The 57,671-nt window shown below is 63.1% G+C and carries 52 protein-coding genes (2 of these 52 cut by a window edge); 38 read left to right on the plus strand and 14 right to left on the minus strand.

Annotated elements, in window-relative coordinates; genetic code table 11:
* On the plus strand, positions 1-52 hold the 3' end of the coding sequence (locus H8S61_RS16185) for a TetR/AcrR family transcriptional regulator (RefSeq protein WP_186939709.1). 605 nt of this gene lie to the left of the window's left edge; 52 of the gene's 657 nt are visible here — the last part of the coding sequence; its start codon lies off the left edge, out of view; the stop codon is at positions 50-52.
* An 84-nt stretch (positions 53-136) separates the two neighbouring features.
* On the opposite strand, the gene H8S61_RS16190 is transcribed toward H8S61_RS16185, so the two are convergent.
* Entirely contained in the window at positions 137-1,936 is a 1,800-nt protein-coding gene (locus tag H8S61_RS16190; RefSeq protein ID WP_186939759.1) for an FAD-binding protein, read from the minus strand.
* 281 nt (positions 1,937-2,217) lie between these two features.
* On the opposite strand from H8S61_RS16190, the gene H8S61_RS16195 reads away from it, so the two are divergent.
* The gene (locus H8S61_RS16195; protein ID WP_255466671.1) at positions 2,218-3,681 is read left to right on the plus strand and encodes a helix-turn-helix transcriptional regulator; all 1,464 of its coding nucleotides are present in this window, start codon (positions 2,218-2,220) and stop codon (positions 3,679-3,681) included.
* A 61-nt stretch (positions 3,682-3,742) separates the two neighbouring features.
* On the opposite strand, the gene H8S61_RS16200 is transcribed toward H8S61_RS16195, so the two are convergent.
* Entirely contained in the window at positions 3,743-4,120 is a 378-nt protein-coding gene (locus H8S61_RS16200) for a c-type cytochrome (RefSeq protein ID WP_186939710.1), read from the minus strand.
* 16 nt (positions 4,121-4,136) lie between these two features.
* Positions 4,137-5,777, minus strand: coding sequence for an FAD-binding protein (locus H8S61_RS16205; RefSeq protein ID WP_186939711.1), 1,641 nt, complete (start codon positions 5,775-5,777; stop codon positions 4,137-4,139).
* A gap of 281 nt (positions 5,778-6,058) precedes the next feature.
* Between H8S61_RS16205 and H8S61_RS16210 the strand changes: the two genes are divergently transcribed.
* The 13 genes from H8S61_RS16210 to H8S61_RS17815 all read left to right on the plus strand — a co-directional run bounded on the left by H8S61_RS16210 (position 6,059) and on the right by H8S61_RS17815 (position 20,835).
* Entirely contained in the window at positions 6,059-7,453 is a 1,395-nt protein-coding gene (locus tag H8S61_RS16210) for a response regulator transcription factor (protein ID WP_186939712.1), read from the plus strand.
* A 115-nt stretch (positions 7,454-7,568) separates the two neighbouring features.
* Positions 7,569-8,333: a sugar transferase gene (locus H8S61_RS16215; protein WP_366458628.1), complete on the plus strand. Its 765-nt coding sequence runs from the start codon at positions 7,569-7,571 to the stop codon at positions 8,331-8,333.
* A 9-nt stretch (positions 8,334-8,342) separates the two neighbouring features.
* Positions 8,343-9,116, plus strand: a complete 774-nt coding sequence (locus tag H8S61_RS16220) for a WecB/TagA/CpsF family glycosyltransferase (protein ID WP_186939714.1) — start codon at positions 8,343-8,345, stop codon at positions 9,114-9,116.
* Entirely contained in the window at positions 9,109-10,335 is a 1,227-nt protein-coding gene (locus H8S61_RS16225) for a nucleotide sugar dehydrogenase (RefSeq protein WP_186939715.1), read from the plus strand. Before H8S61_RS16220 ends, H8S61_RS16225 begins: the two co-directional genes overlap by 8 nt.
* Positions 10,336-10,355: 20 nt before the next feature.
* Positions 10,356-11,468, plus strand: coding sequence for a non-hydrolyzing UDP-N-acetylglucosamine 2-epimerase (gene wecB / locus H8S61_RS16230; RefSeq protein ID WP_436231609.1), 1,113 nt, complete (start codon positions 10,356-10,358; stop codon positions 11,466-11,468).
* Positions 11,459-12,364 (plus strand): ATP-grasp fold amidoligase family protein, encoded by a 906-nt coding sequence (locus H8S61_RS16235; protein ID WP_186939717.1) that lies wholly within the window; start codon positions 11,459-11,461, stop codon positions 12,362-12,364. The genes wecB and H8S61_RS16235 overlap by 10 nt, the downstream gene beginning before the upstream one ends.
* Positions 12,364-13,449 (plus strand): glycosyltransferase family 4 protein, encoded by a 1,086-nt coding sequence (locus H8S61_RS16240; RefSeq protein ID WP_186939718.1) that lies wholly within the window; start codon positions 12,364-12,366, stop codon positions 13,447-13,449. Before H8S61_RS16235 ends, H8S61_RS16240 begins: the two co-directional genes overlap by 1 nt.
* A 28-nt stretch (positions 13,450-13,477) precedes the next feature.
* Positions 13,478-14,812 (plus strand): hypothetical protein, encoded by a 1,335-nt coding sequence (locus H8S61_RS16245; protein ID WP_186939719.1) that lies wholly within the window; start codon positions 13,478-13,480, stop codon positions 14,810-14,812.
* Entirely contained in the window at positions 14,799-15,827 is a 1,029-nt protein-coding gene (locus tag H8S61_RS16250) for a glycosyltransferase family 2 protein (RefSeq protein ID WP_186939720.1), read from the plus strand. The genes H8S61_RS16245 and H8S61_RS16250 overlap by 14 nt, the downstream gene beginning before the upstream one ends.
* 4 nt (positions 15,828-15,831) lie before the next feature.
* Positions 15,832-16,296, plus strand: a complete 465-nt coding sequence (locus H8S61_RS16255; protein WP_186939721.1) for an LbetaH domain-containing protein — start codon at positions 15,832-15,834, stop codon at positions 16,294-16,296.
* Positions 16,293-17,105, plus strand: a complete 813-nt coding sequence (locus tag H8S61_RS16260) for a glycosyltransferase family 32 protein (protein ID WP_186939722.1) — start codon at positions 16,293-16,295, stop codon at positions 17,103-17,105. Before H8S61_RS16255 ends, H8S61_RS16260 begins: the two co-directional genes overlap by 4 nt.
* A 4-nt stretch (positions 17,106-17,109) precedes the next feature.
* Entirely contained in the window at positions 17,110-19,416 is a 2,307-nt protein-coding gene (locus tag H8S61_RS16265; protein ID WP_186939723.1) for a polysaccharide pyruvyl transferase family protein, read from the plus strand.
* 3 nt (positions 19,417-19,419) lie between these two features.
* Positions 19,420-20,835, plus strand: coding sequence for a lipopolysaccharide biosynthesis protein (locus tag H8S61_RS17815; RefSeq protein WP_186939724.1), 1,416 nt, complete (start codon positions 19,420-19,422; stop codon positions 20,833-20,835).
* Between the two features lie 282 nt (positions 20,836-21,117).
* Here the strand turns inward: H8S61_RS17815 and H8S61_RS16275 are convergent, their stop codons facing one another.
* Positions 21,118-21,813, minus strand: a complete 696-nt coding sequence (locus tag H8S61_RS16275) for an alpha/beta fold hydrolase (RefSeq protein ID WP_186939725.1) — start codon at positions 21,811-21,813, stop codon at positions 21,118-21,120.
* A 109-nt stretch (positions 21,814-21,922) separates the two neighbouring features.
* Between H8S61_RS16275 and H8S61_RS16280 the strand changes: the two genes are divergently transcribed.
* From H8S61_RS16280 to H8S61_RS16360, 17 genes are all read left to right on the plus strand, one after another.
* A complete protein-coding gene (locus tag H8S61_RS16280) occupies positions 21,923-23,341 on the plus strand; it encodes a cytosine permease (RefSeq protein ID WP_186939726.1) in 1,419 nt (472 codons plus the stop codon).
* Positions 23,338-24,441: an S-methyl thiohydantoin desulfurase family protein gene (locus tag H8S61_RS16285; protein ID WP_186939727.1), complete on the plus strand. Its 1,104-nt coding sequence runs from the start codon at positions 23,338-23,340 to the stop codon at positions 24,439-24,441. The genes H8S61_RS16280 and H8S61_RS16285 overlap by 4 nt, the downstream gene beginning before the upstream one ends.
* Before the next feature lie 3 nt (positions 24,442-24,444).
* Complete coding sequence (locus H8S61_RS16290) at positions 24,445-25,995, plus strand: hydantoinase/oxoprolinase N-terminal domain-containing protein (protein WP_186939728.1); 1,551 nt, start codon at positions 24,445-24,447, stop codon at positions 25,993-25,995.
* A gap of 184 nt (positions 25,996-26,179) precedes the next feature.
* A complete protein-coding gene (locus tag H8S61_RS16295; RefSeq protein WP_160943608.1) occupies positions 26,180-26,563 on the plus strand; it encodes a GntR family transcriptional regulator in 384 nt (127 codons plus the stop codon).
* Between the two features lie 12 nt (positions 26,564-26,575).
* Complete coding sequence (locus tag H8S61_RS16300; RefSeq protein WP_186939729.1) at positions 26,576-27,511, plus strand: slipin family protein; 936 nt, start codon at positions 26,576-26,578, stop codon at positions 27,509-27,511.
* Between the two features lie 195 nt (positions 27,512-27,706).
* The gene (locus H8S61_RS16305) at positions 27,707-29,260 is read left to right on the plus strand and encodes a molybdopterin-dependent oxidoreductase (protein ID WP_160943610.1); all 1,554 of its coding nucleotides are present in this window, start codon (positions 27,707-27,709) and stop codon (positions 29,258-29,260) included.
* Positions 29,261-29,327: 67 nt separating this feature from the next.
* Positions 29,328-30,149, plus strand: a complete 822-nt coding sequence (locus H8S61_RS16310) for a molybdopterin-dependent oxidoreductase (RefSeq protein WP_186939730.1) — start codon at positions 29,328-29,330, stop codon at positions 30,147-30,149.
* Positions 30,146-30,424, plus strand: coding sequence for a hypothetical protein (locus H8S61_RS16315; RefSeq protein WP_186939731.1), 279 nt, complete (start codon positions 30,146-30,148; stop codon positions 30,422-30,424). The genes H8S61_RS16310 and H8S61_RS16315 overlap by 4 nt, the downstream gene beginning before the upstream one ends.
* A gap of 66 nt (positions 30,425-30,490) precedes the next feature.
* Positions 30,491-31,108 carry a 4Fe-4S dicluster domain-containing protein gene (locus tag H8S61_RS16320; protein WP_255466673.1) on the plus strand — a complete coding sequence of 206 codons (618 nt, stop codon included), beginning with the start codon at positions 30,491-30,493 and terminating at the stop codon, positions 31,106-31,108.
* Between the two features lie 5 nt (positions 31,109-31,113).
* Positions 31,114-32,106 carry an NrfD/PsrC family molybdoenzyme membrane anchor subunit gene (gene nrfD / locus H8S61_RS16325; RefSeq protein WP_186939732.1) on the plus strand — a complete coding sequence of 331 codons (993 nt, stop codon included), beginning with the start codon at positions 31,114-31,116 and terminating at the stop codon, positions 32,104-32,106.
* A gap of 173 nt (positions 32,107-32,279) precedes the next feature.
* The gene (locus tag H8S61_RS16330; protein WP_160943614.1) at positions 32,280-32,549 is read left to right on the plus strand and encodes a hypothetical protein; all 270 of its coding nucleotides are present in this window, start codon (positions 32,280-32,282) and stop codon (positions 32,547-32,549) included.
* Positions 32,546-33,298, plus strand: coding sequence for a tyrosine-protein phosphatase (locus H8S61_RS16335; RefSeq protein ID WP_186939733.1), 753 nt, complete (start codon positions 32,546-32,548; stop codon positions 33,296-33,298). The genes H8S61_RS16330 and H8S61_RS16335 overlap by 4 nt, the downstream gene beginning before the upstream one ends.
* A gap of 395 nt (positions 33,299-33,693) precedes the next feature.
* Positions 33,694-34,524: a transporter substrate-binding domain-containing protein gene (locus tag H8S61_RS16340; protein WP_186939734.1), complete on the plus strand. Its 831-nt coding sequence runs from the start codon at positions 33,694-33,696 to the stop codon at positions 34,522-34,524.
* Positions 34,525-34,717: 193 nt separating this feature from the next.
* Entirely contained in the window at positions 34,718-35,371 is a 654-nt protein-coding gene (locus H8S61_RS16345; protein ID WP_154333218.1) for an amino acid ABC transporter permease, read from the plus strand.
* 10 nt (positions 35,372-35,381) lie between these two features.
* Positions 35,382-36,158 (plus strand): amino acid ABC transporter ATP-binding protein, encoded by a 777-nt coding sequence (locus tag H8S61_RS16350; RefSeq protein WP_186939735.1) that lies wholly within the window; start codon positions 35,382-35,384, stop codon positions 36,156-36,158.
* Between the two features lie 80 nt (positions 36,159-36,238).
* Positions 36,239-36,706, plus strand: a complete 468-nt coding sequence (locus tag H8S61_RS16355; protein WP_186939736.1) for a YbaK/EbsC family protein — start codon at positions 36,239-36,241, stop codon at positions 36,704-36,706.
* Complete coding sequence (locus tag H8S61_RS16360) at positions 36,706-37,401, plus strand: histidine phosphatase family protein (protein ID WP_186939737.1); 696 nt, start codon at positions 36,706-36,708, stop codon at positions 37,399-37,401. The genes H8S61_RS16355 and H8S61_RS16360 overlap by 1 nt, the downstream gene beginning before the upstream one ends.
* A 42-nt stretch (positions 37,402-37,443) precedes the next feature.
* Here the strand turns inward: H8S61_RS16360 and H8S61_RS16365 are convergent, their stop codons facing one another.
* The 4 genes from H8S61_RS16365 to H8S61_RS16380 form a co-directional block, all read right to left on the minus strand.
* Positions 37,444-38,433, minus strand: coding sequence for an SDR family NAD(P)-dependent oxidoreductase (locus tag H8S61_RS16365; RefSeq protein WP_186939738.1), 990 nt, complete (start codon positions 38,431-38,433; stop codon positions 37,444-37,446).
* Between the two features lie 229 nt (positions 38,434-38,662).
* A complete protein-coding gene (locus H8S61_RS16370; RefSeq protein WP_186939739.1) occupies positions 38,663-39,931 on the minus strand; it encodes an MFS transporter in 1,269 nt (422 codons plus the stop codon).
* Positions 39,932-40,036: 105 nt separating this feature from the next.
* A complete protein-coding gene (locus H8S61_RS16375; RefSeq protein ID WP_186939740.1) occupies positions 40,037-40,855 on the minus strand; it encodes a MerR family transcriptional regulator in 819 nt (272 codons plus the stop codon).
* Positions 40,856-40,865: 10 nt separating this feature from the next.
* Positions 40,866-41,531, minus strand: coding sequence for a GNAT family N-acetyltransferase (locus H8S61_RS16380; protein ID WP_186939741.1), 666 nt, complete (start codon positions 41,529-41,531; stop codon positions 40,866-40,868).
* A 168-nt stretch (positions 41,532-41,699) separates the two neighbouring features.
* Between H8S61_RS16380 and ptcA the strand changes: the two genes are divergently transcribed.
* The 4 genes from ptcA (at position 41,700) to arcC (ending at position 46,411) form a co-directional block, all read left to right on the plus strand.
* Entirely contained in the window at positions 41,700-42,725 is a 1,026-nt protein-coding gene (ptcA, locus tag H8S61_RS16385) for a putrescine carbamoyltransferase (protein WP_186939742.1), read from the plus strand.
* A 29-nt stretch (positions 42,726-42,754) separates the two neighbouring features.
* Positions 42,755-44,257, plus strand: a complete 1,503-nt coding sequence (locus tag H8S61_RS16390) for an APC family permease (RefSeq protein ID WP_160943629.1) — start codon at positions 42,755-42,757, stop codon at positions 44,255-44,257.
* Positions 44,258-44,278: 21 nt separating this feature from the next.
* Positions 44,279-45,394: an agmatine deiminase gene (gene aguA / locus H8S61_RS16395; protein ID WP_186939743.1), complete on the plus strand. Its 1,116-nt coding sequence runs from the start codon at positions 44,279-44,281 to the stop codon at positions 45,392-45,394.
* A 63-nt stretch (positions 45,395-45,457) separates the two neighbouring features.
* A complete protein-coding gene (gene arcC / locus H8S61_RS16400; RefSeq protein ID WP_186939744.1) occupies positions 45,458-46,411 on the plus strand; it encodes a carbamate kinase in 954 nt (317 codons plus the stop codon).
* Positions 46,412-46,650: 239 nt separating this feature from the next.
* Here the strand turns inward: arcC and H8S61_RS16405 are convergent, their stop codons facing one another.
* Together H8S61_RS16405 and H8S61_RS16410 are read right to left on the minus strand one after the other, a co-directional pair.
* Complete coding sequence (locus H8S61_RS16405; protein WP_186939761.1) at positions 46,651-47,253, minus strand: cytochrome c3 family protein; 603 nt, start codon at positions 47,251-47,253, stop codon at positions 46,651-46,653.
* A gap of 144 nt (positions 47,254-47,397) precedes the next feature.
* Positions 47,398-49,182 carry an FAD-dependent oxidoreductase gene (locus tag H8S61_RS16410; protein WP_186939745.1) on the minus strand — a complete coding sequence of 595 codons (1,785 nt, stop codon included), beginning with the start codon at positions 49,180-49,182 and terminating at the stop codon, positions 47,398-47,400.
* Positions 49,183-49,395: 213 nt separating this feature from the next.
* Here H8S61_RS16410 and H8S61_RS16415 point away from each other — a divergent pair, with 213 nt between their 5' ends.
* Positions 49,396-50,919: a response regulator transcription factor gene (locus H8S61_RS16415; RefSeq protein ID WP_186939746.1), complete on the plus strand. Its 1,524-nt coding sequence runs from the start codon at positions 49,396-49,398 to the stop codon at positions 50,917-50,919.
* A 6-nt stretch (positions 50,920-50,925) separates the two neighbouring features.
* Here H8S61_RS16415 and H8S61_RS16420 read toward each other — a convergent pair whose 3' ends face one another.
* Positions 50,926-52,368, minus strand: a complete 1,443-nt coding sequence (locus H8S61_RS16420; RefSeq protein ID WP_255466674.1) for an MATE family efflux transporter — start codon at positions 52,366-52,368, stop codon at positions 50,926-50,928.
* A 694-nt stretch (positions 52,369-53,062) separates the two neighbouring features.
* Between H8S61_RS16420 and H8S61_RS16425 the strand changes: the two genes are divergently transcribed.
* Complete coding sequence (locus H8S61_RS16425; RefSeq protein WP_366458639.1) at positions 53,063-53,878, plus strand: putative endonuclease domain-containing protein; 816 nt, start codon at positions 53,063-53,065, stop codon at positions 53,876-53,878.
* 291 nt (positions 53,879-54,169) lie between these two features.
* Here the strand turns inward: H8S61_RS16425 and H8S61_RS16430 are convergent, their stop codons facing one another.
* From H8S61_RS16430 to H8S61_RS16440, 3 genes are all read right to left on the minus strand, one after another.
* Positions 54,170-55,801, minus strand: coding sequence for an amidohydrolase (locus tag H8S61_RS16430; RefSeq protein WP_186939748.1), 1,632 nt, complete (start codon positions 55,799-55,801; stop codon positions 54,170-54,172).
* The gene (locus H8S61_RS16435) at positions 55,798-57,225 is read right to left on the minus strand and encodes an MATE family efflux transporter (RefSeq protein WP_186939749.1); all 1,428 of its coding nucleotides are present in this window, start codon (positions 57,223-57,225) and stop codon (positions 55,798-55,800) included. Before H8S61_RS16435 ends, H8S61_RS16430 begins: the two co-directional genes overlap by 4 nt.
* 219 nt (positions 57,226-57,444) lie before the next feature.
* A protein-coding gene (locus H8S61_RS16440) for a helix-turn-helix transcriptional regulator (protein WP_186939750.1) crosses the window boundary here: on the minus strand, positions 57,445-57,671 show its 3' portion. It continues 742 nt past the right edge of the window; the window shows 227 of its 969 coding nt (coding positions 743-969); its start codon lies off the right edge, out of view; the stop codon is at positions 57,445-57,447.

The raw sequence follows: 57,671 nt of genomic DNA on the forward strand, positions 1-57,671 counted from the left end.
CGTGCGCGGCCTGGCTTCGCCCGATCCCTGCGCCTGGCGCACGCCTGAATAGGACGCGCCCCGGAGGAAGCCGGGGCGCTTTTGGGGCGCCGCGCGTGGGAGGGGGTGCGCGCGGCCGATCGGGGATGCGCGCGTCTTACTGGGCGGCCAGCAGCTTCACCACGTGGAGCGCCTCGGTCATCGTGCGGCCGCAGGCCACGCCGTGCATCTGGTCGGGGTAGTTGCCGCTGAACAGCGAGCCGGAGCAGTCGCCGGCGCAGTACAGGCCCTCGATGGGCTCGAAGTCGGTGTTGAGTGCCTGGCAGTCGGCATTGATGCGGACGCCGTCGATGGTGGTGAGCAGCGTGCCGCCCAGCGTGGCGCCGAAGAACGGCGGGGTGCGCAGCTCGGACAAGCGGTAGGGCTCCTTGCCGAAGTCGGCGTCCTCCTGCGCGTCGTACAGCTCGTTGTAGCGTTCGCACGTGGCGAGGAAGGTCTTCTTCGCATCGGCGTCGAAGCCCAACTTGTCGGCCAGCTCCTCGAGGGTGTCGGCCTTTTGCAGGCGGCCGTCGGCGAGCTCCTTCTCGAAGTACTTGTCCAGATCGTACGAGCCGTCCTCCTTCTTGGCGCCGAGCACGGCCTGACGGGTCATGGCCGAGCATCCCAGCGTGTGGAAGCGCTGCACGTCGTCGCCGAAATTGCCGTCCCACACGCTGACGTACACGCCGCCGGGCTGCTGGGCCGCGGCGTGGGGCAGGTAGTCGTAGTCGGCGGACTCGAGGGCGAAGCGCTCGCCGCGCAGGTTGACTTTGAGGAAGGGCTGGGTGCCGGGGTTGAACTGCCCGTTGCCCGGCCATTGGGGATTGCCGGCCTTGACGGACTCCTCGGTGTAGCCGGCGGTGGTGCCCGGGGTTACGAGGCCGCGGTCGAAGATCATCGTGGCGCTCGTGATGTCCTTCACGGCGCCGGCCCACAGCGCCGCCTTGATACCGTCGCCCGTGTTGTTCTGGTTGTAGCCGAGCGCGGTCACCGACGCGGTGGTGATGGGGGACAGCGAGGACAGCATGGCGGGGTTCGCGGAGTAGCCGCCCGTGGTGAGCAGCACGCCCTTCTTGGCGTTGATCTGCACGTTGCCGTTGTCGGTCTTGAAGATGGCTCCGGTCACCTTGCCCGCGTCGTCGGTGACGAGCTTCACCAGCTCGTGCTTGTAGGAGATCTCGTAGCCGTTGTCGTTCATGACCTGCTCGAACAGCTGGTTGCGGTCGGGCACGCCGTCGCGCCCGCCCTCGGCGTTGGCGTAGTGGTGCTCGCCGCAGGGGGTGTAGAACTCGGTGGCGCCCATGCCGCCCGGCATCTCGAACTCGTCGGCGATGACCACGGCGCCGGCCGCGCTCATGTACTGGTCGACGTACTCGAACATGTCGTTGCTCTCGTTCATCCACATGTTGATGAGGTTGTGGTCGCAGGTGCCGCTGGAGTAGCGGGCCCACTCGCCGTGCAGGCGGGCGCGATCGGTGTGATAGCCCTGGTCGGTGAAGGGCTTGGTGTCGACGGCGTTGAACCAGTGGCGCGTGGCGCCCACCTCGGTGCCCTTCTCGCACAGGATGAAGTCCATCTTCTGATCGGACGCGTACGCGCCGGCGATCATGCCGCCGTTGCCCGCGCCGACGATGAGCAGGTCGGTGTCCTTCGTCTCAGCGATGTCGCCCGTCTCGGGCGCGGCGCCCAGCCAGTCCACCGTGATGGCGGCGCTGCCGTCGTCCATGGCCACAACGTTGTTGTCGGCGACGCCTGCGGTCGCGCCCGCGGCGCTCGAGGCGTTCTCGGCTTCGGCGGTGCCTGCGGCCTTGGGCGCGCAGCCGCTCAGGCCGAGCGCTGCCAGCGCGCCGAGGCCCGCGGCGCCGCCGAGAAAGCTGCGGCGCGAGATGCCCGCGGCGTTCGTTCCGGTCGTTCCGATCGTGTCGTTCGTTCCCATGATGATCCTCCTGTGCGTTGCGATGCGTTCGTGCGGTTCCGGGTGGGAAACCGCTTCCCTCGCCGTGCATCCTACGGCGCTATGCGGCGCTTGAAACCACCCTGCCAGGGGCGTTTCCGGCAGGTTCGCAGGTGGCGCACCGCTCCCCCTGCGGGGGTGATTCGCCTTGAATCGGCTGGTGAAAGGCAGGCTTGGCGAGGATAACCGACGCGCTCGGCGGCGGTTTCGCCTACAATGGGAGCAAGCGACGAGGGGAGGGAACCTTGCAGTCAATCGTGGAGCGCGCTCGCGGGCTGGGGAGCGCCATGAGCGTCACCGTGGCGGCGTGCATGATCGCGCTGGGCGTCATGGGATGCGCCGGGGGCGTCCTGAACGCCAGCCTGTACGCGCGCGTGGCCGAGTACTACGGCATCGCCCGCGAGATATCGACGCTGTCGTCGGGCGTCCTGTTCCTGGCCGTGTTCCTCGTGGCCACGCGCAAGCCGTCGCTGCTCGATCGCCGGCTGCTGACGGTGGTGGCGCTCGGCTGCGCGATCACGGCGGCGTTCGTGCTCGAGTTCGCGCTGCGCCTCGCGGACGGCCCTTTGACGGTGGCGGGGTTCCTGTTCTTCAACGCGGCCTCGTCCTGGGCGTCCGTTTTGCTGGCATCGGCGCTTTCCTCGCTGAGGTCGTCGAGGGCGGTGCTCGTGAGCGTGGTGTGCGGCATGGCGCTGGGCGAGGTGGCGCGCGTGGCGCACCCGATCGTTCCGTTCGAGGTGGGGGTCATCGAGGTCGTGGGCGCGTACGCGCTCGTCATCGTGCTGCTGTACCGCCGCAGCGCGCCGGTGCTCGACGAGGTGGCGCACGGCGCGCCCCCTGCGAGCCTGGAGCTTTCCAACCCCGAGTCGTTCCTGCAACCGGCCCATGCGCTGTTCCTCTGCGTGGGGCTGTTCAGCGTGGCGACGGGTTACGGGCTCACGCTCAACGAGGTGTCGCACGCGCCCATCAGCGTGAGCATCTCGGCGTTCGTGCTGGTGGGCGTGGCGCTGTGGATGCTGTTGTCGCGCAGCGAGAGCAAGGAGGACCTGCTGTTCTCGTTCTCGATGCTGCTCGTGGTGGCCGGTTTCGTCATCGCGCCGTTCACGTTTTTGACCGACCTGCCGTCGGCGAACGCGCTGCTGCGCATCGGCGCGCGCTGCTTCGACATGCTCGTGTGGCTCGTCGTGCTGGCGGTGGGCCGCCGGAACCTGCTGGCCCTGCTGCCCACGTTCGCGCTCGTGCGCTTCATGGGTTCCGTCGGCACCGACGTGGGAGCTATCGCGGGCCACACGACGAACGACCTCGTGGGCACGAACAGCGACGCGGCCATGCTCATCGCCGAGGCCGTGCTGTTCGCGTTCGTCGCGTTTCTGTGGCTGGGCTTCCGGAGGTTCAGCTTCAGCGACACCATCCGCGGCGTGGTGGGCGTGAGCGGCGGGACGGCGTCGGCTGCGGTCGGCGGGGAGCCGGAGCCGCAGGAGCTCAGCATCGAGGAGCGGTGCGCCGAGCTGGGGGAGGCGCGCGGGCTGACCGAGCGCGAGACGGAGATCTTCGCCATGCTGGCGCGCGGGCGCAACGGCCAGTTCGTCATGGACCGCTACGTGGTGTCGCGCAACACGGTGAAGAGCCACGTCAAGCACATCTACGCCAAGCTCGACGTGCATTCTCAGCAAGAGCTGATCGACCTGGTAGAGCGCGCGGGGGAGTAGGGACGAAGGGCCGCGAGGGCGCCTGCTGCGGACGCCCTCGCGGTTTGGGAGGGGGTGCGGCCTAGTGCTGGTCTGCGCTTTGCGCCGGCGGTTCGACGGCGGCGAAGTAATCGGCAAGGGCTTGCACGTCGTCGTCGGAAAGCGTGGGCAGCATGCTCTCGACCATCGCGGCATCGACGTTCTCCTTGCTCCAGCCGGGAAGGTCTGTTCTGAGGTGGCAGCTCAGGCAGTACGTGTCGACGTCTCCATCGTTCGCCGCGCCTTCGATGAGCGACGTGGTGTTCGTCGCCGGCGCGGCCGGTGCGCTTGCGGTGTTCTCCGCGGCGGCCGAGGCGGTGGCGGTGGTTTTGGGCGCGCAGCCCGCGAGCGCGCAGACGAGAAGGGCGCAGGCGAGGGCGCTTGCGGCGACGGTCGCCGTCTTGGTGTTCAAGCTGGTCATGGGTTTCTCCGTTTCTCTAGAGCGTTTCAGCGCGGGCGAGGTCGCGGCCGACCATGTAGCCGAACGTGGTGCCCGATCCCAGCGTCATGCCGTAGTCGTGCCAGACGTAGTCCTGTCCTGTTTGCAGGCCGCCCATGTCGTTGCCCACGCAGTACAGGCCTTCGATGGGCTCGCCGGTTTTGCGGCCGATCACCTGGCACTCGTCGTTGACTTTGAGCGCGCCCAACGTGCCGCCGATGGTGTACTGGCGCACCATCGCGTAGTACGGGGCGGTGCCGATCGTGTAAAGGTTCTCCGGCTCCTTGTAGTAGTCGGCGTCGTACCCCTGCGCGGCCAGCTCGTTGTTGCGATCGACCGTCGCCTGCAGCGCGGCCGCGTCGACGCCGATGGTTTTGGCGAGGTCGGCGAGGGAGTCCGCTCGATAGAGGCACGGGCGCACTTTGTCCTGATAGTCGGCGATGTCGTCGTCGGAGAGGATGGCTTTCTCTTGGCCGATGGACGTGAGCCACGCGCCGTAGTCCGCGTCGAAGATGTTGTAGTACGTGCCGGATTCGCTCGGCTCCTTGCACAGCGCGCCGTTGGATTCCATCTCGCTGGCGTCTTCCTTCATGACGCGATGACCCTGATCGTTGACCAGCAAAAACGGCTGCTTCTCGATGTCGGTGCGCAGCGGCGAATCGGTGTAGTAGCGGATGTCGATCTTCTTCGAGCGCAGCGGCGCGATGTCGGCCCCGGCCCAGATGGCCATGAGGGCCCCGTCGCCCGTGTTGTCCTCGGGAAAGCACCCGTTCGTGAAGCTGACGGCCGACGGGAGCCAGCGCGCGACGAGTTCCGCGTTGCCGCCGTAGCCTCCCGTGGCGATGACGGTGCCCTTCGAGGCGTTGATCTGCACGAAGCTGCCGTCTTTCCGTTGCCCGATGGCGCCCGTGACCGCGCCGGACTCGTCCGTGACCAGCTGCAGGGCCGGCGTGCTGTAGTGAAACGTCACGTCGTAAGCGTCCTCGAAGTGCTTGGCGAAGGCCATGTTGAGATCGGTGGCCTGCATGGGCCACGCCACCTTGTCGGCCTTCGGTCCGAAGAACGTGTGCTGAAGGCCCAGTTCGTTGCCGGTCTTGATCTGCCAGTCGATGGCCTCGCCGCACTCGTCGAAGAACTTGTTGAGCAGCGCGGTGTCGGTGCCGAACCCGTTGAGCTCGAGGAACTCCGCTTTGAGCGCCTTGATCTCGTCGTCGGTGTACGACGTCCCCTGCTCTTCCACGATGGTGGGTGCGTTGAACCCGGCGAAGATGATGCCGTGGGAGTAGACGCGCGGGCTTTTCTGCAGCACGGCGACCTTCGCGCCGTTCTGGGCGGCTGCGCAGGCGCACGGCACGCCGGCGGCTCCGGCGCCGATGACGAGCACGTCGACGTCCTGCGTCTCGGCAATGTCGGTGATGGGCGCGGGTGCGGCGAAATACGGGTCGCTGTCGATGCCGGGAGCGTATGCGCTCGCATTGGCGCTGGTGGATGCGTTGTTGGGCGTCGTGGCGAACGCCTGCGCCGCAGGGCTGCCCGCAAGCGACGCTCCTCCCATGGCGACGGCTGCCAGAACCCCTCCCTTGAAGAAGTCGCGACGCGAGAATCCTCCCGCGTCCGTGGTCGTCCTGCTCGTGTTCATATGATCCCCTCTCTTCGATGGTGTGCCGTATCTTCGTTCAGGTTAGGCGGCGGATGGGCGAGGGGGATCGTCCAAACGGAAGGACGGAAAGGGTCCTCAGGGCTGATTTTCTCATCCCTTGCCTTTGATCAGGCTTTTCGCGAAAATGCGATGCTCCAAGCGAAGCGATACTTGGTATAATCCCCATCCAAAGGCATGATGCGCTCGGGCGATTGGGACGCGCGCGTTGGGGAGCGGGGTGCGGGATGGGGATGGAAGGCGGCTCTACCACGAAGGCGACGATGCCCTATCGTGCCGTGTTTCCCTTTCTGGGTATGGCGCTGCTCCTTTCATGCACCTGGTGCTCGGACTTCTCCTTCGCCGCGCCGACGCGGGCCGATGCGACGGTGCTGTTCTACCTCCCGCGCGTATGCACGATCGTCGCGCTTGCATGTTGCGCCCTGCGTCCCGAGCGCTTGCGCCTGCGGGAGCGCGGTTCCCTCGTCCCCGCGTTTCTCGGCGCGTGCGCGGGGGCGGGCAGGCTTCTGGGGGCGTGTGCGGGAATGCTGCCGGCCGGAGAGGCGCTTTCCTATCTCGGCGTGACGATGTACGGGGTTGCGGAAGCGGTCTTGCTGGTGTTGTGGTTGGCGCGCTGCTGCGCGCTGGAGCCTCGTCGGACGCGCATCGTGTTCCCGCTCGCCTACCTGTTGGTGGCCTGCGTCTATTTCGTCCTCATGGTCCTCGACCCGGTGATCGTCTTGGCGCTGCTCACCTTGTTCCCCGTTGCGTCGGGCCTTCTGCTTGGAAGCGTCGCCGGAGAAGGGCTCGACGGCTCCGGCGAGCCGGGGGCGGGGGATGAGGAGGCGCCGGTCGCCTGGACGTTCCCGTTTCTCCCGGTCGCGCTCATGGTGGTGTACAAGCTCATCTTCTACTTCTCGCTGTCGTTGACCGACGGGCCGTCGTTGTACGGTCCGCTCGGCATTATCGTGATCACCCTCGTGGCGCTCGTCGCCACCTGGTTCTTCTTCGATCGCTACTCGGCCAGCCTGCTCTATCGGCTCGCTTTGCCCCTCATGGTGGGCGGTTTGCTGCTGCTCGCATGGCTCCATGCCGGCAGCATGGTGGCGACGCTGCTCACGAATGCGAGCAACATCGGTTTCGAGCTGTTCATCCTCATCACGCTGGCGGAGATCTGCTTCAAATACCGCATCGACGGCATCTGGATGTTCAGCATCGTGCAGACGGCCCAGGTGGCGGCTTCGACGCTGGGATGGTGCTTGGGCGAGGCGTTCACCGCGGCGAATCCGGTCGGGTCGCTGCACGCGAGCGCGGTCGTCGCGGCCATCGTGGTCGCGCTCATCGCCTTGTCGATGCTCTTCTTCAACGACCGGCTGGTTTCGAAGACGTTCGGCACCGAGCCCGTGCGCGCGGACGGCTCGGGATCGCGCGCGGCGGGTGCGACGATGTCGCACTACGAGGAGCTGGTGTGGCGATGCGCCCGAGTCGCGAGGCGCTACGGCCTGACCCATCGCGAGGAGGAGGTGCTCGAGCTCCTGTCGCAGGGGATGAGCACCGCGCGCATCGAAGAGGATCTGTGCATCTCGAACAGCACCGCCAAAACGCACATTCGCCACCTGTACGAGAAGATGGGCGTGCACTCGCGCGACGAGGCGCGCAAGATCGTCGAGGCCGACTAGCGCGGGCGGGTGCGGGGCGGGCGAGCTCTTCCTTGGTCGCGCTGCATCCGATGGCAATGCTGTACCGATTTTGGGACAGGTTGCTTTCTGGGCTTATCGGTTGTGCGGGGTCATGGTGACCCCGCACATTTCGCTATCACTCGATAAGCGCGGTTATGTAAAGTCGAGCGAACTCGAGGCTTCCGACCTCGCTTTTCTCGCGCCGGAGCTCACGAGCGAGGCCGAGGGCCCGATCCAGGCGCCGGCCCGCGCCGAACGCCGCCTCGCCTACCGCTTCGTCAAGCGCGCCTTCGACATCGCCTTCTCGCTGTGCGCTATCGCCGTGCTCCTGGTCCCTTCGATCGTGCTCTGCGTCGCCATCCGCCTCGAGAGCCCGGGCAACCCCCTGTACTCCCAGAAGCGCGTCGGCCGCATCGGGCGCGACGGGCAGGTGCGCACCTTCGACATGTACAAGTTCCGCTCCATGCACAAGGACGCCGACGAGCGCCTGGCGGAGCTGGCCGACCTCAACGAGGCCGACGGCCCGCTCTTCAAGATCAAGGACGACCCGCGCGTCACGCGCATCGGCCGCTTCATCCGCAAGCACTCCGTCGACGAGCTGCCCCAGTTCCTCAACTGCCTCGCAGGCCAGCTCTCCTGCGTGGGCCCGCGCCCGCCGCTGCCCTCCGAGGTCGCCCAGTACGACGAGCGCGCCATGCGCCGCCTCTCCGTCAAGCCCGGCCTCACCGGCTACTGGCAGGTGAGGGGCCGCAGCGACACGACGTTCGACGACATGGTCGCCATGGATCTCGCCTACATCGAGGAGCGCTCCTTCGCGACGGACCTGCGGGTGATCGCGAAGACGGTAATCACGATGTTCGACGGCAAGGGGGCGTGCTGAAGCTAGAAAATGGCGTATGTAAGTCCCAAAAGATATCCGATCCTCAATACCTACGTGAATGCGCTCACGCTCGAAGAAACGGTTTTGGAAGTCGAGAAGATTATCGCCTCGAGGCAGCCCACACAGCATGTGGTGATCAACGCTTCGAAGATCAACCTGATGAACGACGATCCCGCACTTTCCGAGATCGTGAACACTTGCCCCCTCATCAACGCCGACGGCGCCTCTATCGTTTGGGCTGCGAAACAGGTTGGTGTTCCCTTGGTCGAGCGGGTGGCTGGCATAGACCTGTTTCAAAGGCTCATCGCGGTATCTGCGGGAAAAGGTTACAAGGTCTACCTCTTCGGGGCGAAAGAAGAAGTTGTTCGCAAGGTCAAAGATATTCTCGAGAGAGAGTATCCTTCTTTAAAAATCGTTGGATACCGCAATGGATATTTCACTGAGAAAGACGAGTCTTCGATTGTTGCCGACATTGCAGCTTCAAAGGCGGACATCGTGTTTGTTGCGTTTTCGTCTCCTCGGAAAGAGTACTGGACTCATAGGCACTTGAATCAGTTGGGAGCCTCTTTCGTCATGGGCGTTGGCGGCAGTTTTGACGTTGTTGCTGGCGTTACGAATCGTGCGCCTAGATGGATGCAGGGGGTAGGTCTCGAATGGCTATACCGCTTCATTCAAGAACCTCGTCGCTTATGGAAGCGATACGTCGTGGGCAATGCCCGATTTATTTCTTATGTTTTCAGATGCAGAAGAGCAAGCAGGAAGGTTTCTGAGAGTCATGATTAATGTCATTGGTTTGGGATACATCGGCTTGCCGACGGCGCTTATGTTCGCAGCGCACGGCGTGGAGGTAGTGGGGACCGACTACGACGAGGGCCTGATCGCGACACTTAACTCCGGGCGTACAACTTTCAAAGAAGACGGCCTCGACACACTATTCGCCTCTGCTGTAAAAGCGGGTGTAGCCTTCAGTACGGAGTATCAGGAAACTGACATGTACATCGTCTCGGTTCCAACGCCCTACGATAAGGACTCTAAGAAGATCGACCCATGCTATGTGTGCGCAGCGGTGGGGAGTATCATGGCGGTCTGTCCGAAAGGTGCCACGGTGGTTATCGAGTCCACCGTCTCTCCGGGCACCATCGACCGCTTCGTGCGTCCTGTCGTGGAGGAGCAGGGGTTCGTCATCGGTGAGGACATCAACCTGGTGCACGCGCCCGAGCGCATCATCCCGGGCAACATGGTCTACGAGCTGCTTCATAACAATCGCACTATCGGAGCGGACGATCCCACTGTTGGAGAACGTGTTAGAAAACTCTATGCGTCTTTCTGCCAAGGCGAGATCGCTGTTACCGACATCCGTACGGCAGAGATGACCAAGGTGGTGGAGAACACCTTTCGCGACATCAATATCGCCTTTGCAAACGAGCTAGCCAAGATCTGCCGCTCGGATGGCATGGACGTTCGCGAGATCATTCGCATAGCGAACAAGCACCCCCGGGTGAACATCCTTTCGCCTGGACCCGGCGTGGGCGGACACTGTATCAGCGTGGATCCGTGGTTCCTCGTGGGCGACTATCCGGGCCTCGCACGTCTCATCCGCAACGCGCGGGAGACCAATGACTCTATGCCAGACTATGTGTTGCAGCGCGCTAGCGAGATCGCGGCAGAGAGGGGGATCGTGGATGCTTCTAAAATTGGCATCTATGGTCTCGCCTACAAGGAAAATGTCGATGACGTCCGCGAGAGCCCGACGTTGCAGATGCTCGAGAGCATGGAGCATCACCTCTGTGTTGGAGCGTGCAGAGTCTATGACCCCTGGGTTGAGGATGATGTCGTCCCCAACCAGGTTCACTCCATGGAAGAGTTCTTGGAGGGCATAGAGATGGTGATCGTGATGGTGGGCCACGCACAGCTTAAGAGTGACCTGTCGGTTCTCGACGGTAGGGTCGTCCTCGATACCCGCGATGTCTGTGGCACAGGCAAGAACATCTGTAAGCTGTGACTTGCATGGAGCGTTGTTTCTTGAAGAAGAAAGTCCTTTTGGTGTTCGGAACCCGACCTGAGGCTATCAAGATGTGCCCACTCATCAAGGAGTTGAAGTCCCGTCCGGACGAGTTCGAGGTTCGGGTCTGTGTCACGGGGCAGCATCGCGAGATGCTTGATCAGGTATTAGGCACTTTCGGTGTGACCCCCGACTACGATCTCGCCATCATGAAGCCCGGCCAGACGCTCTTCGACGTTACCTGCGACGTCCTCCTCGGTATGAGGGCGGTGCTCGAAGAGGACGAGCCTGACGTGGTGCTGGTCCACGGCGACACTACCACGTCATTCTCCGCTGCACTTGCGTGTTACTATCTTCAGATTCCGGTGGGACACGTCGAGGCCGGTCTCCGTACGCAAAACATCTACTCGCCATGGCCCGAGGAATTCAATCGCCAAGCGGTGGATATCGTCGCAAACTACTATTTCGCCCCAACGGAGGCATCAAAAAGGAACCTGCTAAACGAGGGAAAGTCTGAAGGTCGCATCTGGGTCACCGGCAATACTGGCATAGATGCTTTGCGTACGACGATTTGCGATGGTTATTCCTGTCCTGATCTCGATTGGGCCGAAGACTCTCGTCTCATTCTTATCACTGCCCATCGCCGCGAAAACTTGGGTGAGCCCATGCGTCGAATGTTTCGCGCTATCCGTCACGTAATGGAAGAGCATCCAGATACGAAGGCAATTTACCCTATTCACATGAACCCTCTCGTAAGAAAGGCAGCATGCGAAGAGCTTGGCGATTTCGATCGTTTGAGGATAATCGATCCGCTAGAGGTGTTGGACTTTCACAACTTCATGGCGGCAAGCTACCTTATTCTCACTGATTCGGGTGGCATCCAGGAGGAAGCTCCTAGTCTTGGGAAACCCGTCCTTGTCATGCGGGACACTACTGAGCGCCCCGAGGGAGAGAAGGCCGGTACGCTAAAGCTTGTGGGAACTGAAGAAGATGTCATCTATCGTGAGTTTTCTCGTCTGCTCTCCGATGGGGCCGAATACGATGCGATGAGCAAGGCCTCCAATCCCTATGGTGATGGATTTGCGAGTGCTCGCATTGCGGACGTGCTGAAGGATCAGTCAACATGGAGCTGAAGAAGCGTTTTACCTTGTCATTAAAGAACAGTCTGAGGTTCTTGCCTGATAGGACATACATAAACTTATATTATTACGCCAAATTCGGTGGGTTTCCTGATATTGATAATCCGAGGACCTTTAACGAAAAGATTCAATGGATGAAATTCAACTACCGAGATCCTCGGTTGTCGAATTTGGTAGACAAACTCGAAGTCCGTAGATTTGTACAAAAGACCATTGGTGCAGAGTATCTTGTACCCCTAATCGGAGTCTTTGACACTGTAGAGGATTTCGCGAAAGCCGATCTCCCCAACGAATTCGTGGTCAAATGCACTCATGATTCGCAAAGTACGCATGTTTGCTCGAATAAAGAAGCGTTTGAAATTGACGTGGTTGTCGACGAGCTTAGGGTTGCATTGCGTAGGAATTGGTTTTGGCAGGGCCGAGAATGGGCCTATAAAAACTGCAAGCCAAGGATCATCGTCGAAGAATACTTGAAGGAGCCCGGAAAAACGACGCCGAATGATTATAAATTCTATTGTTTCAACGGTAAGGTCGAAATGGTGCAGACAGACACGGATCGGTTCGAGTCGCGTCATGCGCAGCAATACTATTCCCCGACATGGGAATCCTACGGTGATTGGGATAGGTATACCGTTGAGGAATGCAATCAAATGGGGAAGCCGCATCTGCTTGAGCAAATGATCGAGTTGTCGGAAAGGCTTGCAGCTGGATTTCCTCACGTGAGAGTTGATTGGTACTGCATCGAAGGATCCCCGTTGTTCGGGGAACTGACGTTTTATACGGGCGGTGGTTTCGATCCGTTTCATTCACAGGAAAACAAGCTTGACGACTGGTTGGATAAGAAACTAGGGGAACTGTTTGTGCTCCCTGTTTGTCCAAATGGAGCGTAGTGACGATAGACGTAGACAAGCGACTCCGCGTTCTTATGGTAGGCCCAGGTCTTTCTTCACGAGGCGGGATGGCTACGGTAGAACGACAGCTGGTGAGCGCTCTTCCGTCAACTGGTATCGAGGTTGACTTCCTTTCGACTTACGAAGAGGGTGCGATCGTCCAGAGGATGCTTGCCGGTCTTAGGGGGTATATTCGTTTCTCGAGAATACTGGATAAATATGACATCGTACATATTCATACGGCTTCGAGAAATAGTCTCAGGCGCAAGAGCCGATTTGCGAATCTCGCCATGAACAGGGGGAAGAAAGTCATCTTTCATCTCCATGGAGGCGAGTTCGCTGTGTGGTTCGACAACGAGCTTGCTGAGAAGGATCGGAGTGAGGTTCGTTCACTCTTTGATGCTGCGGATGCCGTCGTGGTGCTGTCTGAGGAATGGGCTGAATGGATGACCTCGAGGAGGTTTAGCCCTAAGAGGCTCGTTGTCATGCACAATGCGGTTTCGGTACCGATGGAGTCATGCTCGCCCTGCTCTCATCGAGACATCCTTTTTCTGGGGCGCCTTGATGAGAACAAGGGTCCTGACGTGCTTTTGCGTGCATCAGTGCAAGTTCTGAAAAGCCATCCTGAGACAAAGCTTGTTTTCGGCGGGGATGGGTCGCTTGAGAAGTACAAGGCTTTGGCGAATAAGCTCGGAATTTCCGATCACTGCGAGTTTCTTGGCTGGGTTGCCGCAGAAGAGAAAGAGCTTCTGTTTGAACGCGCTGCCGTTTACTGCCTACCTTCGAAGAATGAAGGCATGCCCATGAGCTTGCTTGAGGCGATGGCGCGTGGGATACCTGCCATTGCTACGCCTGTAGGCGGCGTTCCGCAGGTGATTGAGGATGGCGCTAGCGGTTTCCTTATGCCGATAGATAGCGAGGGGCGGTTATCGGAGCTTCTGTCGATGCTGCTTGCTGATGGTCTTCTTCGGCAAGCTATCGGATGCAAGGGCAGAGAGAAAATTATCGGGTCGTTTGATTTGAAAAACAATGTAGTCAGGCTTGCGGAGCTGTACTGGATGCTTGTGCGCCAACGCGTCGAGTAGTGACCATATGCGAAACGGATACAATTATATGGTTCAATCGATATCAACTTTAATTGGAAATATCCCTCGAGACCGAGTCAGACTACTGGATCGAAAGATTACGGTCAGTCGGCTTCTTTTTGCGGAAATTCCGATCATCATTGTCGTTAACTTTCTGGTTAATATATCCATCATTCCCAGTATGGCGACATATCTGCTGGATGTATTCAATGTCGCTGTGGCGTTGTTTTCACTGAAAGCGATCGCTCGGCTTTTTGATCATTCAAGATGGTATGGTTACCTGCTTCTAGTTTTTGCGGTGTATGGAGCATTCATGGCTCTGCTGAATGCGGTTGACCCTATTTTGTTCGCATGGGAATTTTTCCAATTGTTCAGGTTTATTCTATTTGGGCTGCTCTGTGCTGCGTATTTCAGGGTTGATGATTTTGTTCGCGTTTGGCGGCTTCTTTATAAGCTTCAACCCGTCAACGTGGCGTTCGTCGCATATGAGTACATTGTAATGGGCCTAGACAGGGACAATCTCGGCGGCATTTTTGGCACTGTTGCTGGCTGCAACGGGCCTCTGAACGTTTTTCTCGGTCTTTGTGTGGCCTACGCTTTCGTTTCCTGTTTGAACAATCGCGATGTTGGCGTGGTGGGCTTCGCGCTAACTTGTATTTCATGTCTGATCATCGTATCTCTTGCGGAAATTAAGTTTTTTTACTTCGAGTTTCTGACGATTGCGGTAATTAGTCTTTTTATCAATCGTCCGTCTTTCAAGACTGTCGGCGTTATCATTGTATCGATCGCGGGTATTGTTTTGGCGCTCAATGTATTGAAGACGGTCAATCCGTATCATTACAGTGTACTTATGGACGTGAATTCGATTATGGGCGCTGCCGATAACCATGATCTTGAAACAGGATATGGCGTTTCTCGCATTGGGATGTTCTCGCAGATGGATAGCATGTTTTTCCATGGCGATATAATTGAGCGCTTTATTGGCATGGGGATCGGAGCGACTACCATGTCGTCTATCTCCCTGTTCTGTTCGCCCTTTTTTTACGCCAACGGCTATTTGAAGTATTACTACCTGCAATCCGCAATGCTGTATCTGCAGATGGGTTACCTCGGCCTTTTATTCTATTCGATTGCCTCCGCTGGTCCTTCGATTCGTTCGTTGTTTTCAAGCGTGCGCTCAAATGAACGATTGCGACCAGCTTGCGAGCTATGCGCTTGCGTAGCCGTCCTCTTTCTTATGAACTGCTTTTACGAGAACTCGGCAAGAACTTTCTTTTCGTGTATTTGGGCACTGTTTCTTTTTGCTCCACTAGTCCTTTCTGAGCATCATGAAGCTAGAAAGGACAACGATGGGTCTCGTTAGCGTTGTCGTACCAATATATAACGTCGAGCAATATCTTGAGGAATGCGTTATGAGCATCCTAAAGCAGACTGTCCGGAATATTGAGGTCATCCTTGTTGACGATGGATCACCTGACGGCAGCGGTCATCTGTCCGACGAACTTGCCGAACGGGACAAGCGCATACGCGTCGTTCATCAAGAGAACCAGGGGCTTGGGCCAGCAAGGAACACGGGTCTCAGCCTTGCAAAAGGCGAATACGTGATGTTCGTCGATTCGGATGACTGGATTGACGAAGACATGGTCGAGAGACTGCTTGAGACGGTTCGCGAAACTGATGCGGATGCTGCGTTCTCAGGCTATAGAGTGATGCGTTGCGGTGCTGTGGACTATGAAAGTAGGCATCCTCTCGCTGGCAGTATTCTTGAAGGCGAAGAGCAGATATGGAAGTTGAGACGTGCCTTTTTCGGTGCTTATCCGAATCGTAATGTTTCAGATAACACGCCGGTGTCAGTCTGTTTTTCGATGTACCGCCTCGACCTGATTCGGGAACATAACATTGCGTTCTGGAATGTTCGATCCGAAGATCGTTTTTTCAACGCAGAGTTTTGCAAGAACGCGAATACGATTGCGGTTTCCGATTCCGTTTTCTACAACTACAGGAACGACAGACAGCCATCAATCACGAATGGTTTTAACGACTCCTCGATACAAGATAACGAGCAATTGTTCGATCTGCTTTTTCGAATGGGGTCCCAGGAGACCCAACGAAAAGAAGAAGCGATACTGCGCATCAAAAGAAGCGTCATTGACTGCACGAGAACCTTGCTTATGAGCTTGGAATCCTGTGAAATGCCGACTTCCGAAAAAGTAGAACTTGCAGGTAACCTCTTACATTCGAAGATGCTTAGACGGGCAGTGGAAGACTTCCCGTTCACTGCTCTCCCTGTGCAGCAGCAAGCGTTTTATCTGGCTGAGTTCTTTATGCTTCCAAAAACAGCGTTGGCTCTTGCCTCCATCAGAAACAGAAAAAGGTAATTCAATGAACTTGACGGATATGCTGCGGTTTCGTCGTGGGAGTGTTCTCTCCAAACTGTATCAGTGGAAAGCGATGCGAATCGGCGCCGATATACCCTCTTCAGTGACAATTGGGCGCGATGTGAAATTTCCGCACAATTCGCTCGGCACCGTCATCCACCCTGACGTGGTTATCGAGGATGCTTGTGTTGTGTATCAAAACGTTACTCTTGGCAGGCAGGACGCATACGCCGAGGCTCCTGCCAACGTTAAGCTGACGCTCGTTTTGCATAGAGGATGCATAATCTGCGCAGGGGCGAAAGTACTCGCATCGTTTGGCAAGCCTGTCCATATCGGTAAAGGAGCAATAGTTGGCGCAAATGCCGTTTTGACACATTCCATTGGAGATTATGAAATATGGGCTGGTATTCCAGCTCGTTTGATCGGAACTGCGACCAACGAAACGCCTCCTAAGGAGCCGCTTAAATGAGCGCGCAGAAGAATCCTGACGATATTCCCAGAACGATCCATTATTGTTGGTTTGGCGGGAATCTTTTAGGTGAACAGGAACTGCGTTGCATGGAATCGTGGCGTAAGTATTTGCCGGGTTACGAAATTGTTTGTTGGGACGAGTCTAATTTCGATATTCGGTGCTGCGACTACGTCTCTGAAGCATACGATGCAAAAAAGTGGGCGTTTGTAAGCGACTATGCGCGTTTCAAGATTCTGTACGAGCGCGGCGGCATCTATTTCGATACAGATGTAGAGCTGGTTCAGCCAATTGACGATATTCTAGCCAACGGCCCGTTTATGGGATTCGAGACGGACTCTGACGGCATAGAAGTCGGCTCCGTAAATGCTGGACTTGGCCTTTCTGTCGGACCTGGTCTCGATCTCTACCAATCCATTCTCGATTCATACGAAAACGACCATTTTGTTAAGGACGGCGAGTCGTTTGATCAAACGACCGTTGTGATTCGAGTAACCAGGATTCTCGAGCAAAATGGACTCAAGCCTCTGCTCGGAATTCAGGATGTCGCAGGGGTGACCATATATCCGGCGGAGTACTTCAATCCCAAAGATATGTATACTGGCGAGATCAGAATTACTTCAAACACTCGCTCTATCCATCACTTTAGCATGTCGTGGTTTACTGAAAAGGATATTTTCGAGCATAACATCGGGAGGCATCTTAGGAAGATTGGCCTTCCAGAAAAGATGGTCTTCAAGCTCTGCGCCGTGGCGGAGATCGTTAGGTTCGCCGATTTAGAGCGAGTTCTGAAACGGGTAAGGGGCTAATCTGTTGATTGATCCGGATGATATGAAGCCGAGGGTTGCTGTGATGACATGGTTCTCCTACGAGAACTACGGCACGGTGCTGCAGGCGATCGCGTTGCAGCGGATCCTAAGCCATCGAGGTGTCGAGCCCTTTCTTATTGATTATAGTCCCCGGCCGACTAAAGAGCGATCTGAGCGGATGGATATGGTCGCCTTGGCCAAGAAAGCCGTCGGCAAGTTTAAAGACCATAGCTCCACTCCGTATCATTCTAGCGCGCGGAGCGAGCTGTTTGCCGCGTTCTTGACTGAGTATGCCGAGACGAGCGAACCGGTGAACTCCGCCCCAGAGCTCAGGGCTCTCGCCTCGAGTGCTGCTGCCTGTATTTGCGGAAGCGATCAGGTATGGTCGCCTACGTGTTTCGATGAGAATTACTTTTTGCCATTCGTTGACGATCCTGCGAAAAGGATTGCGTATGCACCGAGCTTTGGGGCGAGCAATATCGTCGACCCGGAGATTCGCCAACGTACGGCGGAGCTTGTTGGTGGCTTCGGATCTCTATCTGCGCGCGAGTCTAGGGGCGTGGAGCTGATCGGGGAGCTTGCTGGCCGTAAGGCGGAACTCGTCCTCGACCCGACGCTGTTATTTGATTATGCCGGATGGAAAGACCTTCTTGGCGGCGGATCCGAATTGGAAAAACCGAATAAGTACGTTCTCTGCTACTTCCTCGGGGATCCTTCGCGCTACAGGCGAGCGGTTAGCAGCTATGCTGAATTCCTCGGTCTGCCAATTATTGTGATACCGACATTCAACGATCAGCGTGAGAACGTACCTCCCTTTGAGGTTGGGCCTAAGGAGTATGTCGAACTCCTTTCTGGAGCAAGCTATGTCCTCACGGATTCGTTTCATGGCGTAGCTTTCGCTACAAATTTCAATAAACCATTCTCGGTTTTTAAACGCTTTTCCGACTCCGATCAGAAGAGCCAAAACTCGCGCATCACGGGCTTCCTAGAGCTCATGAGGTTGAGCGAAAGGCTTGTCGATCCTGAAGGTGCTCTTGCGTCTGAAACGTGTGACTTTAGTATCGCGAATCGAGCACTGGAAGACCTTCGCCGCTCTTCGATGGCATATCTGGAAAAGTCACTTGAAATCGCCTTTAAGACGTATACAGAAGGCGAGAAGCCGAAGAAGCCGATCCATATTACCGACCAATGTTGTGGGTGCGGAGCTTGCGCGGTGGTCTGTCCGCGCAAGGCTGTAGCTGTCTCCGAAAACGTCGACGGTTTTCAGGCTTATAGCATTGACGATGGCCTCTGTGTGGCATGCGGGGCGTGTGTCAAGGTGTGTCCAATGGCAACTATATCGGCACCGAGTTTGAGAAATGCGCTTGGGATGTGCTCCTATAAGAGTGCTGACAAGGTTTCCCTGACGATGTCCTCATCCGGCGGACTTTGTAATGATCTGTCGGTCTTTCTGCTCGCCAAGGACTATCGCGTTTTCGGGTGTGCTTACGACCGGGAACAGGATGCCGCCGTGGTCGTTGAGGTTGACGAGGACAAGGTCAATTCCCTCAAGGGTTCGAAATACATCCAGGCCCGTTCGGCCGAAGCGCTGGCAAAGGCGAGTGATGGAGACGGCAGGGTCGCTTTCTTCGGTACGCCGTGCCAGATCGCTGGTCTCGATGCCTTGCTGCGTCAAAAGAGCATGCGCGATTCGGCGGTTCTTGTCGAGCTCATTTGCCGTGGCGTGCCGACTGCGAACTTGTGGCGCCGCTACATTGAGGAGCGCGTCGAGCGCGACGGCGTGGGTAGGCATCCTGATGTTCAGTTCCGTTGGAAGGCAAACGGATGGTCGTCCGTGAAGATGATGAGAGTGATGGGCGGCGCAAGGGACTATTCCGCGGCTGAGCCAAAAGATGACTTCTATGCCTTTTTTGGTCAGGGCCTTTGCAATGCGAAGAGCTGCTACGAGTGCCCTTACCGCGAGCGTTCTGCCGCCGATGTACGTACGGGAGATTATTGGGGTCCTCGGTTCTCCGATGATTGCGAGGGTGTTTCGATGGCTGTCGTGATGACCGAGAGGGGTAGGGCGATTGTCGAGGAGTTGGCTAACCTCGGCGCTGAAGCCAATGCCCAAAAACTCCAAGAGTACTGGGACTGCCAGCAGCCCTACAATCAGGGGCTGCCAATAATGTGGGGCGATATCATTGTCGAACTTGCTCGTGGCGACAAAGCCCTCTCTGCCCTGCGTAGGAGATATTGCGGAGGATATGATCAGCGTCGCCGTCTCATGAAAGCAAAAGCTGTTGTTAAGAAAATTCTGGGGCATGGATAGGTCGTGCAGACCAAACGAAAATATCTAGCCAAGAACATTGGACTCTTCGCTTTGAGCGGGTTTGTGCCAAAGGCGCTGTCGTTCTTTCTGGTGCCTCTCTACACGAGCATCTTGACGACGGCGCAGTATGGTGTAGCGGATCTCATTTCGACGACGGTGATGCTGCTTGTGCCAATTTTTTCGCTGGACATCCAGGATGCGGCGATGCGCTTCGCGCTGGATAAGCACTGCGACAACAGGGCGGTATTCACTGTGGGTGTGAAGACGGTCGGGATTGGCACCTGCCTAGTCTCGCTGCTTCTATTCGCCGTGTCGCTGCTTGGCATCCCGGGATTCGACGGCGAGTACCTCTTCTTCACGGCGATCATGTTCTTCGCGACGGCGGGCTCCAATGTGTTCTCTCTGTTCTGCCGCGGGATCGACAAGGTCAAGACGGTGGTGGTGTCGAGCATCCTCAACTCCGTTATTGCGCTCACGTGCAATATCGTCTTTCTTGCGGTTCTTGGTTGGGGTCTTACGGGCTATCTTTTAGCCAATACGCTCGGTTCGCTCGTAGCAATTGTCTACATGCTCGTCGCCGCGAGGCTCTACCGTTACGTTGATTTGAAGACTGACACCGAGCTCAGAAATGCTATGTTTCGGTATAGTTTCCCGCTTATTTTTAGCGTGGTGGCATGGTGGGTCAATAGCGCTTCGGATCGCTATATTCTTACGCTAATCTGTGGTGTAGGCGTGAGCGGCATTTATGCTGTGGCGTATAAAATTCCGAGCATTCTCTCGATGTTCGGAAACGTTTTCTCCCAAGCATGGTCGATTTCCGCTATCAGAGAATTTGATTCCAAGGATAAAGACGGTTTTTTCGGCACGACATTCAGTCTAATGAGTTTTGCTATGACGTTGACGTGCTCCGTGATAATGATCGCAAACATTCCAATCGCTTCGTTTCTTTATGCGAAGGACTTCTTCGAGGCGTGGCGGTTCGTGCCCCCGCTGTTGCTAGCTGTTGTGTTCGATATTCTCTGTCAGTTCATCGGTGGTGTATTCACTGCGACGAAAGATACCAAGACGCTTTCTTGCACGACTGTTGCAGGCGCAGCTTTGAACGTTGTGTTGAACCTACTGCTGATTCCATATCTCGGTGCCATGGGAGCGGCTATTGCAACGATGATTGGTTACGGCGGTGTGCTCGCTGCGCGTGTGATTGCGCTCCGAAGGCACATTAAGATGAGGATTGCGTGGGGAAAAGTGCTCACATCGTACGGTCTCTTAATCGCGCAGCTTGTGATTGCCGAGTTCGGTGTTTGGTTGATTCCTGCTCAGGTTGCAGTGCTTTTTGGATTGGTTTTGCTCCACCGCGACGAGACAAGAAGCATTATCGGATTGTTAAAAACCATAATCGAAAGCCGTTGTTCTCGCTAATGGATTATCTTCAAGCTCTAATGTGTATCAGGATGCGAGCAGGATTGATCCCCCTTGTCTGAGCTTGAAACGACATGGTTGATCGCTGAAAGTGCCTTTATGTCTCTTTCGGATTCAATTTGCGTCGAATATGCGCGTATCGGTTTTTCGATTCGTAGTACGGTAGGTAATCTGCGTACTCCGTGAGAATCAGGTATTCGGAGCGTCCGTGCAACTTGGTTGTTTATGTTGGCAAATTAGATTGCATGTAATATACATGTAAATGGATAGTTTTCTATAGCTTTACGTTGACGTCTTTTCCGTCAGCAGAAACCCCTCCACCACTCGGTTGAACTCCTCGGGGTTTCCCGCCGCCACGAAGTGATCGCCCTCTACGAAGGCCAGCCTCGCACCCGGGATGCCGCTAGCTATCAACCTGGTGTGGTCTTCCTTGATCATGTCCTTCGTGCCGGCCACCACCAGCGTTGGTGTGCTCAGCGCGGCTAGCTCCTCCGGGGCGATGTTCGGGTCGTTCACCATGAGGCCGAGCATCTCGGCGTTGCGGCGCGCCTGCTCGCTCCACCTCCCGAAGAACGACGCTATCCGATAGCCCGCGACGATGGGCAGCTGCACCGACGGCTTCACGCCGCCGGCGTCGAGGTTCGCGCCGTTGAGCACGAGCTTGCCCACGCGCTTTGGATGCGCGAGCGCGAACACGAGGGCGATGTTGCCGCCGTCCGAGAATCCCAGCAAATGAGCGCGCTCGATGCCGTGCTCGTCCATGAAGGCCAGCAGGTCGTCGGCGAACTGGCGGATGGTGAAGGGCGCCTCCCCGCGCGGCGACTTCCCGTGCCCGCGCGTGTCGAGCGCGATCACGCGGAAGCGCGACGCGAACGCGTCTATCTGATGCTCGAAGTACGAGCCGTCCTCGCCGTTGCCGTGCAGCAGGATGAGCGTCTCGCCCGATCCTTGCTCGCGGTAGTGCAGTTCGACGTCCATCGTCGCCCTTCGTCCCGTGTCGTATTGAATCGCGCTCCATGATAGCATGCGCCGTTATGCTACACTTTCGAGCCGTTACCACCTGAAAACGACGAACGAGGAGGCACCGGTGCCTACGGCACGCGACACAACCGCCGCGGCGGAAGCCGACGGCTTGCGCATCGACGAATCCGAGCGCAAGAGCTGGGCCAGCATCGCGTTCATCCGCGCGGGCGGCATGTTCAGCGCGCCGACGCTCATGGTGGGCGCGTCGCTGGGGCTGGGCCTCGCGCTCGGCGGCGCGGCGCTCGCCACGCTCGTGGGGTTCGGCTTCATCGTGGCCTACATGTGCTTCGTGTCCATGCAAGCCTCCGACCTGGGGCTCCCCACGGCATCGCTCGCGGCTCCCGCGCTCGGGCGCGCCGGCGCGCGCTACCTCGTATCGCTCATCGTGGGCGTGGTGACCATCGGCTGGTTCGGCGTGCAGACGGCCGTGTGCGGAGCGTCGCTGGCGCTCATGCTGGCCGACGTGTTCGGCCTGGCCGTGCCCGTGTGGGCATGCTCGGTGGCGCTCGGCGCGCTCATGCTGGCGACGGCGCTCGTGGGCTTCGACGGGCTGAAGTGGGTGAGCTCCGTCGCCGCGCCGCTGCTGGTGGCCATCTGCCTGTACGGCGTGGGCGCGTCGGTGGCGCAAACGGGCAGCCTCGACGCGTTGTTGGGCTACGTGCCGCTGCCGGCCGACGCCATCGGCCTCATCGCCGGCGTGAACATGGCGGTGGGCCTGTTCGCGTTCGCGGGCGCCACGGCCGGCGACTTCGCCCGCTTCGCGCGCACACGGCGCGACGCGGTGCTGTCGTGCGTCGTCGGCGTCATCCCCGCAGCGCTCGTGGCGTTGGTGGCGGGAGCGGCGCTGGCCATCGTCACCGGTCAGGGCGACATCGCCGTCATCATGAACTCCATCGGGTTGCCGGCGGTGGGCCTCATCGCGCTCGTGCTGTCGGCGTGGACGGTGAACGCGAGCAACGTGTACTCCGCCGGCCTCGGCTTCGCCGTCATGCTGGGTAAGGGCGAGGGCGGCAGCAAGCTGACCACGGCCGTCTCCGGCATCGCGGGCATCGCGCTGGCGGTGGGCGGCATCCTCGGGCAGTTCGAGGCGTTCCTCACCGTGCTGTCGGCCTGCGGCCCCGCGCTGGCCGGCGTGATGGTAGCGGACTACTGGCTGGTGCGGAAAGGCCGCCCGGCGAACGTGCGCGTGAGCGACGGCGTGTCCGCACCGGGCGTGGCGGGGCTCGTGTGCGGCATCGCGGTGGCGCTCGTCACGGGCGGCACGTTCGCGCTCGTGCCGGGGCTCGGCGCGCTCGACCTGCCGTTCTTCGTCGGGCCGGTGAACGGCATCGTCGTGGCGATGGCGGCCTACGCGCTGTCCTACCGCCTGGCGGGCGGCGAGCGGTTCGCGGGGCGCATCGCCCTCAAACGGCCCGCGGAATCGACTATCATGAACCATGCCGCACCCGATGCGGCGGACGGCATACAGGAAGGACGAGCATGAGGAAGATCGGCATCCAGGAAATCGAAGACATCGCGCTGGGCGCGGCGCTTCTCGGCGCAGGCGGGGGCGGCGACCCCTACATCGGCAAGCTCACGGCCATCGGCGCCGTGAAGGAATGCGGCGAAGTCGAGCTCATCGGCGCCGACGAGGTGCCCGAGGGCGCGTTCATCATGCCGACGGCGTCCATGGGCGCGCCGACCATCCTCGCCGAGAAGGGCGTGGGCGCCAACGAGTTCGCCAAGCTGTTCGACATGGTGTCGCGCTACTACGGCAAGCCCGTGTACGCCACCATGCCCATGGAGGCCGGCGGCGTGAACTCCATGCTGCCCATCGCCGCGGCCGCGCGCCTCGGCATCCCCATGGTGGACGCCGACGGCATGGGCCGTGCGTTCCCCGAGCTGCAGATGGTCACGTTCACCATCGGCGGCGCGTCGGCCACGCCCATGGCGTTCATCGACGAGAAGGGCAACTCGGGCATCCTCGACACCATCACGAACAAGTGGACTGAGGACATCGCCCGCGCGGCCACCATGACCATGGGCGGAACCATCACCATCGCGTTGTTCTGCATGGATGCCGACACGTTGAAGAGCTTTGGTGTGCACGGCATCGTGACGCGCTCCGAGGAGCTGGGCCGCGCCATCCGCACGGCGAAGGACGGGGCGGCTGCGGCCGGCCTCACGCCCGAGGAGTTCTTCCTGAAGTTCACGGGCGGCCACAAGCTGTTCAAGGGGAAGATCTCCGACGTGCTGCGCGAGACGCGCGGCGCGTTCAACTTCGGCAAGGTGGTGCTCGACGGCATCGGCGAGGACAAGGGATCGCAGGCGTTCGTCGAGTTCCAGAACGAGAACCTCAGCTGCGTGGTGGACGGCGAGATCAGGGCCACGGTGCCCGACCTCATCTGCCTCGTGGACCCCGACACGTTCACGCCCGTGCCCACCGACGCGCTCAAGTACGGCAAGCGCGTGCTGGTCGTGGGCCTCGAGTGCTTCGATATGTGGCGCACGCCGGCGGGCATCGACCTCGTGGGGCCGCGCTATTTCGGCATCGACACCGACTATATCCCCGTGGAAGAGCGCAGCGCGCGGAAGGAGGCGTAAGCCATGTACAAACTGGGCATCGACGTGGGCGGGACGAACACCGACGCCGTCCTGATCGACGAGAACCTGCAGGTGGTGGCCGCGGTGAAGAACCCCACCTCGGGCGACATCTACACGGGCATCATGGGTGCGGTGGACGCCGTGCTCGACGAGAGCGGCGTCGATCGCGCGCTCATCGGGCAGGCCATGCTGGGCACCACCCAGTGCACGAACGCCATCGTGGAGCGCAAGGGCCTCGCGCCCATCGCCATCCTGCGCATTGGCGCGCCGGCCACGGTGGGCATCCCGCCGATGGTGGACTGGGCCGAGGACATCGCGGCCGTGTGCGTGGACGCGCTCGTCATCGAGGGCGGCTTCGAGTACGACGGCAAGCGCCTGGCGGAGTTCGACGAGGCCGCGTGCCGCGCGTTCTTCGAGGGCGTGAAGGGGCGCGTGGAGGCGGTGGCCGTGTCGAGCGTGTTCTCCACCGTGCGCAACGACGACGAGCTGCGCGCCGCCGAGATCGCGCGCGAGGTGCTGGGCGAGGGCGTGCACGTGTCCATCTCGAGCGAAATCGGCTCGATGGGCCTGATCGAGCGCGAGAACGCCACCATCCTGAACGCGGCGCTGCACGACGTGGCGCGTCGCTTCACGGAGGGCTTCGCGCAGAGCCTGGCCGACAAGGGCGTGGTGAACGCCGAGGTGTACCTGTCGCAGAACGACGGCACGCTCATGACCATGGAGCACGCGCGCCGCTATCCCATCCTCACCATCGCGTGCGGGCCGACGAACTCCATCCGCGGCGCCAGCTACCTGTCGCGCCGCGACGACGCCATCGTCATCGACGTGGGCGGCACCACCACCGACCTGGGCGTGCTGGCGCACGGCTTCCCGCGCGAGAGCGGCGTGGCGGTGACCATCGGCGGCGTGCGCACGAACTTCCGCATGCCCGACGTGGTGTCCATCGGCCTGGGCGGCGGCTCCATCGTGCGCGTGGCCGACGACGGCACCGTGTGCGTGGGCCCCGACTCGGTGGGCTACGAGATCGCGCGCAAGGCGCTCGTGTTCGGCGGCGATACGATGACGGCCACCGACATCGCCGTGCGCCTGGGGATGGCCGAAGTGGGGGACGGGGCACTCGTGGCCGACATCCCCGAGGACGTGGCCGAGCGCGCGATGGCCGCCATCCGCGCGCTCGTGGAGGATGCCATCGACATGATGAAGGTGTCGAGCGACGACATCGACGTGGTGCTGGTGGGCGGCGGCGCCATCGTGCTGCCGCACGAGCTGGCCGGCACGGCCGAGGTGGACGCGCCCGAGCACGCGGGCTGCGCGAACGCCATCGGCTCGGCCATCTCGAAGGTGAGCGGCGTGTACGAGGCGTTGGTCGACTACGACGTCACGCCGCGCGACGAGGCGCTGGCCATCGCGCGCGCCGCCGCCGTGGACGCCGCGGTGGAGGCCGGTGCGGTGCGCGACACCGTGGAGATCATCGACGCCGAGGACGTGCCCCTGGCGTACTATCCGGGCCACACGAACCGCGTGAAGGTGAAAGCCGCAGGCGATTTGGGGTAGCCCCCGGCTTCCGGGCTCCCAGAAGCGCGCCGATCGAGCGCGGCCGTCAACGCGACGGCCGCGCTCTTCTTTTGCCGGTCCCCGTGTTCGCCCGATGCACTCGTCGTTCGTTGAGGCGATCCGTTGGCGTTCGCTTGTGTTATCATACGACCGGATGATACTTTGAAAGGAAGGCTGGGCGCGCGTGTTCGAGACGTTGCGGGTGAACGATACATCGGGCGTTCCCGTGTGGATTCAAATCCGCAACCACATGATCTTCCTGATCCGATCGGGGCGGCTGCGGCCGGGAGACACGCTGCCCACCGTGCGCGAGCTGGCCATTCAGCTGGGCGTGAACTACAACACCATCCACAAGGTGTATCAGGACCTCGAGACCGACGGGTTGATCCTGTCGGGCCGCGGGAAGCGTTCGACCATCGCCGAAATCGACCGGGAAGCGCTCAACCTTCCCGATTCGCCGGTGGACGTCGTGATCGAGGAGCTGGTGCGCGTGATTCGGGAAACGGGGATTTCCCGCGTGGACGCGATGGCGCGGATCGAGGAAGCGTTCGCGACGCTCGACGAGTGAGAGGGGAGAGCCATGGGGGAGAAGAAGTCGTATTTCGACGAACAGGACGAGATGAGCGCCGATGACGTCGTGATCGCGACCGAAGCGCAATTCGACGAGACGACGACGAGCCGAACCGGTGCGACGGCGCTTCGATGGGTGCTGACGCTGGTTGTGTTCGCCCTGTTCGTGGGTGCGGCGTGGCTTGCATGGTCGCCGGTGCTCGCCGTCGTGGGCGCGGTGGCCGCCGCCGTGCTGTTCAGCTGCATGCACGTGGTTCTGGAGTGGGAGCGCTCGGTGGTCCTGCGCTTCGGCAAGTTCAACCGCGTGGCCGGCCCCGGCCTCATCTTCATGATCCCGCTCGTGGAATACTCGGCGGCCACCGTGGACATGCGCATGCGCTCGACGGCGTTCAAGGCTGAGCACGTGCTGACGGCCGACCTCGTGCCCGTGAACGTGGACGCCGTGCTGTTCTGGACGGTGTGGGATGCCGGGAAGGCGTGCTCCGAGGTGAAGAACTACGTTCGCCTGGTGTACTGGGCGGCGCAGACCACCCTGCGCGACGTGATGGGCGCGGTGAACATCGCCCAGCTGAGCACGCGCCGCGAGCAGATCGACCGCGAGGTGGCCGACATCCTCGAGCGCAAGACGAACGAATGGGGCATCACCGTGGTGTCGGTGGAGATCCGCGACATCGAGATACCCGACGACCTGCAGGAATCGCTGTCCGCCGAGGCGCGCGCCGAGCGCGAGTACAACGCGCGCATCATCCTGGCCGAGGTGGAGAAGGAAATCTCGGAGATGTTCGTGGACGCCGCGCGCACGTACGGGCGCGAGGATGCGGCTCTCCAGCTGCGCGCGATGAGCTTCGTCTCCGACAGCGTGCGGGAGAAGGGCGGCCTCGTGGTCATCCCCAGCGCGCTGTCCGAGGCCTTCGAAGGGTTGGAGAGCATCGCGAAGAAGGGGTAGCGCGCCGCCCGCGCTGCCGTCCCGGAGCGCATTCCCGGGCGCGTTCGTTGCAGGGTCTCGTCGCTGACGCGGCGGGGCCCTTCTCTATTCTCAAAAAAGAATCATATACCTGTAAGACAAGTATCACAAATTTGTATGATTTATGATACGATACCGGCAGAGGGCGAGTATCGAACAATAGGAGAGGAGAGTGCAATGCGAAAGCGCGCTATATGGACGACGGCGCTGTGCTGTGCGATGGGGTTCTCGCTCGCAGCCTGCGTCCCGAACGTCGAAGGGGAGGGGGATGGCCAGTCTCGCGTTGTGGCGGGAAGCGACCTGCCCGATGACGCGACGCTGCAGGATCGCATAGACAAGGTCCAATCGGACGTGGAGGCCTATGCCCCCGAGATCCGCACGCTTGAGGACGGAACGAGTATCCAGCTCACGCCCGATGCTGCGTCGAACCAATTTGGATTGAACCATCTGAACGGCGCACCGGCAGCGTATAACACGCAGTATCTGAATGCCGACAACAGGGGATGTGTTTCGTGCCATGAGGATGGGCTGGCCGATCTCGTAAACAACAAGATGGACTATCCGCACATCAAGATCACGAACAACCTTGGTTCCGACGTGACGCCGATGCAGTGCGTTCACTGCCATTCGGAGGATGGCTACAGCAACAGCTACGATTCGTTCGGAAGCTTGATCCATGGCATGCACAGCCGCGATTCGTTTAAGGGCTCGTGCCTGTCGTGCCACGACGCTACCGACAATGGCACGATGCGGCTTTGGGAGGAGGCGAAGTACGATGTGCTCAGGGGCTTCTCGTATGTGGAAAATGCCCAAGGCCGTTTCTCGTACGAACAAGAAACCCTCACCGATCTGCCTCAGATCGACTGGATGTTGGCGACGCTTGACGATGCAGAGGTTGAAAGCCTGGTCAAAGGATCGAATGGGGAATCGCTCGATTCGGAAAGCCTGATCAACGATTGGGATATTACGGTGAGCGGCGAAGTCGACAATCCCGTATCGGTAAACCTTGGAGAGCTGATCAAAGAGGCTCCCAGCGAGACCTTTGTTACCGGGGCGCAGTGCGTCATCAATCCCGAAGGCGGTGAGCTCATTGCGAACATGGAGATCACGGGCATTCCGATGAGCTATGTGCTCGACAAGGCTGGCGTAAAGGAAGGCGCGAACGTCATCTACCCGACGGCACCGTCGGGCTATACCCAGGCGTTGCCTGTCGAAGGCGCTGAAAACGGCGAAATCTACCTCGTGTACAAATTGAACGGCGAGTACCTGACGTACGAAGAGGGCGCACCTGTCATGGTGTGGGACACCGATCTGCGGTGCCTGGGCAATCATACGCGATTCGTGAGCGAGGTTGTTGTCGCGAGCGTTCCTGAGGAGGAAGTGCATTTCTACAACGGTCTTCCCGATCGTGAGGGAAATTATTTCGACAAGCCAAATGCCGGCATAACGAACTTCCATGATGGGCAGATTGTCGAAGTTGGAAAACCGTTCGATTTCACGGGCTTCGCTCAGGCGTTTGACGAGCAGATTGTTGCCGTGGAGTTCTCTCTCGATCAGGGTGAAACCTGGACCACGTTCGACACGTCCGACTCCGACGAGACGAAGGTCGTGTGGTGGACGTTCGCGTATACGCCGGAAAACGCGGGGTCGTACGTGATGTCGATTCGCGCAGTCAGCGACACGGGCAAGGTGTCGCCGTATCCGATCAAGGTTATGTTCAACGCAAAGTAACGTGGGGAAACAAGTGCCGCGCCCGGCATGCGGGGCAGGTCGGGCGCGTGGTAAGAGGAGGTGCGCAATGAGCACGTTGAAGAAAACGTTAGTGCTGGGAACGAGCTCGGTGCTGGCGCTGGCGGGCGTGAGCGGCGGCATAGCTGTGGCGGCCACCGATGCGGGGCCGCAGCAGGATGCGCCGGAGGCGGTGTCTCGCGATGCGAGCGCGACGTACGCGAAAACCGACATCGTCACGCTCGATGCGGTGGAGGGGCAGTTCGCCTTCACGCAGAGTGAGACGTCGTCCAACGAGGACATCCAGAAGAATCTCGGCGCGTCGCAGTATCTGTGCGGAGCCCGCCCAACGGGCGAGGCGTCCGCGGCGGATGTGGCTCCCGAGGATTGGCAGATCGCTGTCGGCGGCGCGGTGGCGAACCCGTACACCGCCACCTACGGCGAGCTCGTCCAGACCGATGAGGTGCAGTCGTTGCTGATGGGCTGCGCATGCGCCGGGAATCCCGCCGACGGCAAGGCGAGCGCGAACGCCGAGGTCACGGGCATCTCGGTGCTCACGATGATCGGTATGGCGCAGCCGGATGCGAACGCGAACACCATCGTGTTCACGTCGGCCGACGGCTACGAGGTGGCGCTGCCGCTGTCGTACGTGCAGCGGCGCTACTGCCCGATCGTGTTCGACGTGAACGGTGCGCCGCTGGCCGAGAGCGTGGGCGGCGTGAACCAGTTGTGGCTGGGCTCCACCTCGGCGAACTACTTCGCGCGCGACGTGGTGGCCATCACGCTCGAGGACCGCGAGACGCCCCCGCCCAGCCCGAGCAGCGACGAGGCGCGTGAGGCGTACGCCAACCTGCCGAACGTCGGCGTGCTTCTGGGCGGCGACGTCGCATGATCCCCTGCGTGCGGGGAAGCGTCGGCAAGCCGGTCAGGCTCAAGGGGACCGCGTACGACTTCGATCGCGCGATATCCGCGATCCAGTTCTCGCTCGATGAGGGCGCTCACTGGACCGAGTACCCGACCGCGAGCACCACCGACTACCAGAACGTCACCTGGGCGTTCGACTTCACGCCGCCGCAGGCAGGCCGGTATCGGATGAAAGTGAGGGCCGTGAACGATCGGGGAGAAGCGAGCCCCGAGGCGGCTTATGTCGAATTGGAGATTGACTGAAAGGGGGGAGGCATGCAAGCGAAAACGCTGATGACACGGCGGGTCCTACTGCAAGGAACCGCAGCGTTGGGAGTCTCGGCGCTTGCGGTCGGCGGGGCTGTAGGCGCGGGGAGCTCGGCCTTCGCCGAAGATGCGGGCGCGGGCGCGAACGGCCCGGGGGTCGGAGACGTGCAATACGGCTTTCTCGTCGACCTTGGGAAGTGCGTGAACTGCGAGTTGTGCATCGAGGCGTGCCGCCGGGAGAACCGCCTGTCGGACGACACGCCCGACAGGCGGCGGATAACCCTGTTCGTGAACGCGAAAGGGGAGAACGTCACGCTGTCCACGTCGTGTATGCATTGCGGCGAGCCGAGCTGCTTGCGCGTGTGCCCGGCGGGTGCCATCTCGAAGGGCGATGCGGGCATCGTGTCGGTTGACCAGGAACGTTGCATCGGGTGCAAGTACTGCTTCCAAGCGTGCCCGTACGAGGTGCCGCGGTACAACTCCGTGGCCATGGACAAGTGCGATTGCTGTCTGGGCGCAGGCGTGCCGGCGGGCGAGACGCCGCACTGCGTGCGCGCGTGCAAGTTCGACGCGTTGCGCTACGGCCCGCTCGACGAGCTGATGGCGCAGGCGAACGACGCAGCGGTGCCCATCGCGCAGGCGAACGATCCGTCGTGCCTGCTGCTGGGAACGAGGGGGTGAGCGCTATGTTGCAACTGACTTGGAGCTGGCAACCCGCCCTGTACCTGTTCTTGGGTGGCATGGGTGCCGGCGCGTTCGTCATGGCGGCGGTGCTGTTCCTGATCGACCGGACGCGCCACCGCCTGATCGTGTGCGTGTCGATGTGGGCCGCGCTTTTCAGCTTGGCGGCCGGTCTGCTGTTGCTGCTCACCGAGCTCATCACGCCGGCGCGCGGCCTGTTGATGTGGCAGAGCTTCGGGCACTTTACCTCGTGGATGACCTACGGTGCGTGGGGCGCGTTCGCGGCGATGGCGGTGTTCGCGGTGTCGGCGCTGCTGGCGACGAGGCCGGTGGGCGTGTGGCTGGCGAAGAAGTGGGCCTGGTTCGAGAAGAAGGGCACGACCCTGCGGCGGGTGCTCGCGGTGATCGGCATCGTGTTGGGCGCGTTCGTGGCGGTGTACACGGGCATGCTGCTCATGACGGCCGAGAGCGTTCCCCTGTGGGACACTCCGTTGCTGCCGGCGCTGTTCACCGTGTCGGCGTTCGACACGGGCGTGGCGCTGGTCGAGCTGGTGGCGATCGTGCTATCGAAGAAAGACGCCCTCGTTCCCAAGGCGCGTCTGCTCATGGAGCGGATCGTCGTGGTGCTCGTGCTGGTAGAGGGCGTGGTGATGGCGGTGTTCCTGGCCAGCATGCTGGGTGCCGACGCGCAGACGGCGGTGGGCGCGACGGCCGCGGCCTCCGCGACGCTTCTGGTGTCGGGCGGCCTCGCGCCCTGTTTCTGGGGCATGGTGGTGGTGTGCGGGCTCGCGGTGCCGCTGGCGATGGCCCTCATGGGGCTCGTGCTGCACCGGCGCGGCGGCAAGAAGCCCGGCGCAAAGCAGCATGCGGGCACGGCGCTCATGGCCGTCGGTGCCGTAGGGGCGTTGATCGGCGGGTGCGAGCTGCGCTTCTTGATCCTTGCGGCCGGCATCCATGCCGACGTGATCGCCGAAACGGTGATGAGCCTGATCGGATAGGCGCAAGGGCGGCACCCTCCCTCGCCGCCCTCCGCGCGCGAACCGGCAGCCATGGCGGCTGCCGGTTCGCGTTTCGGGGCAATTTTTGCGCGCGCTGCGTGCTTGTGGTACGGTGGGCGGGCGCGTTTCGGGCGCGCGCGACGAGGAGGATCGGCCGGTGAAGGGGGTTGGCGGTGGCGCATCGAGTGGGGGAGCCTCTCGAGTTCGACGGGTACGTTGACGATTTCGAGCACAACGTGTCCGCCATGCAGTTCTCGCTGGACGGCGGCGCCACGTGGACGACCTACCCCACGTCGGGCGCGGTCATCGACAAGGGCGTGAACTGGCACTTCGTGTATCGTCCCGAGCGCCCCGGGCGTTATCTGCTGAAGGTGCGCGCGGTGGACGGCGCGGGCGCGGCGTCGGACATCGTCGCGGAGTATGCGTTCGAGGTGGAGCGGTGACGGAGGTTGACGCGAGCGTGCGCGCGTTCGGCGGCTTCCGTCTGCGCGCCGTCGACGGCGGGCCGCTCGAGGGCGCGTGCTTGTTCCGCTCGGCCTCGCTTGCGCGCATCACCGAGGACGAGGCGGCCTACCTGGTGGGCGAGCTGGGCGTTCGCTCGATCTACGATCTGCGCAACCGGTGGGAGGTCGCATCGAGCCCCGAGCCGCGCATCGTGGGCGCGAAGACGCTCGCGTTCGAGCCCTCCACCGACCGCGGGCGCTCCGACGCGTCGCGCCGCCTCGTGGCCGGCGTCATCGGCGAGTACGGCCGCCCCGAAGAGCGCATGATCCGCAACTACCGACGTTACGCGCGCGAGTTCCCCCTCATGGGCACCGTCCTGCGCACGATGGCCGCCGAGCGCCGCGCGGCACTCGTGCACTGCGAGCACGGCAAGGACCGCACGGGTGTGCTGTGCGCCGTGCTGCAACGCATCGCGGGGGCTTCCGAGGATGACGTCATGGCCGCGTACCTGGCCACGAACGAGGTGAACGCCGAGGCGACGGAGCGCGAGATGTCCCAGCTCGAGCAGGGGATGTCGGACGAGGAGCGGGCGGTGCTCAGGTCGTTTCTCGAGGCGCGACCCGCGTACCTGCGCGCGTTCTTCGACGAGATCGACGGACAAGCCGGCGGATTCGCGGCGTACGTCCGCGACGCGCTGCGTTTGACGCCCGCCCAGGTGGCCAGCCTCTGCGCGCTGCTGGCTCGCTGAGCGCTGGCCGTTGCGGGGCGTCGCGCTTGCGCCGGTTCCGCATGGGGGGCGTTTTCGGAAAGCGCCCTGGCGCAGATCGCATGGTATGAACGATTCCGGGGCGTCTTTTCGGGAACGGTTCGAGAAAATCTCCTGATCGGGGGCGATACGGAGAACGCCGCGACGCAATGGCGGGCCGGGCCGCCATTGCGCTCGCACCTCGGGGCAGCCGCTGGTTCGCGCTCGTGCCGCTTCCGCCGCCTGCCACCGGTTCCCGATCGCAGGGGGTTCCGCTTTCCGACGGCTGTGCTATACTGTCCCCGCGCTTTAGTACAGTAAAGTAGAAAAGCGGTCGAAGCGAAGGCGCCACCAGGGAAGGGCGCGCATCGGCCGGGTTCGGGATGATGGGAGATGCGATGAAGAAGAAACTCGTTGCGCTCGTGGCCGCCGTTGTCACGCTGGCGCTGTCCGCGGTGATGCTGGCCGGGTGCTCCGGCGGCGGCGACGCGCAGAATGCCGACAGCTCGACGTCGGATGGCTCGTTCACGTTGGCAGTGGGCTTCGACCAGGGGTACCCGCCGTACGGCTACGTGGGCGACGACGGCCAGTTCACCGGCTTCGACCTGGAGCTTGCCAAGGCCGTGTGCGAGAAGAACGGTTGGGAGCTCAAGCTGGAGCCCATCGACTGGGACGCGAAGGACGCGCTCATCGGCAGCGGCACCATCAACTGCATCTGGAACGGCTTCACCATGGAGGGCCGCGAGGACGGATACACGTTCTCCGAGCCGTACATGTACAACGAGCAGGTGGTGGTCGTGAAGAAGGACAGCGGCATGACGAAGCTCGAGGACCTGGCTGGGAAAATTGTCCTGACGCAGGTTGATTCGGCGGCGCTTGAGGTTCTGGAGGACGAGGACGGCCAGAAGGCCCTCGCCGGAACGTTCAAGGAACTGCAGACCATCGGCGACTACAACAACGCGTTCATGCAGCTCGAATCCGGCATGGTGGATGCGGTGGCGTGCGACCTGTCCATCGCCAGCTACCAGATGGCGGCCAAGCCCGACGCGTACGTGAAGCTGGGCGTGCTGGCTCCCGAGAACTACGCGGTGGGCTTCAAGAAGGGCGACACCGAGCTGGCCAAGCAGGTGACCGACGCGCTCAAGGCGCTTGACGAGGACGGCACCGTCAAGCAGCTGTGCGACAAGTACGCCGACCAGGGAATCACCTACGACAACTGGGTGCTGTAAGGGTTAGGGTTCCGCCGGCCTGCCGGCCGGCGGGTCTGCTCGATGCTGCGGGCCGTTCGCGCACCGAATCTTCGCGCGATCCCGGAAGCTCGCGTACCGCAGTACGCTTCGCCTCCGCGATCCCTCGAATCTTCGGCACGGGAACGGCCCTCGCTGACGTTATTGGACCTGTTATGTTTGAGAAAGGCCGGACATGGAATTCGCGACCATGATGGAGCTGTTGCTCTCGGGCTTGGCGTTCACCTTGCAGATATTCCTCACCACCCTCGTCGGCTCGCTGCCGTTGGGCGTGCTGGTGGCGTTCGGCCGCATGAGCCGGTTCAAGCCGGTCGCGCTCGTCACGCGCTTCTACATCTCGGTGATGCGCGGCACGCCCCTCATGCTGCAGCTCATGGCGCTCATGTTCGGCCCGTACTACCTGTTCGGCCTGCAGATGGGCAACGACTGGAAGTACTGGGCGTGCTCCATCGGCTTCATCATCAACTACGCGGCCTACTTCGGCGAGATCTACCGCGGCGGCATCCAGTCCATCCCGCGCGGGCAGTACGAGGCGGCCGAGGTGCTGGGCTACTCGCGCTTCCAGACGTTCATGAAGATCGTGCTTCCCCAGGTGGTCAAGCGCATCCTGCCGGCCATGAGCAACGAAATCATCACGCTGGTCAAGGACACGTCGCTCGCGTTCGTGCTGGGCATCATGGAAATGTTCAGCCAGGCGAAGGCCATCGCCGCCTCGCAGGTGAGCATGCTTCCCTACGTGATCGCAGGCGTGATCTACTGGGTGTTCAACTTCATCGTGGAAATCATCCTGACCCGCGTCGAGAAGCGGCTGAACTACTACCATGATTAGGAGCGACGTCATGACCAACGAACAACCTGTCGTGCTGCTCGAACATGCGCGGAAGAGCTTCGGCGACACGCCGGTGCTCAAGGACATCTCGCTCAAGGTGCAGCCGGGCGAGGTGGTGGCCGTCATCGGGCCGTCGGGCGGCGGCAAGTCGACGTTGCTGCGCTGCATGACGCTGCTGGAGACGCTCGACGCGGGGCGCCTCGCGTACGGCGACCTCGTGGTGGCGGAAGACGGCGGGAGCGGTGCGGCGACGTACGCGTCGAAGGCCGTGCTCAAGGAGGCGAAGACGCGCTTCGGGCTGGTGTTCCAGAACTTCAACCTGTTCCCGCACTACTCGGTGCTGAAGAACATCACCGACGCGCCCCTGCACGTGCAGAAACGTCCGAAGGACGAGGTGCTGGCGGCGGCGCGCGGCCTGTTGGCGAAGATGGGCCTCGAGGGCAAGGAGGACATGGTGCCCTGCGAGCTGTCGGGCGGCCAGCAGCAGCGCGTGGCCATCGCCCGCGCGCTTGCGCTCGACCCCGACGTGCTGTTCTTCGACGAGCCCACGAGCGCGCTCGACCCCGAGCTGACGAAGGACGTGCTCAAGGTCATCCGCGACCTGGCGGCCGAGAACATGACGATGGTCATCGTGACGCACGAGATGAACTTCGCGCGCGACGTGGCCGACCATATCGTGTTCATGGACGGCGGCGTTATCGTGGAAGAGGGGCCGGCCGAGCAGCTGATCAACAACCCCCAGCACCAGCGCACCCAAGCGTTCCTGGCGAAGTTCGAGGGGGAGTAGGGGCTCTCTCGCCCCTCGCCGCATTGCGGGATACGGCGCTATACTGATCCCGTAACCTATTCAGAAAGCGGGGCGAGACGATGGCTATCGACAACGTGAGAGCGTATTTGCGCGAGCGGGGCATGGAGGAGCGCGTGCTCGAGTTCGAGACGTCGAGCGCCACCGTCGAGCTGGCCGCGCAGGCGGTGGGGTGCGAGCCGGCGCGCATCGCGAAGACGCTGTCGTTCCACGTGGGCGACCGCGTCGCGCTCGTGGTGGCCGCGGGCGACGCGCGCATCGACAACCCCAAGTACAAGGCGCAGTTCGGGTGCAAGGCGAAGATGCTCGCCGCCGACGAGGCCGAGCCGCTCATCGGCCACGGCGTGGGCGGCGTGTGCCCGTTCGCGCTCAACGAGGGCGTTGGCGTGTTCCTCGACGAATCGCTGCGCCGCTTCGACGTCGTGTACCCCGCCGCCGGCAGCGCCGCAAGCGCCGTGCGGCTGACGCCCGACGAGCTGGAGCGCTGCGCCGCGCCGTGCACGTGGGTCGACGTGTGCAAGGTCGTCTGATGGAAGCGGGGGAGCGCCGTCCCGGCGAGGTGACGTTCTACGTCGTGCGCCACGGGCAGACGCTGTTCAACGTCATGGGCAAGGTGCAGGGCTGGTGCGACACGCCGCTCACGGACGAGGGCGTGCGCGCCGCGCAATCGCTCGGTCGCGGGCTGGCGGAGGTGGATTTCGCCGCGGCGTACGCGAGCGACAGCGGCCGTGCCGTGCATACGCTCGACGAGCTGCTGCGCGCGCGGGCGGGCGCGGCGGTGCCCTTCGGGCCGCACGCCGACCAGCGTCTGCGCGAGTGGTGCTACGGCGACCTCGAGGGCGAGCCGGGCGAGCTGCTGCACGCCACGCTCGATGCGGGGTTCGGCGCGCCGCTGTCGTTCGAGGAGCACAACCGACGGTTGCCCGAGGTAGCCGACGTGCTGGCCGACGCGGACTGCTCCGGCCGCGCCGAGCGCTTCGACGCCATCGAGCGCCGCCTGCGCGGGTTCTTCCGGGAGGCCGGCGACGCGGGGCTCGCGCGCGGCGGCGGCAACGTGCTGGTGGTGACGCACTCGTTCGTCGTGCGCACGCTCGTGTACCTCATCGACCCGGAGCGCGTGAACGATCCGGTGAAGATCCCGAACGCGAGCGTCACGCGCATCTCCTACGACGGCTCCGACTTCCGGCTGGGCGAGATCGGCTCCACCGCCTGGCAGCGTCCGTAAACGCGGAAGCGGCCGGGATCGCGCCCCGGCCGCTTCGTGGAGCTACCAGCGATCCCAGCTGATGCGGCATGAGGGGCCGCCGGTTCCGCCGTCCCGGCCGCCGCGCTCGTGCCGATGATCGCCATGACAATGGTGATGGTCGCGATCGTGGCTGTGGCCGTGCTCATGCTCGTGGTCATGGTCGTGCTCATGCCCGTGCTCGTGATGTCGGCGGCCCTGGGGCGCTCCTTCCTCGGTTCCCTCGTGGTCGAGCGGGTGCTTGCGCACGCCCATCAGCCATTCGCCGGCCAGCAGCTGCGCGCCCATCGGCATGAAGCGCACCGAGATGGCGCCCACCTTGTTGTACCAGCCGGTCACGGCGCAGCGCTCGCCACGCATGAGCGCGCGGTACACGCGGACGGCCGTCTCGTCGGCGTCCATCGAGAAGTACTTCCACGCGGGCGCGCCTTCGATGCCGGCGTTCTTCGAGAAGTTCGTGCGCGTCGCGCCGGGGCACGCGGTGGTCACCGACACGCCCGTGTGCTTGAGCTCGCGCGACAGCGCCGTGGAGAACGACAGCACGAACGCCTTCGCCGCGCCGTACAGCGCGTTGTAGGGGCAGGGGGTTTTCGCCACCATCGAGCTCATGTTGAGGATGCGGCCGTGGCCGCGTTCGAGCATGGGGTGCAGGAACACGCTCGTCAACTCGGCGAGGCTCGTAGCGCTCACCTGGATCATCGAGCGGATGTCGGCGATGGACAGCTCCGAGAACTGCCCGGCGGGGCTGTAGCCCGCATCGTTGACGAGGAACTCGATGTCCTTGCCCGCCTCTTGGACGCGCTTGAAGATGGTGCGCGCGGCGTCGGGGTCTGAGAGGTCGCACGCGACGGGAAGCACGTCGATGCCGAGTACGCGCAGGTCCTTCGCCTGCTTTTCCAGTGCTTCCTCGTCGCGGGCGACGGTGACCAAATCGTAGCCGTCGCTGGCGAACAGCAGGCAGAGGGATTCTCCGATGCCGCTCGTCGCGCCGGTGACCAGTGCGGTTTCTGCCATGATGGCGCTCCTTTCGTGCCGGACGCGCAGCGCCCGTGTCGTGTTCCCCGCCATCATAGGAGCGCCGCGCGAACGCCGTGCGGGCGGTCGCGCGGCCGTTGGAAAGGTGCGACCCGCACGCAATCCCCCTGAAATCGCGACGAAATCGCTTCGCGGAACGGGGCGCCTGCCGCGGTGCGGAGCCCGCCGGGCGATTCGCGGGTCCCGCCGCCTGTCCGGGGGAGAGCGCTTAAGAATCCGCCGGAGCCCCCTCGGGCGCAGGTTCCTCGTCGAGGTGGCGCATGCCGCGTGCGACCAGGGCGAAGGCCGTGATCGCGACCCAGCAGCCCACGAGCGCGACGGCTGCGACGGAGGTTCCCAGCACGCTGACGCCCACCGAGGTGGCGAACACGGCCACGGGCGCCGCCACGAGCAGCAGCGAGTTCTGCGTGCCCAGCGCGCTGCCGCGCGACTGCTCGGGGATGCGGTCGAGCATGAAGAAGCCCATGAGCGCCGACGCGGGGCCGGCGCTCACGCCCAGCACGAGCGCGCCCAGCAGCATGAACGGGTAGGCGGGCAGCGCGCCCAGGATGGCCACGCCGATCAGCATGCCGAACATCGACAGCACGTACCACGTCCGGCGCGACAGGCGCGGGGCGAGCGCCGCGTACGCGAGCGAGCTGGCCAGCAGGCCCAACGACATGGCCGACAGCACGTAGCCCAGCAGCTCCGGATGTCCGCTGTCCGTGAAGTACACGGGCAGCACGAGGCCCTGGAACGATCCCATGACCATCACGATGCCGAACGTGAGCAGGGTGGAAACCGTCAGCACGCCGTCGGTGCGGAACAGCACGCGCACGCCGGTGCGCAGCGCGCCCACCGTCGAGGACACGATGCCCTGCTGGGTGGCCGGGGTGTCGCCGACCGCCGCGCCCGCCGTACGCACGGCTCCCACCGAACGCGGGATGGTGGTCGTGGCCAGCGCCGCCAGGAACGACAGGGCAGCTGTGAACCACAGCGACGGCACGCCGCCGACCAGCCCGATGAAAAGCGCCGCCAGCGCCGGCCCGATGATGGTGGTCAGCGAGTCGAGCGACTGCGACAGCCCCATGAACCGCTGCAGGTCTACGCCGTCGCGCTCGACGACCTCGGGCAGCAGCGCGTCGCGCGCCGTCATGCCGGGGATGTCGCCCACGGCGCCCAGCAGGCCCAACGCGACGAACCACCAGAAGTTCAGCCCCCAGACCATATCTACCACGGGGATGAGCGCGATGCTGGCGGCCGACACGACGTCGGAGATGATGGAGATGGTGCGGCGGTTGAAGCGGTCGAGCGCCGCACCGCCCACGATGCCGATGATCATCTGGGGGACGGAGCAGATGAGCGCCAGCGTGCCCGCTGCCAGCGCGTCGCCGGTGGTGGCCAGCAGGATGAGGGGCAGGGCGACGCTGGCGATGGAGTTGCCCAGCAGGGAAAGCGCGTTCGATACGAGGAATCTGATGGATGTGCGGCCGAACATGAGGGGTCCTTTCTGGCGAGATCCTTCGACTGCGCGCCTGCGGCGCTTCGCTCGGGATGACAATTCGTGCTAGAAAGGAGTAAAAACTACGACGTTACGTCGGGGTCAAGCGTCCTGTGGCGAAGATGTGGAGGGAAGCCGTTCGAGGATGCGCGCCTCGAGCGCCTCCGCGAGACGATCCGTCGCAACGCGCTGGGCCTCGTTCAGGTCCTTCTTCGTTATCTCGCGCAGGAGGTCCTCGGAAACGCTGTCGTAGTCCTTGTCCCAGTTGGCCGGGTCGAAGCAATCGATGAAGGGGCCGAGCAGCTCCATCGCGGCATCGATCGCGCAGTCGATCTCGTCGCGCGAGGCGTCTGCGGGCAGCTCGTCGAAGCGGACCTGAACGGCTTGGAGCTGGTCGATCATCTCGCCGTCGAACAGCGCCGAGATGACGCGCTCAAGCTCGTCGGCGTCCTCCTCGGTGAACAGGTTGCCGGCGAGCAGGAGGGCTTCTCGGTCGCTTTTCGTGATGGAAGAGCGTGCGGAAAGCTCCTCGAACAGCTTCTTGATCCGTGCGAACCGCACCGGCAGGTCGAGGTCGATCTGCTCCCGCTTCAGCAGCGCGATGGTGCGGCGCTGCTCTTGCAGGCGCTCGATCTGCAGCTCCAGCTCGCGATCGAGCTCGTCGAGGGCCTCGTCGGCATGCGGCCCGGAGGCCTCGGCCAGGTTCGCGTCCATCTCGTCGAGCACCTCGCCGATGCGCGACAGCGAGAACCCCAGCGACGACAGCCGCTTGACGCGAAGCAGGCGCACGAGATCCTCCGCGTGGTAGTCGCGGTAGCCGTTCTCGCCGCGCGGCGGCTCGGGCAGCAGCCCGATGGCGTGGTAGTGGCGCAGCGTGCGCACCGACACCCCCGCCAGCTTCGCCAGTTCGCTCGATTTCATGGCGCGACGCCTACTGCGCCCGGCGGATCATGAGGCGCTCTTCGATGGGGAAGGCGTCGATGCTGCGGCGCTCCACCGTCTCGAAGCCGAAGTGGCCGTACAGCTGCTCGAGCCGATCGGTGTAGCAATCGAGGTAGCAGTCCAGCCCGTGCTCGTCGGCGTAGGCGAGGAAGGGCGTGAACAGGCGACGGAACGCCCCCGTGCCACGTTGATCGGGATCGACGCCGGCCGAGATGAAGTAGACGAAGTCCTCGTCCGCGCCCGCGCGCTCGAGCGGCCAGCTCGTGGAGGAAATGGGGTCCATCGCCTCGATGCGCGGCCCCAGCACGTCGATCTCCTCGTCGGTGAGCACCTCGGCCAGAAGCGCGCCCGACTCCTCCTCCAGCTCGGTCCAGTCGACGTCGCCCAGCTCGCTGCGCAGGTAGACGTTCGCGGCGCCCGCGCGGTCGGGCAGCGCGTACACGCACTGGTACGGCGCGGTGACGGCGTAGTCCGACCGGATGACGGCGCGGGTGATCTCGAGTTTGCGGTCGGTTCCGATGCCCAGCTCGTCGAGCGCTTCAAGCCAGGTGACGTACCACATCTCCTCGAGGAAGCACGTGCCCACCATGGTGGCGAGCGCGTCGAGCTCTTCGGTCTGATCAGGCTGAACGGTGATGAGTCCGGATAGGTTCATAGCGTGTCCTTTAGCGATTCGGTTTCGGTTCGTCTTCGATTCTCGCACGACCGGCCAGCCTTGTCGAGCGCCTCGGCGATTCGGGTTACAACTGAGGGCAAGGCGCGGCCGTACTGCAATCCGGCCGCGCCGATCCACCTGTCCGCATTCTCCGAAGGAGGCTCGTCCATGACCGTCAAGGATTTTCTCGATACCAATGATTTCACGAAGGACCAGCTGCTCGATATGATCGAGCTGTCGCGCGTGCTCAAGCGCTGCGTGAAGGCCGGCTACTTCCCCGAGCTGCTGAAGCACAAGACGCTCGGCATGATCTTCCAGCAGGTTTCCACCCGCACGCGCCTGTCGTTCGAGGGCGCCATGGCCGATCTCGGCGGCACGGGCCAGTTCTACGCGCCCGGCACCATCCAGCTGGGCGGGCACGAGACCATCGAGGACTCGGCGCGCGTCATGAGCCGCCTGCTCGACATCCTCGAAGCGCGCGTCGACCACCACGAGGACCTCGTGGAGCTGGCGAAGTACGCCACGATCCCCGTGATCAACGGCATGTCCGACTACAACCATCCCACCCAGGAGATGGGCGACCTCCTCACCATGATCGAGCACCTGCCCGAGGGCAAGCGCATCGAGAACTGCAAGATGGTGTTCGTGGGCGACGCCACCCAGGTGTGCGTGTCCGAGATGTTCATCACCTCGAAGATGGGCATGACGTTCGTGCAGTACGGCCCCGAGGGCCATCAGATCCGCGAGGACCTGCTGGAGATCGGCCGCAAGAACTGCGAGGTGTCGGGCGGCAGCGTGAGCGTCACCGACAACCGCGAGGAGGCCATGAAGGACGCCGACTTCGTGTACACCGACGTGTGGTACGGCCTGTACGACAAGGAGCTGTCGAAGGACGAGCGCATGGCCATCTTCTACCCGAAGTACCAGGTGACCGAGGAGCTCATGGCGATGGCCGCCCCGGACGCCAAGTTCATGCACTGCCTGCCCGCCTCGCGCGGCGAGGAAGTCACCGACGCGGTCATCGACGGCCCGCAGTCCATCTGCTGGGACGAGGCCGAGAACCGCAAGCACTCCATCCGCGGCTTGCTGGCGTACTTCTGCAAGCAGGCCGAAACCGAGGAGCCCGAAGCCGGCGAGGCGCACGACCAGCTGAACTACCTGCTGGAAGGCCTCGGCAAGCAAGCGATCAAGTAAGGGTCCGACTGATTTGAAAGAGGCTCCTTATGGCAAAGAATAAGAAATTCCGGTTGATCGACGCGATCTTGTCGGTGATCACCGTCGTGTTCGTGGCCGAGGCGGCGGCTCCCGCAGCCGCCATCGGCAACTCGCAGTTCTTCTGGTGGATCTTCCTCATCATCGCGTTTTTGCTGCCGTACGGCCTGGTGGTTTCCGAGTTGGGCACCACGTACGACGACGAGGGCGGCCTGTACGACTGGGTGCGCCGCGCGTTCGGCGACAAGTGGGGCAGCCGCGTGAGCTGGTACTACTGGATCAACTTCCCGCTGTGGATGGCGTCGCTCGCCTTCCTGTTCCCTGAGACCATCTCGATGATCACGGGGATGGAGATCGGGTTGGTGCCCTCGCTCATCATCGAGCTGGCGTTCATCTGGATCGTCGTGTTCCTCAGCTTCTCGAAGGTGTCGGACTCGGCCTGGATCCTCAACCTGGCCGCCGTGCTCAAGGTGGGCATCGCGGTGGTCGTGGGCGGCCTGGGCATCTGGTACGCGGTGAACTTCGGCTTCGCGAACGAGATGACGCCCGAGTCGTTCTTGCCGGCGCTCGACTCGAACAGCCTGACGTATCTGTCCATCATCCTGTTCAACTTCATGGGCTTCGAGGTCATCACCACGTACGTGGGCTCGATGGAGAACCCGAACAAGCAGATCCCCCGCGCCATCATCGCCGGCGGCATCGCCATCGCCGCGCTGTACCTGTTCAGCTCGTTCGGCATCGGCGCCGCCATCCCCGCGATGGACATCTCGCTCGACTCCGGCATCATGGACGCCGTGGGCATCATGGCGGGCGTGGGCAGCGTGCTGTTCATCGTGGTGGGCATCGTGTTCCTCATCACGCTGTTCGGCAACATGGTCAGCTGGTCGTTCGGCGTGAACTTCGTGGCCGAGCACGCCGCGCGCAAGAAGAACATGCCGAAGGTGTTCGCGCACGAGAGCAAGAAGAACGGCATGCCCACCGGTGCCGCCATCGTCAACGGCGTGGTGGCCAGCGCGCTCGTGCTGCTGTCGCCCGTGATGGAGCTGGCCGGTTTCGACAGCTTCTTCTGGATCTTCTTCTCCATGAACATCGTGTTCCTGCTGATCAGCTACATCCCCATGTTCCCGGCGTTTTTGAAGCTGCGCAAGATCGACCCCGCCGCCAAGCGCGTGTTCAAGGTGCCCGGCGGCCATGGCGTGGCGCTCGTGGTGGCGTGGCTGCCCGTGGTGCTGCTCGTGCTGGCCATCATCGCCACCATCGTGCCGCTGAACGGCTCGCCCGAGGAGATGGGCAAGATCCCCATGCTCATCGGCGTGATCGCGTTCGTCATCCTGGGCGAGATCGTGCGCATCTGGTCGGCGCGCGGGCGCAACAGCGACTACGGCGGCATGGGATCGAACGGCGACCCGCTCGACTTCGACGTGGCGCAGGGATTCGTGGAGATGCCCGAGTCCGAGAAGATCGCCATCGAAGAGGACGAGCTCATCGGCCGAGAACCGCGCGACCTGGTGTAACCAACCCGAAAGGACGTACCTATGGATACGATTTACGAGAACGAATCGACCCCGAAGAAAGACGGCTACCGCATGCCCGGCGAGTTCGAGCCGCAGGAGTGCATCTGGATGCTGTGGCCCCACCGCCCCGACAACTGGCGTGACGGCGCGAAGCCCGCGCAGAAGGCGTTCGCGGACGTGGCGCGCGGCATCGCGCAGTACGAGCCGGTCATCGTGGGCGTGAACCCCGAGGACTACGCCGCCGCGCACTACGTGCTGGCGGGCGAGGAGAACATCCTCGTCGTGGAGATGACCAGCGACGACTCGTGGATCCGCGACTGCGGCCCCACGTTCGTGGTGAACGATGCGGGCGACGTGCGCGCGGTGCACTGGCACTTCAACGCGTGGGGCGGCCTGGTGGACGGCCTGTACTTCCCGTGGGACCAGGACGCGCTCGTGGGCCTCAAGGTGGCCGACCTGGCGGGCGTGGACCGCTATCGCCCCGACTCCTTCGTGCTCGAGGGCGGCTCCATCCACGTGGACGGCGAAGGCACCGTGATGACCACGGAGATGTGCCTCTTGTCCGAGGGGCGCAACCCCGAGCTGTCGAAGGAGCAGATCGAAGGGTACCTGTGCGACTACCTGGGCGTCGACAAGGTCATCTGGATCAAGGACGGCATCGACCCCGAGGAGACGAACGGGCACATCGACGACGTGGCCTGCTTCGTGCGCCCCGGCGAGGTGGCGTGCATCTGGACCGATGACGAGGACAACCCCTTCTACGAGGCCGCGCATGCCGCCTACGACACCCTGTCGAACGCCACCGACGCGAAGGGGCGGGCGCTCAAGGTGCACAAGCTGATCATGCCGAAGAAGCCCACCTACATGACGCAGGAGGAAGTGGACGCCATCGACGTGGTGGAGGGCACCATCCCGCGCACCACCGAGGACGTGTGCATCGCCTCGTACATGAACTTCCTCATCGGCAACGACTTCGTGCTGGTGCCCCAGTACGACGACGAGTACGACGAGCGCGCCCTGCAGCAGGTGCAGGAGATGTTCCCCGAGCGCGAGATCGTCGGCGTGCCCACCCGCGAGGTGGTCTACGGCGGCGGCAACATCCACTGCATCACCCAGCAGCAGCCCGCGGGGCTGTAGGCGAATTCCGAGCGGGGCCCGTCCCTTGGGGTGGGCCCCGCTCTGCGATCGAAAGGAGCTTCCATGCCCTATCAGAAAGGCGCCGGCAAGTCGGTGGTCATCGCGTTGGGCGGCAACGCCTTGGGCTCGACCCCCGAGGAGCAGCTCGAGCTGGTGAAACACACCGCGCAGAACATCGTCGACATGGTGGCCGAGGGCATCAACGTCGTCGTCTCGCACGGCAACGGGCCGCAGGTCGGCATGATCGAGAGCGCGTTCGACTACGCGAACGCGCACGACGGCAAGACGCCGGCCATGCCGCTGCCCGAGTGCGGCGCGATGAGCCAGGGCTACATCGGCTACCAGCTGTCCCAGGCGCTGCTCAACGAGCTGAAGGAGCGCGGCATCATGCGCTCGTCGGTGGCGCTGATCACGCAGACCGTGGTGGATGCCGACGACCCCGCGTTCGACGACCCCACGAAGCCCGTGGGCGCGTTTCTCACCGAGGACGAGGCCGTGCGCCTCGCCGCCGAGACGGGCGCCATGTTCAAGGAGGACGCCGGGCGCGGCTGGCGTCAGGTGGTCGCGTCTCCGCAGCCGCAGCGCATCGTGGAGTTCGACGCCGTCAAGGACCTCATGAACGACGGCTACGTGGTGGTGTGCGCCGGCGGCGGTGGCGTGCCGGTCGTCGAGGACGCGAGCGGCTACCACGGCGTGCCGGCCGTCATCGACAAGGACCGCTCGAGCGCGAAGCTGGCCGCCGAGTTCGAGGCGGACATGCTGGTCATCCTCACGGCGGTGGAGAAGGTGGCCATCAACTTCAACACGCCCGAGCAGGAGGAGATCGACGTCATGGACGTGGCCCAGGCCGAACGCTACATCGCGGAGGGCCAGTTCGCTCCGGGCAGCATGCTGCCGAAGGTGGAGGCGTGCATCGAGTACGTGCGCGCCTACCCCGAGGGCCGCGCGCTCATCACCTCGCTCGAAAGCGCCGCCGCCGGCCTCAAAGGCGAGACGGGAACGCTGATCGTCGCGTAGCGGACGCGAATTCCGGTCGCGTGGACGCGAATCGGGGGCCATGACAATTTTGGCGTGCGGTTCTCGTCGTGCGACGTCGCTGCAACAAGCAAAGCCCCAGGTGGCGAGATTTCGATTCGCCTTCTGGGGCTTTGCGTTGCCAAGAGAATTGTCACCGGTGCCGTTTTGCGTCCAAAAGCGGGGAGGCACGCGAAGGGAGGCGCGCGGAGGGAGGCGTGCGGCGTGCGGCGAGCGCTTCGCTAGTCGTGGCAGGTGTGGCAGGAGTACACGCCGGCGTGGTGGCACGAGTCGCAGTATTCGGGCGCGCTCTCCTCGGCCGGCTCGCTGTCGTGCATGACGTGGCAGCTGGCGCAGTCGGTGGAGGCGTGGTCCTCGTTCTCGGGCATGGCGTGCGGGTTCACCGTGGTGCCCTCGCTGTCGGTGAGCAGTGCGAGGTCGGCGGTCTTCGCCGCGAGCTCCTCGTAGCTGCCGTGGCACGACAGGCACGCGGCCTCGTCGATGGTGGTGCTGCGCAGTTTGGTCGCGCGCTTCTTGGCTTCGTCGGGCGTGGCGTTCTCGTGGGCGCTCGCCAGGCCGCTCTCGTCGGTGTGGCAGGTCGCGCACGTGGTGCTCTCGGCGGCGTGCGTGGCGGCGAGGCACGCCGCGTCGTCCATCGACCCATCTTCCTTCTCGTGGCATTGCGCGCAGGTGGAATCGTAGCTCCAGGTGAAAGCGACCTGCGTCGATTCCGCGTTCGCGCCTTCGCTGCCGGTTTCGTCGTTGTGCTGCGGAGCGCACGCGGCGAGGCCGCCGAGGGCGACGATGCCGCATGTTGCCAACGCGACGGTTATGCACAGGTGCATTCGGTTCACGGCTGACTCCTTCGTCGAACGTGGTTGCGGATGGCCCCGCTCGGCGCGGGCGAGGGGAGGGAGGGTGTCGCCCTCCGCCGAGCGGGGCGGGGAAGCGGCGGCGTCCGCGTTCGCACGCCGCCGCGGCGTATGGTTTTACTTCGCGGCATCCCAGGCGGTCTCGGCCGCGGCGTTCTCGCCGGCGATGCGCCCGCACACGATGCATTCGGTCACGTTGCCGCCGCCCTGGTACACGAACTTGAAGCACGACGACATCTCGCCGGCCGAGTATAGGCGCGGGATGGGCTCGTTGCGCCAGTCGATGACGCGGCGCTCGCCGTCGGCCTGCAGGCCGCCCTTCGTGTTGGGGCCGCCCGCCACGAGCGGCATCGCATAGAACGGCGGCGTGCTGATGGGCTGGAATCCCTTGTCCGTCTCTTCGCCGGTCAGCGGGTCCTTCGACGTGCTCGTGCGCCCGAACTCCTCGTCGACGCCGGTGTCCACCATGTGCTGGTACTGCTCCATCGTGGCGGCCAGCACGGCGGGATCCATCCGGCCCCTGTTGAGCTCGTGGGTGTCGCGGATCTTCTCGGCCAGCTCTTCGATGGTGTCGGCTTTGATGAGCCATCCCTTGTCGATGGCGGTCTGGTTGTCCTCGTCCCACGGGATGATGCCGAAGCCGCAGGTGGAAAGCGTGATGTTGACCAGCGGCGCCGACGTGCGCTTCGTCTCGTCGATGATCATGTACGACGGGTTGTTCGGGAATTCCAGCTTCTCGATGTCCATGTGCACGGCGTTCTTGTACGAGAAGTAACGGCTCGGGTCCTTCGTGATGAGCGTCTCGTTCATGAAGCGGCGGCCTTCGGAGTTCACGACGATGGTGCCGGCGCCGCCCACCGAGTCGGTGATGGAGCCCACGTTGCAGTCGTTCTTCGTCACGTCGGGGCACGACCAGATGAGGCGCGACGCCGCCTTGCCCACCTTCGCCAGCTGCGCGCCCGCCTCGCATCCCATGCGGATGCCGTCGCCCTCGTTGGAAAGCGTGCCGTAGAACGCCCAGCCGGTCATGCCCTCGCCTTCGAGGAACGCGCGGCGCATCTCTTCGTTGTACTCGTAACCGCCGGTCGTGAGGATGACGCCCTTTTTCGCCTTGATGCGGACGTCGGCCCCTCCCTGCTGGGCGACGACGCCGATCACTTCGCCTGCGTCGTTCTGGATGAGCTTTTGACCGGGCGTTTCGTATGCCACTTCGATCTTGTCGGTGCGGTCGGCGATGCCCGTCTTCAAGCAGTTGAAGAATGCGAGGCCGGCGGCCGTGTCTTCCTTCGGCATGTCGATGGTGGGGAACTTGGGCCCCGTGGCCGACTTGCCGTACGTGCTGTTGTAGCTCTTGTAGCCCGCTTTCTCGGCGCCGGGGAAGTCGGGGAAGGCCGCGCCGCCGCGCTCGATCACCTTGAAATCGGGGTCGAGGCTCTGCATGAATTCGACGTTGAGCGGCTCGTACTCGGCGAACTTCTCCACGATGCCGTCCACGAACAGGGGCGACTGCTCGCCCTCGTTCTTCGTCGGCAGGTTCTCGCCCGAGAACATGCCGCGCAGGTATTCCTTGAGCGCTTCCTTGTCGCCGTCCTTGTCGGGCGAGTGGAAGATGCCGCCGGACATGAGCGTGTTGCTGAGGTGCTCCGCTTCCGCGTTCTTCTCGAGCAGGATGACGCTGGCGCCCGCGTCGGCCGCGGCGATGGCCGCGCATGCGCCCGCGCCGCCGAAGCCCACGACGACCACGTCCGCTTCCTTGTCCCATGCCTCCTGGTCGGTGCCGCCGCCGGCCGCCTGATCGGCGCAGCCCGTCAGGCCGAGCGCCGAGGCGCCCACGGCCGCTCCCGCTGCGGCCAGGCCTGCGTTGCGCAGAAAATCGCGACGTGAAACCGATGATGCTCCCATGATGGTCCCCTTTCCTTGATGGTTCCGTGGTGCCGGCGATGCCGACGCCCTGAGAGTAGGCGGCGGGACAGAATGGGGCATCGTGCGAACCGGCAGATATTGCCCCTGGTCGCACTATCGTCCGAACCGGATGATGTATGGTGGGGCGGATGCATCTATCGTGCGAAGTGGCTTGAGGGGGCTGGATGCAGGGCGCGCAGGGGAGGGGTTGCTATGCGGTTCACGGGAAGCGGTCTTGGGAGTGTGGCGCTCGACGAGCGCAAGCGCGCCATCGCGGCGCTCGTCGGCCTGGCGGTGATGGGCGTTTGGGTGAACCTGGTCGGATACGGCGGGGTGTTTCTCGAGCCGTCGTCGACCGACTCCTCGCTCGAGACGACGCGGTACGCGTACCACGCGGGTCGCGTCGCGGTCTCGCTGCTGATCCTCGTCGCTCCCGGGGCGTTCGAGCGCTTCGGGCGCGGCATGCGGACGTACCTGCCGCTGGTCATGTGCTTCTGCACCGCCGGGTTCGCCATCGCGTTCCACCAGACGCTCGTGGCGCCGGTGGTGCTCGGCGTGGGCGCCTCGTTCGTGCTCGGCATGGGGTACCTGTGGATCGTGGCGTCGTTCTACATCGCGCTGGCGCGGGCGGTCCCGCTGCGCCCGGCCATCGTCGTGGCGCTTGCGAGCCAGGTGATCGAGCAGGTGCTGAGCGTTGCGGCAAGCTCGGCGCTGAGCGCGACGGCGCAGATCGTCGTGTGCTGCGCGTGCCCGCTCGTCGCGCTGGCGGCTTTGCCGCGCGCGTGGCGGAAGCGCGATGCCGCGCAGGGCGGCGTCGTGGCCGACAAGGCGCGATCGCACCTCTACCTGCTGCTCGTCGCCTCGGGGGTTTCCATCGTCACGCTCAGCGCGGTGAGCAACGTCGGGATATGGGGAAGCGCGCGGGTCGAATACGTTGCCGAGGACGCGCTGGTCTCGTGCGTGCGGACGTGCCTTGCCTGCGTGCTGCTGACGGCGTTCGCGTTGGGCACGCTCGTGGCTTCGGCCGACAAGCCGCTGGGGTACCGCTACCAGGTGCCGTTCCTCGTCATCGTAGGGTGCTTCATGCTGGCGGTGCTCAAGCAGGTGCTTCCCGGCATGTGGAGCGAGCCGGTGACGGTGGTGCTGCTGGCGGCCGAGTTCTTCTCGCACATCCTCACCTGGACGCTCGTCATGAACGCCGAGAAGGATCTGGCGGGGCCGTCGTACTTCAACGCCGGCATGTCGTTGGCGCCGTACAGCATCTGCTCTATCGGGTGGATATTCCTGCTCGAAACCGACCAGGTGGCGTCGGCGTTCGTGGTGCTTGCGGTGTCGTACGCGCTCATCATCGTGGTGGCCGTGCACCCGCGCTTGCTGTACGAGCGGCGGCAGCGCACGCTCACGTCGGCGGATGCGCTCAACGAGTACACGATCGAGGGCGAGCCCGAGATCCCGCTTGAGAGCAACGGCGCCGCCGTGGTGGAGGTGGTGGATCGTCGCTGCGTGCTGCTGGGCGAGCGCTACGGGCTGTCGCAGCGCGAGACGCAGGTGCTGTCGCTGCTGGCGCAGGGCCGGTCGCGGCCGGCCATCCAGCGCGAGCTCGTGCTGTCCGAGGGCACCGTGAAGACCCACGTCGCCCACATCTACGAGAAGATGGGCGTCGGCTCGCGCCAGGAGGTGTTCGACATCGTGTACGATGCGGGCGTCGACGGGGAGACGGCCCCCGCATCTTCGTGAGTCTTCCTACGCCCCCTCGACCAGCGCTTCCCCCTCCGGCGCTCCCAGCGCGGACGCACCCGCATCCGCGCTCGCGCTCGCGTCCGCGCGCTTGAGCTTGCGGCATTCGCGGGCGGCCAGCGCCACGGCCAGGGCGGCGGCCAGCAGGTCGGCGGGCGGCTGCGACCACCAGACGCCCGTGATGCCCTCGAGCGCGGCCAGCGCCACGATCAGCGGGATGGCGAACAGCAGGTAGCGGCAGATGCCCAGCACGATGGACGTGCGCTCCTGGCCAACGGCTTGGAAGTACGCCGAGGCCACCTGTGCCATGAACCCGAACGGCGCGCACACCAGCAGCGGCAGGAAGTGCGAGGCCGTCAGCTCGACGAGGGCGGGGTCGTCGCCGATGAAGAACGCCGAGATGGGCGCCGCGAACGCGATGACCAGCCCGCACACCACGGCCAGGATGGCGAACGTGCCGCCCAGGCTGGCCTTCACCAGCTCGCGCAGGCGGTCGTGGTGCCGTGCGCCGCAGTTGAAGCTGGCGATGGGCTGCAATCCGTACGTGGCGCTCAGGCACAGCATATCCAAAAGGTAGATGACGTAGCCGTTGATCACGGCGAACGCGGCGAGGTCGGGGTCGCCGCCCAGCGCGCCCAGGTAGTTGTTGATGACCATCGTGTACACGAGGCTGGCGGCCTGCACCAGGAACAGCGGCAGCCCTTGCCACAGGATGGCGCCGCACACCTTACGCTCCAGCTTCATGCCCGAGAACGTCACCTTGAAGGTTGACTTCTTGTTGAACTGGAAATACAGGATGGCGAAGAACCACAGCCCCGTGCTCATGCCGTAGTACGCGCCCGCGGCGGCGAAGCCCAGCTGCAGCACGTACACGCACACGTACAGCCACAACAGCGACACGACCGAGGCGATGACGGCCAGCGCCGATGCCAGCGAGGGCTTCTCGTCGGTGCGCAAGAGCGAGCACAGCAGCTGGCCCAGCGTGCAGAACGGGTAGAAGCACATGAGCAGGCGGATGAACGCCGTCACGTCGGCGTGGATGTCGGCCGTGGCGCCCAGCAGCGTGGCGATCTGCGGCGCGAACAGGGCGATAGCGGCCGAAAGCGCCACCAGCAGGTACGCCGACAGCCAGAAGCCCTGCGCGAACACCTTCTGCGCGCCCGCCGCGTCGCCGCTGCCGAGGCGCTGGCCGGCCGCTGCGGCGGTGCCCATGCCCAGCGCGCCGCCCAGCGCCAGGTTCAGCAGCTCGAGCGGCAGGATGACGGTGACGGCGGCCAGCCCGAGCGGGCCCAGGCCGTTGCCGATGATGAGCCCCTCGAGCACCACCATCACCATCTGGGCCAGCATGCCGGCGAACGTGATGGCTGCGTAGCGTGCGAACAGCGGCTTGATGGGAGCGGTTCCCAGCTCGCGTTCGGCGGGTTCGGGCTCGATGAGCAGCTCGTCCATGGCCGTCGGCCTCCTAGCCTGTGTGGCGCGTTTCCCTTGGATCGACGATACCGCGAAGCGGCGACGAGCGGGGGATTATACCGGTCGCGTTTCGCCCCCGCGCGGGATTATATGGGATTAGCACGTCGCGCTGGATGTATTTGAACAAAAATCCCCGACGTGCGGACTGCGCCTGAGAGAAGAAGCCTCCGTACCTATTCTGGAAAGCGGATTTCGCGCGGTGTGATGATGACAGCGTTCCTGATCAGGTGTTTCTTTTAGCGGTTGCCGCCCAACGCGCGGATGTCGAGCGCGATGTTTCGCACGTCGCCCGTTATTGTGCAATATGAAGGCGTTTTGCATGTTAGGATAAGCGCATACAGGGAGTTAGTGCGAGTGCCCTTCTCATGAAGCGGCCCATTGCGGAAACGGTGCCCTCGTTTTCCTTACCACACCCGCAAGATCCTCTTAACGTAGGGCGCGAAGGGGATGTTGTGCTTACGATGTTTGCGGAAACCTATACGAGCGGCCGGCGAGCCGCATGATCGCTCCGACAATATGCTTCGGGCGCGAAACCGCCCTTCAGATTCTGCGCACGACTGGTCCGGGTGCGCGCGCCTATCTGCGAGCCGATGCGAGCATGCTGCCCGATCGGGCTCCAAGCCCACGCGAGCTTGAAAGAGCCATCGAGCTCGTACGGACGAGCTATCCTTCGGTGGCGATCGACCTGCCTGCCCATGTCCTGGTGGCGAGCTCGTCTCGACGTCGCATGTCGCAAGCGTGCAAGTCGCATGTTTGCGCATCCGCGCTGCAAGGGCGATCCCTGCACCGGCTGGGCAAAGGCGTGTTCGCAAGCGCGGCCGCTCTTGCCTTCGTGCATATCGCGGCGCAGGAAAAAAGCGAGGTCGCCCTGTTGGAGCTCGGCTACGAATTGTGCGGTTCGTATCAAACGCGACGAACCGGGGTCGCTTCTGCCTATCAGGTGGAGCCTCTTGCTTCCGTCAAAGTGTTTGAAAACTTCGCAACTCGTAATCCTTCGTTGCGCGGTTCGGGAAAAGTGGCGAGCATCGCACGCTACTTGGCCGACGATTCTGCATCCCCTCGCGAAACCAAGCAAGCGCTCGCTTTCGGTTTGCCTATGATGTACGGGGGTCATGGGCTGGGCATTCCTCGTATGAACTACAAGATACTCGCAAGCCCTGCGGCACGGGCGCTTACGGGGAAAACGTATTTCCGCGGCGACCTGTGCTGGCCCGAAGCGAAACTCGACGTCGAGTATCAAAGCAAAGAGTCGCACTCGGGCGAGAAAAAGCGCATCTCGGATTCTCGCAGGACGAACGCCCTCGTCTCGATGGGGTGGACGGTCGTGTGCGTCACGAACGACGAGCTCGACAGCATGGTTGCTACGGATGCGATCGCAGAGACGATTCGCCGCCATCTTGGAAAGCGATTGCAGGTTCGCGTCTCCGGCTACCACGCACGAAAGCTGAAGCTGAGAAGGCAGCTGGGATTGCCCATTGGATACGATTAGGTCTACCCGCGTTTTCTTGCGGCCCGACATCGATTTTGCAGCGGAATCGGTCGTGTTTGAACAAAAATCCCCGACGTGCGGGATGTCGTTTCTGCCATCGTGTCGCGCGGTTTTTGCTTGGTTTGGGAAACGCCAGGTCAGGAACATGGTTGTATCGAAATGCGCGGCTTGGGGCCCTGATGGGCGATTCGAAAGCGTTTTCCGAAGCTCTCCGAACCCGTGCGATGCCGACGCGGGCGGTGCCCCCGGTTCCGCGTCGGGGGCACCTGAAAAAGAAGGGGATGGGGATGTTTAGGCCCCGAACACCTTCTTGCCGCCCAGGTACGTGGCCAGCACCTTTGCGCCCAGAATCTCCTCGGGGGCGCACGTCACGAGGTCGGTGTCGAGCACCGCGAGGTCGGCCAGCTTGCCCACCTCGAGCGACCCGACTTCGTCGCCGCTGCCCGCGGCGACGGCGCTGCCCAGCGTGTAGGCGCGCACGGCGTCGGCGGCGTCGATCTTCTCCTGCGGCTGCCAGCCGCCCGCGGGCTCGCCGGTGGCCGGGCTCTGGCGCGTCACGGCGTCGTAGATCACCTCGCGCGAGTTGATGTCCACCACGGGCGAGTCGGTGCCGAACGAGAACTTCACGCCCGCGTCGAGGTAGCTGCGATACGGCCACATCCATCGCGCGCGCTCGGGCCCCAGGTCGCGCTCGATGCCGTTCGGGTCGAGCACCGTGTGGGGCGGCTGGCAGTTGGCCGACACGTCGAGCTCGGCCAGCCGCGCGATGTCCTCCGGTAGGAAGTTCTCGAGGTGTTCCAGCCCGTTCTGGCCGGCCACGGGGCCGAACTTCGCGCGCGCCTCCTCGAAGATGTCGAGCGCCACGTGGATGGCGCGGTCGCCGATGGTGTGGATGCGCACGGCGAAGCCTTCCGCAGCCGCGCCCAGCACGATCCGGCGCATGCGCTCGGGATCGGTGACCGGCGCGCCGCATTCGCCCTCGTACGCCGCGTTCGCATACGGCTCGGTGAGCCAGGCGGTGTGGGTGGACGACACGCCGTCGAAGAACTGCTTGAGGCCGGGGGAGCGCAGCAGGTCGTTGCCGGCGAACTCGTCGCGCAGCGCGCGGGCGCGGGCGAGGTCCTCCAGCGCGGTGGGGAACATGTTGATGCGCACCGTGAGGTCGCCGCGCTCGTACAGCGCGCGGTACACGTCGTCGCGCACGAAGTCGCCGCCCGGGACGGCCAGCAGCGACACGTCGCACACGCTCGTGATGCCCTCGGCGTTGAGGTCGGCCAGGAACTGCTTGATGCCGGCGTTCGTCTCCTCCTCGCTGAACTGCAGCATGGTGGGGATGAGCTGCGTGGCGGCGGTCTCCTGGATGATGCCGGTCAGCTCGCCGTGCTCGTCCTTCTGGTAGATGCCGCCGGCGGGCGGCACCGAGTCCTTCGTGATGCCGAACTTCTCGAGGCCCTTCGAATTCGTCCACAGCGTGTGGGAGTCGCCCGACTGCAGGCACACGGGACGGTCGGGGTAGGCGGCGTCGAGGACGTCCTTCGTGGGCAGCACGGGGTTGTCCCACAGCGGGTGGTACCAGCCGTACGACAGCATGAACTCGTCGCGCGGGCGGGCGTCCTCCACCTGCTTGAGCGCCTCGACGCAGTCCTCGGGGCAGGTGCCCTCGCAGAACACCACGTAGGGCGAGCGATCCATCGCCGAGGGGAAGAAGTGCAGGTGGGAATCGTGGAAACCGGGGCAGACGAACGCGTTGCCCAGGTCTTCCTGCCGGGTGGCGGGCCCTGCGTAGGCGGCGGCCTCCTCGCGCGGCCCGACGAAGACGATGTGGCCGCCCTCGATGGCGATGCTGCCGTCCATCGTGGCGTCGGCGCCCGGCTCGGCGGTGAAGATGCGGGTGCTGCTCAGAATCAGATCGGCCGGCTTCATGCGACGGCTCCTTCCTGCGGGAGGTCAGACGTATCGGGTGCGGTCTCGGTGCGCAGCGAGCCCAGGCGGCGCAGCTCGCGCACCACGAACACCAGGGTGAACGCGAAGCACAGCACGTCGGCTACCGGCTGCGCCCACCACACGCCCGTGATGCCCATGAACGAGGACATGATCATGATGCAGGGGACGGTGAAGATGAGATAGCGGCTCATGCCCAGCACCGTGGCGATGACCACCTTGTCCACGGCTTGGAAGTACGCCGACATCACGTTCGACACGGTTCCCAGGCACGCCAGCGCGCACAGCGGCAGGGCGTTCGCGGCGGCAAGCGCGATGAGGTCGGGCTCGTTGCCGCAGAAGATGGTGCAGATGGGCACGGCGCACACGATGAACAGCACCGAGATCACGGCGATGGCGCCGGCGGTGTCCACCACGGCCACGCGGATGAGCGTCTTCAGGCGGTCGGGGCGCTTGGCGCCGAAGTTGACGCTGGCCAGGGGCTGCACGCCGTACGTCGCGCACAGCCACATCATGTTGAGGATGTACACGAGGTACCCGTTCAGGATGGCGAACGCGGAAATCTCCAAATCGCCGCCCAGCACGCCCAGGTAGTTGTTGATGACGATGGTGTACAGGAGGCTGGCCACCTGCACGAGGAAGGTGGGCAGGCCGATGACGAGGATCTCGCGGCACAGCGCGCCCTCGATCTTCATGTCGGACAGCGAGATCTTGAAGTTCGTGTGCTTGCTGAAGATGAAGTAGAACACCACGACGAACCACAGGCCGATCGAGGTGCCGTAGTACACGGCGGCGCCGGCCACGCCCATGTTCGCCAGGAAGATGGAGCAGTACAGCCACACGATGGCCAGCACGGCCGAGCCGAACATGGCGGCGGTGGCCAGGGCCGGCTTCTCGTCCACGCGCAGCACCGACGACATCATCTGGCCGAGGATGCAGAACGGGTAGAAGCACACGAAGATGCGCATGAACGTGACCACGCCGTCCACGAGGTCGGGCGTGGCGCCCAGCATGAGGGCGATCTGCGGCGCGAAGATGAAGATGAGCACCGAGACGGCCAGGATCAGGTACGTGGACAGCCAGAAGCCCTGCGAGAACGCCTTGCGCGCTCCCGCCGCGTCGCCCGCTCCCAGGCGGTTGCCCGCCACGGTGGCCACGCCCATGCCGAGCGACCCGCCCAGCGCCAGATTCAGCAGCTCGAGCGGCATGATGATGCCCACGACGGCCAGGCCGAACGATCCCAGGCCGTTGCCGATGATCACCCCCTCCAGGATAACCATGACGGCCTGCGCGGCCATGCCGATGAGCGTGATGAGCGAGTACTTCACGAACAGACCGTGCACGGGTTTGGTGCCGAGCTCGCGGTCCTCGTCGGTGGCCGCGACGGCGGTCGTATCCTCTGCCATCAGCGCTGCCCTCCTTTCCCAATCCGGTTGAAGCGGACGCGGTGCCGCTTCCTCGGGACGACCGGGCGGTCGCCCTCGCGTGCGGGCGGCTCCCTTGCGGCCGCCCCCTCTGGAAACGACCATACGCCCGTCGCCCCGCCGGAGGAAAGTTTATAAGGGGTTGGATTCCCCGCCCCCGGGATTAGAAGGGGTTAGCACGCTTTTGAGCAGGGGAGATTCCTAGTCTTCCTTCCAGAAGCTCTGGAGGAGCTGTTGGCGGGAGCCGACGCCCGCCTTGTGGTAGATGTTGTGCACGTGCGCCTTCACCGTGCCCAGCGACAGCGTGAGCGCGCTCGCGATGTTCTGGTTGTCCTTGCCCTCCAGCAGCAGGGCCAGCACGTCGCGCTCGCGCGGCGTGAGCGCGTGGCGGTCGGCGTAGCGCGCCAGCTGCGTGTGGGCGCGCTGCT

The sequence above is a fragment of the Eggerthella hominis genome, assembly GCF_014287365.1.
Lineage (GTDB): Bacteria > Actinomycetota > Coriobacteriia > Coriobacteriales > Eggerthellaceae > Eggerthella > Eggerthella guodeyinii.

Bases quoted from the DNA above. Each gene is read 5' to 3' on its own strand.
- H8S61_RS16310 (WP_186939730.1), top strand. From the start codon at position 29,328: ATGAGCACGTTGAAGAAAACGTTAGTGCTGGGAACGAGCTCGGTGCTG.
- H8S61_RS16255 (WP_186939721.1), top strand. From the start codon at position 15,832: ATGAACTTGACGGATATGCTGCGGTTTCGTCGTGGGAGTGTTCTCTCC.
- H8S61_RS16430 (WP_186939748.1), bottom strand. From the start codon at position 55,801: ATGAAGCCGGCCGATCTGATTCTGAGCAGCACCCGCATCTTCACCGCC.
- nrfD (WP_186939732.1), top strand. From the start codon at position 31,114: ATGTTGCAACTGACTTGGAGCTGGCAACCCGCCCTGTACCTGTTCTTG.
- H8S61_RS16210 (WP_186939712.1), top strand. From the start codon at position 6,059: ATGCCCTATCGTGCCGTGTTTCCCTTTCTGGGTATGGCGCTGCTCCTT.
- H8S61_RS16375 (WP_186939740.1), bottom strand. From the start codon at position 40,855: ATGAAATCGAGCGAACTGGCGAAGCTGGCGGGGGTGTCGGTGCGCACG.
- H8S61_RS16260 (WP_186939722.1), top strand. From the start codon at position 16,293: ATGAGCGCGCAGAAGAATCCTGACGATATTCCCAGAACGATCCATTAT.
- H8S61_RS16380 (WP_186939741.1), bottom strand. From the start codon at position 41,531: ATGAACCTATCCGGACTCATCACCGTTCAGCCTGATCAGACCGAAGAG.
- H8S61_RS16350 (WP_186939735.1), top strand. From the start codon at position 35,382: ATGACCAACGAACAACCTGTCGTGCTGCTCGAACATGCGCGGAAGAGC.
- H8S61_RS16360 (WP_186939737.1), top strand. From the start codon at position 36,706: ATGGAAGCGGGGGAGCGCCGTCCCGGCGAGGTGACGTTCTACGTCGTG.
- H8S61_RS16225 (WP_186939715.1), top strand. From the start codon at position 9,109: ATGATTAATGTCATTGGTTTGGGATACATCGGCTTGCCGACGGCGCTT.
- H8S61_RS16250 (WP_186939720.1), top strand. From the start codon at position 14,799: ATGGGTCTCGTTAGCGTTGTCGTACCAATATATAACGTCGAGCAATAT.
- H8S61_RS16200 (WP_186939710.1), bottom strand. From the start codon at position 4,120: ATGACCAGCTTGAACACCAAGACGGCGACCGTCGCCGCAAGCGCCCTC.
- H8S61_RS16365 (WP_186939738.1), bottom strand. From the start codon at position 38,433: ATGGCAGAAACCGCACTGGTCACCGGCGCGACGAGCGGCATCGGAGAA.
- H8S61_RS16410 (WP_186939745.1), bottom strand. From the start codon at position 49,182: ATGGGAGCATCATCGGTTTCACGTCGCGATTTTCTGCGCAACGCAGGC.
- H8S61_RS16290 (WP_186939728.1), top strand. From the start codon at position 24,445: ATGTACAAACTGGGCATCGACGTGGGCGGGACGAACACCGACGCCGTC.
- H8S61_RS16355 (WP_186939736.1), top strand. From the start codon at position 36,239: ATGGCTATCGACAACGTGAGAGCGTATTTGCGCGAGCGGGGCATGGAG.
- H8S61_RS16305 (WP_160943610.1), top strand. From the start codon at position 27,707: ATGCGAAAGCGCGCTATATGGACGACGGCGCTGTGCTGTGCGATGGGG.
- H8S61_RS16420 (WP_255466674.1), bottom strand. From the start codon at position 52,368: ATGGACGAGCTGCTCATCGAGCCCGAACCCGCCGAACGCGAGCTGGGA.
- arcC (WP_186939744.1), top strand. From the start codon at position 45,458: ATGCCCTATCAGAAAGGCGCCGGCAAGTCGGTGGTCATCGCGTTGGGC.
- H8S61_RS16275 (WP_186939725.1), bottom strand. From the start codon at position 21,813: ATGGACGTCGAACTGCACTACCGCGAGCAAGGATCGGGCGAGACGCTC.
- H8S61_RS16345 (WP_154333218.1), top strand. From the start codon at position 34,718: ATGGAATTCGCGACCATGATGGAGCTGTTGCTCTCGGGCTTGGCGTTC.
- H8S61_RS16435 (WP_186939749.1), bottom strand. From the start codon at position 57,225: ATGGCAGAGGATACGACCGCCGTCGCGGCCACCGACGAGGACCGCGAG.
- H8S61_RS16300 (WP_186939729.1), top strand. From the start codon at position 26,576: ATGGGGGAGAAGAAGTCGTATTTCGACGAACAGGACGAGATGAGCGCC.
- H8S61_RS16285 (WP_186939727.1), top strand. From the start codon at position 23,338: ATGAGGAAGATCGGCATCCAGGAAATCGAAGACATCGCGCTGGGCGCG.
- H8S61_RS16340 (WP_186939734.1), top strand. From the start codon at position 33,694: ATGAAGAAGAAACTCGTTGCGCTCGTGGCCGCCGTTGTCACGCTGGCG.
- H8S61_RS16245 (WP_186939719.1), top strand. From the start codon at position 13,478: ATGGTTCAATCGATATCAACTTTAATTGGAAATATCCCTCGAGACCGA.
- H8S61_RS16315 (WP_186939731.1), top strand. From the start codon at position 30,146: ATGATCCCCTGCGTGCGGGGAAGCGTCGGCAAGCCGGTCAGGCTCAAG.
- H8S61_RS16390 (WP_160943629.1), top strand. From the start codon at position 42,755: ATGGCAAAGAATAAGAAATTCCGGTTGATCGACGCGATCTTGTCGGTG.
- ptcA (WP_186939742.1), top strand. From the start codon at position 41,700: ATGACCGTCAAGGATTTTCTCGATACCAATGATTTCACGAAGGACCAG.
- H8S61_RS16235 (WP_186939717.1), top strand. From the start codon at position 11,459: ATGGAGCTGAAGAAGCGTTTTACCTTGTCATTAAAGAACAGTCTGAGG.
- H8S61_RS16415 (WP_186939746.1), top strand. From the start codon at position 49,396: ATGCGGTTCACGGGAAGCGGTCTTGGGAGTGTGGCGCTCGACGAGCGC.
- H8S61_RS16370 (WP_186939739.1), bottom strand. From the start codon at position 39,931: ATGTTCGGCCGCACATCCATCAGATTCCTCGTATCGAACGCGCTTTCC.
- aguA (WP_186939743.1), top strand. From the start codon at position 44,279: ATGGATACGATTTACGAGAACGAATCGACCCCGAAGAAAGACGGCTAC.
- H8S61_RS16405 (WP_186939761.1), bottom strand. From the start codon at position 47,253: ATGCACCTGTGCATAACCGTCGCGTTGGCAACATGCGGCATCGTCGCC.
- H8S61_RS16205 (WP_186939711.1), bottom strand. From the start codon at position 5,777: ATGAACACGAGCAGGACGACCACGGACGCGGGAGGATTCTCGCGTCGC.
- H8S61_RS16220 (WP_186939714.1), top strand. From the start codon at position 8,343: ATGGCGTATGTAAGTCCCAAAAGATATCCGATCCTCAATACCTACGTG.